Origin of the sequence: Streptomyces rishiriensis, assembly GCF_003112535.1 — a bacterium.
In the GTDB taxonomy this organism is placed as follows: Bacteria; Actinomycetota; Actinomycetes; order Streptomycetales; family Streptomycetaceae; genus Streptomyces; species Streptomyces rishiriensis.
This window is the reverse complement of the sequence record NZ_BEWA01000012.1, coordinates 1-57,342: the sequence shown is the minus strand read 5'-3', so window position 1 is coordinate 57,342 and position 57,342 is coordinate 1. Positions and strand designations below refer to the sequence as shown.

Below are 57,342 nucleotides of genomic sequence, written 5' to 3'. Positions count from 1 at the left end.
GCTCCGTCCTTCGGTCCCGTCCACAACCGGCCCGGCGGCGGTCGCTGCCGCTGCGGACGCCTCCACCAGGACGACGACCCCGCCCTCGGCACCCCGCTCAACCCGGAGCGCTACGACTACCGCGACGCCGTTCTGTGGAACGCGCACGCCGGTGCCCTGTGGGCCCGGTTCACCACCTACCTGCGCCAACAGCTTGCGATGCGCGCGAACCTCACCCGTTCCGAACTGCGCGAGTGCCTCAAGGTCTCCTATGCCAAGGTCGCCGAGTACCAGCGGCGCGGAGCCGTGCACTTCCATGCCGTGATCCGCCTCGACGGTCCTGAAGGTGCCGAGGACTCCCCGCCTGTCTGGGCCACGACAGAGCTCCTCGCCGACGCGATCCGCTCGGCCGTCCAGCTCGCTGAGACGCCTGGCCCGACCCTCGACGGTCGCGCACACACTTTCCGCTTCGGCGAACAGCTCGACATCCGCCCTATCCGGTCCGCCGACTTTTCCGGAACCACCGACCTGACCAGCCGGGCCGTCGCCGCCTACATCGCCAAGTACGCCACCAAGGGAGCGGAGAGCGCGACCGGCACCATCGACCGCCCGATCCGCAACCCCATCACCGACCTGATCGGCACCGACGTCACCGACCACGCCCGGCAGATGATCCTCACCTGCTGGCACCTCGGAGGACTGCCCGAACTCGAAGAACTCCGGCTGCGCAAGTGGGCTCACATGCTCGGTTTCCGCGGCCACTTCTCCACCAAGTCCCGCGCTTACTCCGTCACCCTCGGCGCCCTCCGCCAGGAACGCGCCGACCACAACGAAGCACTCACCCGCGAACGCGTAGCCCTGACCGGCCACCCCATGCCGGACCCGGACACCGTCCTCGTCCTCTCGCACTGGCGCTTCGCCGGTACCGGCCTGACCGCTGCTGAATCCTGGTTCGCCACCTCACGGCGACCCGACACCTCAAATACGGAAGGAGACTCGTCGTGGACCGCCGACGAGACGAACTGATGACCGTTCCGCAGATCCTCGTCGAGCTGGGCGGAGTCTCCCGGCGCACCTTCTACCGCTGGCGGGAGCTGGGATACGGGCCGGCCGCGTTCAAACTGCCCAACGGAGAGCTCCGTGTTTGGCGGAGTGACTTCACCACGTGGCTTCGTCAGCTGGAGGCGGCGGCGTGAAGTCTCTCGACGTGAAGGTGTGGGGCGTTCGGAAGAGGAACACGAAGAAGTCGTCCTACGACGTCCGGTGGATCGTTGCCGGGAATGTGTTCTCCGATCAGTTCCGTACCAAGGGGTTGGCGGATCACTACCGTTCCAAACTCCTCCGGGCTGCCCATGGTGGTGAAGAGTTCGACACGGTCACGGGATTGCCTGACTCGATGGTCGAAAAGGCAGCCTCGACGAGCTGGTACGCCTTCGCTCTCAAGTACCTCGCTATGAAGTGGCCTCATGCGGCCCCCAACACGCGTAGCGGGATCAACGAGTCGTTGACCGCGGTGACCATGGCGCTTCTGGACGACCGGCCGGGCCGGCCTCCCGAGGAGCTGATCAGGAAGGCACTGCGCCATTGGGCCTTCGTCCTGCCTGGCCCTGATGATCGCGACTTGCCGGATGACGTCGCGAGCGTGCTGCACTGGGTCTCGAAGGCTGCGCGTCCCCTGGCCGACCTTGGGGACGCCGCCCTCGCAAGGGCTGTTCTGGACTCGCTGAAGCTGAAGCTTGACGGCACGGCGGCTGCCGCGGAAACCGTACGCCGGAAGCGCCGGACGCTCGTCAATGCCCTGCACTATGCAGTGGACCTCGGAGAGTTCAAAGAGAATCCGATTAGTGGAATTCGGTGGACGAAGCCGAAGGTCGCGGGGGAAGTTGATCCGCGCGTGGTTGCAAATCCCGAGCAGGCGCGTTCCCTGCTGACCGCTGTCTCGTACGTCGGCGGGTATGGCCGGGCCCGCGGCCGCCGATTGGTCGGCCTGTTCGCCTGTATGTACTACGGGGCGTTCCGGCCCGCCGAGGTCGTGGGACTCACGGGAGCGGATCTGAAGCTGCCGGAAGCAGGCTGGGGGACGGCGCTTCTTCACCGGACCCGGCCCAGTGCCGGCAAGCAGTGGACGGACTCCGGTGAGACGCATGACGACCGCGGCTTGAAGAACCGTCCCGCCGAAGAAGTCCGGCCTGTGCCGATCCCGCCTCAGCTCGTCGCCATTCTGCGACAGCACCTCGATGTCTTCGGGACCGCCGAGGACGGGCGGATGTTCACCAACGAGCGTGGGGGAGTGGTCGGCTCGTCGACCTACTACCGCGTCTGGCAGGAAGCCCGACTTCTGGCGCTTCCGCCGGCCGCCGTCGCCTCGCCGCTCGCAGCGCGGCCGTATGACTTGCGGCACTCGGCGCTGTCCACCTGGCTCAACTCCGGAGTGGATGCGACCGAGGTTGCCGAACGGGCGGGCAACAGTGTGGAAGTCCTACTGTCTCGCTATGCCAAATGCATCGATGGTCGGCAGGAGGTGGCCAACCGAAAGATCGAGGAGCTGTTGCGCGAGTACGAGTGATCGCGCACGTAAGGCGTCAGCCCCCAGCCCGCATGGGCCGGGGGCTTCGGCGCGTCTCGGCCGCGCTTCGTCGGCTGGTAGGTGCTGGTTGCACCTGCCGCGTCGTGTCTCGTCTCATCGGCGTACTGCCGCCCCAGGTGTTCCGTCTGATTCGTGCTCTACGCCTTGGTCGACTGCCTGGCGACCCTCACGTCATGGGGGTTTTAGATGAGACGCTGCGCCGCTTAGCCAGTGGGCAGAACCGGTGCCCAAACTGCGGGCTCTTGCAGGATCGTGTAGCGACGCTTGAGCAGGACTGGGTGTTGCTGGAGCCGGACATGCGCCCGCTGGCCCATACGGTGCCGGCGGAGCACCGCTGGATCGAGCTGTCCGATGGGCGGGTCACTGTCTACGGAGTGTGCCCGCCGGACCAGTTCCAGCGGTGCCGCATCGAGCACCGTCTCGCCTGTCCGCAGCAGGCTCTACCGGATCTATGGCTGTGGTTGACCAGCCTGCGCGGGGAGAACGCGCGGCAGGTGGAACGACGGAGCGACCCGGAGTCGCCGCCTCTGCCTCCTGAGGAGTGGCCGGACGCCAGCTGACTAAGGCGGTACGGAATCCCGGGACTGACCAGGGGGGATGCGCCAAGATCCTGTCCACGAATAGTCCACAGACTGCGTCATAGGGTCGCTGTGGGCTGCATACGCCTGCACATACGCCAAGACCCCGTCCTCAGCGAAAGCGCTGGTGGCGGGGTCTTTGGGCACCTTCTGCAAGGTGCCCCCGGCAGGATTCGAACCTGCGCACACGGCTCCGGAGGCCGTTGCTCTATCCCCTGAGCTACGGGGGCGTGTCGGTCGTGAGGTGTTGCTCGCGGCGACGGGTAGAACACTACCAGCTCGCTCGGGGTGATCAGGAACAGGTTTCCGGGGCTTGCGGAGGGCCGGGGCGCCCGCACGGGGTGGAAGTGGGGAAAACCCGGACGCGGTGGCCGGTCCCGACCTACTCTCGAGTTGTGTCAGGCGCGTCGGGCCGGGTGCTTGTGGTGGACGACAACAAGGTCATCCGGCAGCTGATCAGGGTCAATCTCGAGCTGGAGGGTCTCGAGGTCGTGACCGCGTCCGACGGTGCCGAGTGTCTGGATGTCGTTCATCAGGCGCGGCCCGATCTGGTGACCCTCGACGTCGTCATGCCCCGGTTGGACGGGTTGGGCACCGCCGCTCGGCTGCGCGCCGACCCTCGGACGCGTGACCTCCCTCTCGTCATCATCAGCGCCTGTACGCAGTACGAGGTCGAGGCCGGCCTTGAGGTCGGAGTCGACGCGTTTCTTCCCAAGCCGTTCGATCCCGCGGAACTCGTCTCCGTCGTACGGACGTTGGTGGAGCGGGAGCGGGAGCGGGAGCGGGGTGGAGGCGAGGAAGCCGACGAGGACGGGGGCGGGTTGCGGTCGGGGCTCGGCGTGGGGCTCGGCACGGGGGCCGCGATCGGGGTCGGGAAAGGCAGCGGGCCGAGTGGGGGAGTCGCGGCCGGGGAGTAGGGCTCTGCCTTCGAGTCCCGAGCACCGAGCACCGAGTCCTGAGCACCGAGTCCCGAGTCTTCACTCTCGCCGTCCCCTCTCTCGCCGTCCGCTCTCTCCCACCGTCCGCCTTGGGCTCCTCGTCAGTCGTGCCGTCCACCGTTCGTGCGTGCCCTTTTCCGGCGTCCGGGTTCGGGTGTGGCCTTTCTCGGTCTTCTCGGCGTCCACATCTCGGGACCTTGGCTGACCGGCTCGCCCAGCCACCCCCCTCCTCCCCTACGCTTGTCCCCGTGACCCCCGTCGAGCTCTCTCGTACCGTGCTGTGCGCGGTGCGTCGTGCTGTCGACGAGGGGGAGCTCAGCGTGGCCGTTCCCGCTCGTGCCGTGGTCACGCCGCCGGGGCCCGGGGGGCGGGGGGACTACGCCACCAACATCGCGCTGCAGCTGGCCCGGCCGGCCGGGCAGGCGCCGCTTCGGGTGGCCGAGGTTCTCCGGCCGTATCTGATGGGCGCCGAGGGCGTCCGCGGGGTCGAGATCACCGGGCCCGGGTTCCTCAACATCAGCCTCGACGGTTCCGCCGTCCCGGATCTGGTCCGGCGGGTCAGGCTCGACGGCCCGCGGTACGGGCACAGCGACGACCTCGCCGGAGAGGTCTTCGCGGTGCGGGTGCCGTACGAGGTGCGGGCCGAGGTGCTCGCCGACGTGCTGGCGCGGATCATCGGGGCGCAGGGCGGCCGCGTCGACGTCAGCCACGACGTCAGCCACGACGTCGGCCACGACGTCGGCCACGACCTCGGCGGTGTCGCCGGTGACCGGGGGGCCACCGTTCTGCGGCCCGTTCCCGCTCCGGAGGATCCCGCTCCGCTCGGTCTCGACGCCGCTCGCTGGGCCCTGCTCCATCCCGCCCCGCACGACCGGCCCCGCATCACCGCCGACCATCTGGTCCAGCGCGAGGGCAATCCCCTCTTCCGCGTCCGCTACGCCCACGCCCGCACCCGGGCCGTGTGCCGCAACGCCGCCGACCTGGGCTTCACCGCCCAGCCCGGCCCGCTGGACGCCGCCGACCTCGTCGCCCTGCTCGCGGACTATCCCCGCGTCCTCGCCACCGCCGTCGCCGTCGCCCCGTCGAACCGGCCGTCCAAACTGTCGTCGGACCCGCGGGTCGTTCCCGATTCCTCGGCGCCGTCGCGGCTGGCCCGGCATCTGGTCGGGGTGGCCGACGCCACGCTCGTTCTGCTTCCCGCCGTTCTTCCGCGTGGTGAGGAGAAACCCTCGGCCGCCCATCGTGCCCGGCTCGCGCTCGCCGAAGCGGCCGGGGCGGTGCTGGCCGGCGGCCTGTCACTGCTCGGCATCGACGCACCCGACCACCTCTGAGAGAGCACGCCCAGATGAGCCGTTCCGCCCACCCCGCCGGGCCCCGTCACGCCGACGTCCTTCCCGAGGGCCACTACTCCGCTCCGCCCGCCGACCTCAACGCCCTCGACCCCAAGGTGTGGGCGCGGACCGTCGCCCGCGACGACGACGGTGTCGTGACCGTCGGCGGCGTCGACGTCCTCACCCTCGCCGAGCAGCACGGCACGCCCGCCTACATCCTCGACGAGGCCGACTTCCGCGACCGGGCCCGGGCCTGGCGCACCGCGTTCGGGGCCGACGCCGACGTCTTCTACGCGGGCAAGGCGTTCCTGTCCCGGGCCGTCGTGCGGTGGCTGCACGAGGAGGGGCTGAACCTCGACGTCTGCTCCGGCGGCGAGCTCGCCACCGCCCTGTCCGCCGGCATGCCCGCCGACCGGATCGCCTTCCACGGCAACAACAAGTCGACGGTCGAGATCGAGCGCGCCGTCGACGCGGGTGTCGGGCGGATCGTGCTCGACTCGTTCCAGGAGATCGTGCGGGTCGCGCACATCGCGCAGTCGCGGGGCAAGCGGCAGCGGGTGCAGATCCGGGTCACCGTCGGCGTCGAGGCGCACACGCACGAGTTCATCGCCACCGCCCACGAGGACCAGAAGTTCGGGATCCCGCTCGCCGGCGGGCAGGCCGCCGAGGCCGTGCGGCGGGCGCTCCAGCTCGACGGGCTGGAGCTGATCGGGATCCACTCGCACATCGGATCGCAGATCTTCGACATGTCCGGCTTCGAGGTCGCCGCCCACCGGGTCGTCGGGCTGCTCAAGGACATCCGTGACGAGCACGGGGTCGAGCTGCCGGAGATCGACCTCGGCGGCGGGCTCGGGATCGCCTACACCAGTGACGACGATCCGCGCGAGCCGCACGAGATCGCCAAGGCGCTGACGGAGATCGTCACGCGTGAGTGCGAGTCGGCCCGGCTGCGGACGCCGCGCATCTCGGTGGAGCCGGGGCGCGCCATCGTGGGGCCCACTGCCTTCACCCTCTACGAGGTGGGCACCGTCAAGCCGCTCGACGGGCTGCGGACGTACGTCTCCGTCGACGGCGGCATGTCGGACAACATCCGCACCGCGCTGTACGACGCCGAGTACAGCGTCGCGCTCGTCTCGCGTGTCTCCGACGCCGCGCCGATGCCGGCGCGGGTCGTGGGCAAGCACTGCGAGAGCGGGGACATCGTGGTCAAGGACGCGTTCCTGCCGGCCGACCTGGCGCCGGGCGATCTCATCGCCGTGCCCGCCACCGGTGCGTACTGCCGGTCCATGGCCAGCAACTACAACCACGTGCTGCGGCCGCCGGTCGTCGTCGTGCACGAGGGGGAGTCGCGGGTCGTCGTACGGCGGGAGACGGAGGAGGATCTGCTGCGGCTCGACGTCGGCTGAGCGCGGCGGCGGCAGCGGCCGGGGGACGGGTGGAAGATCTCCTGTCTGCCGTCTCCTGGAAATGAAATAGATGTCTCACGATCCGGACCAGGGGCAGAAAGTCCGGTCCGGTGAGTGAGACTGGGTCAACCGGAAACATCCGTAGACGGTAAGAGGAAACGAGGTCGGATGATGCGTACGCGTCCGCTGAAGGTGGCGCTGCTGGGCTGTGGAGTGGTCGGCTCAGAGGTGGCGCGCATCATGACGACGCACGCCGACGACCTCGCCGCCCGGATCGGCGCCCCCGTGGAGCTCGCCGGAGTGGCGGTGCGCCGGCCCTCCAGGGTCCGGGAGGGCATCGACCCCGCCCTCGTCACCACCGACGCCACCGCTCTGGTCAAACGCGGGGACATCGACGTCGTCGTCGAGGTCATCGGCGGCATCGAGCCCGCTCGTTCGCTCATCACCACCGCCTTCGAGTACGGCGCGTCCGTCGTCTCGGCGAACAAGGCGCTCCTCGCGCAGGACGGCGCCGCCCTGCACGCCGCCGCCGAGGAGCACGGCGAGGACCTCTACTACGAGGCCGCCGTCGCCGGCGCCATTCCGCTGATCCGGCCGCTGCGCGAGTCCCTCGCCGGCGACAAGGTGAACCGGGTGCTGGGCATCGTCAACGGCACCACCAACTTCATCCTCGACAAGATGGACTCCACGGGCGCCGGATACCAGGAGGCCCTCGACGAGGCCACCGCCCTGGGCTACGCGGAGGCCGACCCGACGGCCGACGTCGAGGCGTTCGACGCCGCCGCCAAGGCCGCCATCCTCGCCGGGATCGCCTTCCACACGCGCGTGCGCCTCGACGACGTCTACCGCGAGGGCATGACCGAGGTGACGTCGGCCGACTTCGCCTCCGCCCGGGAGATGGGCTGCACCATCAAGCTGCTCGCCATCTGCGAGCGAGCCGCGGACGGGGCCTCGGTCACCGCGCGGGTGCATCCCGCGATGATTCCGCTGAGCCATCCCCTCGCCTCCGTGCGCGGCGCCTACAACGCCGTGTTCGTCGAGTCGGACGCGGCCGGGCAGCTCATGTTCTACGGTCCCGGCGCCGGCGGTGCTCCCACCGCCTCCGCCGTGCTCGGCGACCTGGTCGCCGTCTGCCGCAACCGGCTCAGCGGGGCGACGGGGCCCGGCGAGTCGGCCTACGCCGCGCTGCCGGTGTCGCCCATGGGCGATGTCGTCACCCGGTATCACATCAGTCTCGACGTCGCGGACAAGCCTGGCGTTCTCGCCCAGGTCGCCACCGTCTTCGCCGAGCACGGGGTCTCCATCGACACCGTGCGGCAGCAGGGCCGACTGGACGGAAGCGGCGAGGCCTCCCTCGTCGTCGTCACCCATCGCGCGTCCGACGCCTCCCTCACCGGGACCGTCGAGGCGCTGCGCAAGCTCGACACCGTGCGGGGTGTCGCCAGCATCATGCGGGTTGAAGGAGAGTAACCAGCAATGACCCACCAGTGGCGCGGAATCATCGAGGAGTACCGGGACCGGCTGCCGGTTTCCGACAGCACGCCCGTAGTGACGCTCCGTGAGGGCGGCACACCCCTCGTCCCCGCGCAGGTGCTCTCCGAGCGCACGGGCTGCGAGGTCCACCTCAAGGTGGAGGGCGCGAACCCCACCGGGTCCTTCAAGGACCGGGGCATGACCATGGCCATCACGCGGGCCAAGGAGGAGGGCGCGCAGGCCGTCATCTGCGCCTCCACCGGCAACACCTCCGCCTCCGCCGCCGCGTACGCGGTGCGTGCGGGCATGGTCTCGGCCGTCCTCGTCCCGCAGGGCAAGATCGCGCTCGGCAAGATGGGGCAGGCGCTCATCCACGGCGCGAAGATCCTCCAGGTCGAGGGCAACTTCGACGACTGCCTCACGCTGGCGCGTGCGCTGAGCGACAACTACCCGGTGGCGCTGGTCAATTCGGTGAATCCGGTGCGCATCGAGGGCCAGAAGACGGCTGCCTTCGAGATCGTGGACATGCTGGGCGACGCCCCCGACATCCACGTCCTGCCGGTCGGCAACGCGGGCAACATCACCGCGTACTGGAAGGGGTACCAGGAGTACGCCGCCGACAAGGTCGCCGCTCGCACGCCCCGGATGTGGGGCTTCCAGGCGTCCGGCAGCGCCCCGATCGTGCGCGGCGAGGTCGTCAAGGACCCGTCGACGATCGCCACCGCGATCCGCATCGGCAACCCGGCCTCCTGGAAGTTCGCGCTGGCCGCGCAGGAGGAGTCCGGCGGCTTCATCGACGAGGTGACGGACCGTGAGATCCTGCGCGCCTACCGGCTGTTGGCCGCGCAGGAGGGCGTCTTCGTGGAGCCCGCCTCCGCCGCGTCCGTGGCCGGTCTGCTGAAGGCGGCCGAGCAGGGCAAGGTCGACCCGGGACAGCGGATCGTCTGCACCGTCACCGGCAACGGCCTGAAGGACCCCGACTGGGCCGTCGCGGGCGCACCGCAGCCGGTCACCGTCCCGGTCGACGCGGCGACGGCCGCCGAGCGCCTCGGGCTCGCGTAAGCGACACCGGACGGGCGAAGGGCGGACGTCGGACGGACGGGAAACGGACGTCGGGCGGACGGACATCGGGCGTCACCGGACGGGATCAGGCGTCATCGGGCGTCACCGGACGGGATCAGGCGTCATCGGGCGACACCGGGCGATGCCGGGTGGCGCCCGGTGACGCGGCTGCCGAGGCAGATGCCGACGCGGCCTCGGACGCAGCTGCCGAGACAGATGCCGAAGCACGTGGCCTGAGGCCCGCCCCCCCCGTGAAGCCCGCCGGTGTTCCGCCAAGCGGTTGGGATCCCCGAGGTGACCTGCGAGCGACCCGCCGGGGACTTCCCCATCCGGGGTGCACGGGGGGCTTACGACACGCATCGTGCGCCTCCTGTGCGCCCTATGTCGCGGCAGAACCTTCCTTAGATAGGCTGTACCGAACCCGCCCACCGCATATGCCGTAGTGACGCGTCGCCGTCGCCGTCGCGGTCCCGGGTCCTCACCTACGCATCGCATCTCATTCGACAGCCCCGCAGCTCAAGGAGAGTCATCGCGAGATGGCCGGTCCCGCCTTCCGTGCCGCCCCCGTCCGGGTGCGCGTCCCCGCCACCAGCGCCAACCTCGGCCCGGGCTTCGACGCCTTCGGCCTCGCGCTGGGACTCTACGACGACGTGGTCGTCCGGGTGGCCGACTCAGGGCTGCACATCGACATCGCGGGGGAGGGCAGCGAGACGCTGCCGCGGGACGAGAAGCACCTTCTCGTCCGGTCCCTGCGCACGGCCTTCGACGTCCTGGGCGGCCAGCCGCGCGGTCTGGAGATCGTCTGCGCCAACCGCATCCCGCACGGCCGGGGTCTCGGCTCCTCGTCGGCCGCGATCTGCGCGGGCATCGTCGCCGCGCGCGCGGTGACCATAGGCGGCGAGAGCAGGCTCGACGACGCGGCCCTGCTGGAGCTCGCGACCGAGATCGAGGGCCACCCGGACAACGTGGCGGCCTGTCTCCTCGGCGGGTTCACCCTGTCCTGGATGGAGGCGGGCGCCGCGCGGGCGATCAGGATGGAGCCCGCCCGTTCCATCGTTCCGGTGGTTTTCGTGCCCGGAAAGCCGGTGCTGACCGAGACCGCGCGCGGACTGCTCCCGCGTTCCGTGCCGCACGTCGACGCGGCCGCCAACGCGGGCCGCGCCGGCCTGCTCGTCGAGGCCCTCACGCGACGTCCCGAACTGCTGTTGCCTGCCACCGAGGACCGTCTGCACCAGGAGTACCGCGCACCGGCCATGCCGGACAGCGCCGCACTGGTGGAGCGGTTGCGCGCGGACGGGATCCCCGCGGTGATCTCCGGCGCGGGGCCCACCGTGATGGCGCTGGCCGACGCGGGAACGGCCGAAAAGATCGAGGCCTCGGCCGGCCCGCACTGGGCTGCGAACCGCCTGGCCCTGGACCTGCGAGGGGCGAGCGTGCTGCCCCTGGCGCCCTCCGGCGACATCTAGAAGTGCACGGTTGCCGGATTTCGAGAGGGGGAATGTTTGTTGGATCCGGTAGTGTTAATCTCAAGTCTGCACCCGACCCCACCATGGCGAGGTGCTTTGTGTCCCCCTTCGGGACAGACATTCTTCCGGGAGCTTCCCAAGCCGCACTGCGTTCCGTACGTCGTACCTGGGCAGTACGCCGTGCAGCGACGCTGAGCGGTCTTCGGGACACGCTCCGGAATCGGTGCGACCTCGCGACGTGACACTGGATGCCACGGTTCGCTCAGGAAGCGCCATCACCAGAAATCTCTTCCGCCGCTTCGGCGGACAACCGCCCCGGCTTCGCCACAGCAAGGATCGAAGTCGGACAGCACAAACGGTCGCCGAGCCAGACAGGCCGACGTCCGCTCCAGGGAAGGACCCTTCGTGAGCGACACCACCGATCTGATGGGCGCACGTGTCGAGGAGACCGCTGCCGCGCCCGCCACGGACGCCTCCGCGCCTGCCACCGGTGCGGGCTCGCGGCGGCGCCGCGGTACCGGCCTCGACGGCATGGTGCTGGCCGAGCTGCAGCAGGTCGCATCCGGACTCGGCATCAGGGGCACGGCGCGGATGCGCAAGAGCCAGCTGATCGAGGTCATCAAGGAGGCGCAGGCCGGGGGAGGCGGAGCCGCTCCGGCGAAGGCGACTCCCGCGGCCGACGCCGCCGAGACCAAGCCCAAGCGCCGCGCCACCTCCAAGGCGCGCACGGGCGAGGCCGCCGAGAAGAAGGCGGACGCCGCCCCGGCCGAGGCTTCCGCCGAGAAGGCCGTGGCCCAGCAGCAGATCGAGATCCCCGGCCAGCCGGCCGGCGGCGAAGCCCCCGTCGAGCGCCGTCGTCGCCGCGCCACCGCCGACGCGGGCAGCCCGGAGACGGTCGTCGCCGAGGCGAAGACCGCCGCGAAGACGGAGACGTCCGCCCCGGCCCAGACCGAGGCCCAGGGCCAGCCGCAGGGCGATGCCCGCGGTGACGCCGACGGCGCCGAGGGCCGTCGCCGCGACCGCCGTGAGCGCGGCCGCGAGCGCGGTGACCGGGGCGAGCGCGGTGACCGCGGCGACCGTCGCAAGGGCGACGACCAGCAGGGCGGTCAGCAGCAGCGTGGCGGTCAGCAGCAGGGCCAGCAGCAGCAGAGCGGCGGCCGCCAGGACCGCCAGCAGCGCGACAACGGCCCCCAGGACGACGACGACTTCGAGGGCGGCCGGCGTGGCCGTCGCGGCCGTTACCGCGACCGCCGTGGCCGCCGTGGGCGCGACGAGATCGGCGCCGCGGAGCCGCAGCTCGCCGACGACGACGTCCTGATCCCCGTCGCGGGCATCCTGGACATCCTCGACAACTACGCCTTCATCCGGACGTCGGGCTACCTGCCGGGTCCGAACGACGTCTACGTCTCCCTCGCCCAGGTCCGCAAGAACGGCCTGCGCAAGGGCGACCACGTCACCGGTGCGGTCCGTCAGCCCAAGGACGGCGAGCGTCGTGAGAAGTTCAACGCGCTCGTCCGCCTGGACTCCACCAACGGCATGGCGCCCGACTCCGGGCGCGGGCGACCGGAGTTCAACAAGCTGACCCCGCTGTACCCGCAGGACCGCCTCCGTCTGGAGACGGACCCGGGGGTGCTGACGACCCGGATCATCGACCTCGTGTCGCCGATCGGCAAGGGCCAGCGCGGTCTGATCGTGGCCCCGCCGAAGACCGGCAAGACCATGATCATGCAGGCGATCGCCAACGCGATCACGCACAACAACCCCGAGTGCCACCTGATGGTCGTCCTGGTCGACGAGCGTCCGGAAGAGGTCACCGACATGCAGCGGTCGGTCAAGGGCGAGGTCATCTCCTCGACCTTCGACCGCCCCGCCGAGGACCACACCACGGTCGCCGAGCTCGCCATCGAGCGCGCCAAGCGCCTGGTGGAGCTGGGCCACGACGTCGTCGTGCTGCTCGACTCGATCACGCGTCTGGGCCGTGCGTACAACCTCGCCGCGCCCGCCTCCGGCCGCATCCTGTCCGGTGGTGTCGACTCGACCGCCCTGTACCCGCCGAAGCGCTTCTTCGGTGCGGCCCGCAACATCGAGGACGGCGGCTCGCTGACCATCCTCGCCACCGCGCTGGTGGACACCGGGTCCCGCATGGACGAGGTGATCTTCGAGGAGTTCAAGGGCACCGGCAACATGGAGCTCAAGCTCGACCGCAAGCTCGCCGACAAGCGCATCTTCCCGGCGGTGGACGTGGACGCGTCCGGCACCCGTAAGGAAGAGATCCTGCTCGGCAACGACGAGCTGGCCGTCGTCTGGAAGCTGCGCCGGGTGCTGCACGCCCTCGACCAGCAGCAGGCGATCGAGCTGCTGCTCGACAAGATGAAGCAGACGAAGTCGAACGGCGAGTTCCTGCTGCAGATCCAGAAGACGACGCCGTCGCCGGGAAACAACGACTGATCTGGCCGGATATCGCCAAAGCATTGCCAAGTCCGCCCCGTTACCCAAGTGACGGGGCGGACTTGTGCGCTGTAAGCTCATCGAGCAGTTGTGGGGGGGAACGTATTTTCTCATACGCCCACTGAGAGCTGCGGGCTGCCTTCCGGCGGTTCCGCACCCGTGGGCGGTTTCTCTCTCCTTCGAGCGCCATCGCTTGGTGCCGCACGTACGTGTGTCATGCGCATGCGGCACCGTACTGTCCTTCGACAGGAGATTCTGAGTGACATCAACTTCTCGAAGAGCTCGCAGGGCTCTTCCCGCGGCAGCCGCCGCATTCGCGCTGGGAAGCGCGGTTCTCACGGCCATGCCCGCCGAGGCGGCCGACACGGCGCCGCTCCCGGCTCCGCGCGCGGCCAAGGAGCTGCCCAGCCCCTCGCAGGCCGAACTGCTCAAGCGCGTCGAGGGGGCCCAGAAGACGCTCGGCGACGACACCGCCACCGAGCCGACGGGGACCCCCGGAGCCGCCGAGAGCCCCAAGGGCTCGTCGTCCACGGTCGACCCGAAGATCATCGGCGGCACGGGCGCCACGCTCGCCGAGGCGCCGTGGATGGTGCAGCTGCACTACTTCGACGACAAGGGCACCGCGGACACCTCCGACGACGAGGGCTACTTCTGCGGCGGCACCCTGGTGGCGCCGGCGAAGGTCCTCACCGCCGCGCACTGCGCGGCCGGGCTGGACTGGACGAAGCACGGCACCGTCATCGCCGGCACCACCCAGCTGCCGGACGACACCGGCCTGCACGGCGGCACGGCCGTCGCCGTCTGGCGCCAGTGGGTCAGCCCGACGTACAAGGTGGTCGACGGCGCCCCCACCGGCGGGGACTTCGCGGTCCTGACGCTGAACCAGACGCTGCCCTACAAGACGCTCCAGGTCACGTCGAGCTCCGACACCGTGTCCTACAACGCCGGCACGCCGGCGGTGGTGTACGGCTGGGGTCGCACCAGCTCCGCCAACCAGGACATATCCCTGACGCTGAAGAAGGCGACCGTCCCCATGCGGGCGGACTCCAGCTGCGCGGCCTACTACCCCGGCGACTTCGTGGCCGGCCAGATGGCCTGCGCCGGCAACCCCGCCTCCGGGCAGGACGCCGGCACGGTCAGCCCCTGCAACGGGGACTCCGGCGGCCCGCTCGTGGTCAACGGGCGTATCGCCGGCGTCGTCTCCTGGGGCGTCAAGGACTGCGTCACGAGTGGCGCGTACAGCGTCTACGGCAAGACCCGCTCCTACGCCGGTGCGCTCAACGCGCGGATCGACGACACCGACCTGGACTTCGACGGCAAGGCGGACCTGTTCGCCCGTACGTCCGCGGGTACGGCTTACGAGTACTACTCCCTCGGCAAGTCGCCGTGGCTGGGCCGCCGTGCCTCGCTCGGCGACTGGGGCGGGGTCAACCTCGTCCGGCAGGCCGACCTGAACCGGGACTCCTACCAGGACTACCTGTTCCGCACCCTGGACGGCGTCCTGTACTGGTTCGCGTTCGACGGCGTCGACAGCTATGTCGAGCACCGCGTCGGCAGCGGCTGGAACGCCATGAAGAACCTCCAGGTCCCCGGCGACCTCACCGGCGACGCTCTGCCCGACCTGATCGCCCAGGACAGCGCCGGCGCCCTGTGGGTCTACCCGGGCAAGGGCAACGGGACCTTCGGTTCGCGCGTCAAGGTCGGCACCGGCTGGGGCGTGATGACCATCACGGGCAAGGGCGACTACACCGACGACGGCAAGGCCGACCTGCTCGCGCGGGACAGCTCCGGCGTGCTCTGGCTGTACCCGGGCCGCCAGGTCGCCTCGGCGCCCTTCGGCGCGCGGGTCAAGGTCGGAACGGGATGGTCGTACAGCGCCTACGTCGGCACCGGCGACATCAGCGGTGACGGCAAGGCCGACCTGGTCGTGAAGGACAGCGCGGGCGTGCTCTGGCTGTACCAGGGCCGCGGTGTCGCCACCGCGCCGTTCAGCGCACGCGCCAAGGTCGGCACCGGCTGGGGAGCGTTCAACCTCTTCGGCTGATGCCGTGCTCCGCGCCTTTCGCGGAACCCTCGGGGCCGTCTCCGTTATCACGGAGGCGGCCCCTTCGCATGCCGTACGCGGCAGGGGGGACAGGCGGCGATGTGCAACCCTGTCCTGAGTTTCCCCGTCTGTCCTGGCGGAGTCACGATAGTGAGGTCACGCGACAAAAGGAGCACAGTGTCCGCCGAGAGCACGCCGGAGCCCGGCATACCGGGTGAGCCCGGCATACCGGGTGAGCCCGGCACAACGAGCGGGGCCGACGGCAGCAAGGGCCCGCGCCACCGCAGACGGCGGGGCAGGCGCAAGGGGCTGATGATCGCCGCATGGACCGCCGCGGGCATCGTGGTGCTGGGCGGCACCGGAGTGGGCTACCTGTACTTCAAGCTCAACGGCAACATCAAGAGCGTCAACATCGACCAGGCGCTGGGCACGGACCGGCCCACCAAGGCCGACAACGGCTCCGAGAACATCCTCGTCCTCGGCTCGGACACCCGCTCCGGCGCCAACAAGAAGCTGGGCGGCGGCGCCGACGACGGCAGCGCCCGCTCCGACACGGCGATGATCATCCACTTGTACAAGGGCCACAAGAAGGCGAGCGTGGTCTCCGTTCCGCGCGACACCCTCATCGACCGCCCCGCCTGCACCGACGCCAAGGGCGTCGCGCACGGCGCCGCGCGTGGCGTGATGTTCAACTCGGCGTACTCGACGGGCGGCGCGGCCTGTGCCGTGAAGACGGTCGAGTCGATCAGCGGCGTCCGTATGGACCACTACCTGGAAGTCGACTTCTCCGGCTTCCAGAAGCTCATCGACGAGCTCGGCGGCGTCCCGGTCACCACGACCAAGGCCATCAAGGACCCCGAGAGCCATCTGGACCTCAAGGCCGGCACGCACACCCTCGACGGCGAGCAGGCCCTCGGTCTGGTCCGCACCCGGCACGGCGTCGGCGACGGCTCCGACCTCGGACGCATCCAGCTCCAGCAGGCCTTCATCAAGGCGCTCGTCAACCAGGTCAAGCACGTCGGGCTGTTCACCAGCGGCACGAAGCTGTACGACCTCGCCGACACCGCCACCAAGGCCGTCACGACCGACTCCCACCTGGGCTCGCTGAACTCCCTGATGTCCTTCACGAACGGCCTCAAGGGCATCAGCGCGAGCAACATGAACATGGTCACGATGCCGGTCCTGTACGACCCGTCCAACCCCAACCGGGTCATCGTCTCGGAGGCGAAGGCCAAGCAGGTCTGGGCCGCCCTGAAGAACGACCGGCCCATCCCGAAGACGGCCACCACGGGCAACGCGACGGGGGAGGCGGCCGGGGTCGTCACGTCGTCCTGACGTGGTCCTGACGTGGTTCTGACGTCGTCGTGACGCCCTCGTGAGGGCGCGGGCGCGTCCGGGCCGGCCGGGCCCGGACGGCCGCCGGGAATAGATCGCCCCACCCCCCGGTTTTGGGGGATGCGGCCAGTCCTGGCAGACTGGTACGTCGGCTCCGGTTCACGCTCGTCGTATCCCGCGACAGCGACCCGGCGCCCTCCCGAAACTAGGAGACACCTTGAAGCGCGACATTCACCCCGAGTACGTCGAGACGCAGGTCAGCTGCACCTGTGGCGCGTCGTTCACCACCCGCAGCACGATCGAGGGCGGCAACATCCGCGCCGACGTCTGCTCCGAGTGCCACCCGTTCTACACGGGCAAGCAGAAGATCCTCGACACCGGTGGCCGTGTGGCCCGCTTCGAGGCCCGCTTCGGCAAGGCCGCCGCCGGCTCCAAGAAGTAGCGAGCCCCTCTTCGCCGGTCCACGGCAGTGTCCCCGTCCGGGGGCACGCCGGGACCGGCGTTTTTGGTCGCCCGCCCTTCCCCCACGTTCGTCATTTCAGGAGCCCACCATGTTCGAGGCCGTCGAGGAGTTGCTCGGAGAGCACGCCGACCTGGAGAAGAAGCTCGCCGACCCGTCGGTCCACTCCGACCAGGCCAACGCGCGCAAGCTGAACAAGCGCTACGCCGAGCTGACCCCCATCGTCGCCACCTACCGCTCCTGGAAGCAGACCGGCGACGACGTCGAGACCGCGCGCGAGTTCGCCGCCGACGACCCCGACTTCGTGGCCGAGGTCAAGGAGCTGGAGAAGCAGCGCGAGGAGCTCACCGAGAGGCTGAGGCTGCTGCTCGTGCCCCGGGACCCCTCCGACGACAAGGACGTCATCCTCGAGATCAAGGCCGGCGCGGGCGGCGACGAGTCGGCCCTGTTCGCCGGCGACCTGCTGCGGATGTACCTGCGCTACGCCGAGCGCGTCGGCTGGAAGACCGAGATCATCGACGCCACCGAGTCCGAGCTGGGCGGCTACAAGGACGTCCAGGTCGCCGTGAAGACCAAGGGCGGCCAGGGCGCGACCGAGCCCGGACAGGGCGTGTGGGCGCGGCTGAAGTACGAGGGCGGCGTGCACCGGGTGCAGCGCGTGCCCGCGACCGAGTCCCAGGGGCGGATCCACACCTCCGCCGCCGGTGTGCTCGTCACGCCCGAGGCCGAGGAGGTCGACGTCGAGATCAACGCCAACGACCTGCGCATCGACGTGTACCGGTCCTCCGGCCCCGGCGGGCAGTCCGTCAACACCACCGACTCCGCCGTGCGCATCACGCACCTTCCCACCGGAGTCGTCGCCTCCTGCCAGAACGAGAAGAGCCAGCTGCAGAACAAGGAGCAGGCGATGCGTATCCTGCGCTCCAGGCTGCTGGCGGCGGCGCAGGAGGAAGCGGAGCGGGAGGCCGCGGACGCCCGTCGCAGCCAGGTCCGCACCGTCGACCGCTCCGAGAAGATCCGCACGTACAACTTCCCGGAGAACCGCATCTCGGACCACCGGGTCGGCTTCAAGTCGTACAACCTGGACCAGGTCCTGGACGGCGACCTCGACGCGGTGATCCAGGCGTGCGTCGACGCGGACTCGGCCGCCAAGCTCGCAGCCGCGTAGGCGATGTAGGACGTACGCACGACGAGTACGACACGGAGGACGCGCGTGCAGCAAAAATTTGGGGGACGTCCCCCAAGCCCCCGCAGTCTGCTGCTCGCTGAGGTAGCTCAGGCCACCCAGCGGCTGGCAGACGCCGGCGTGCCCTCGCCGCGCAACGACGCGGAGGAGCTCGCCGCGTTCGTGCACGGCGTGAAGCGCGGTCAGCTCCACTCCGTGCAGGACTCCGACTTCGACGCCCGCTACTGGGAGGTCATCGCCCGGCGCGAGCAGCGCGAGCCGCTGCAGCACATCACCGGACGGGCCTTCTTCCGGTACCTGGAGCTCCAGGTGGGCCCCGGCGTCTTCGTGCCGCGCCCCGAGACCGAGTCGGTCGTCGGCTGGGCCATAGACGCCGTGCGCGCCATGGACGTCGTCGAGCCCCGCATCGTCGACCTGTGCACCGGCAGCGGCGCGATCGCGCTCGCCCTCGCCCAGGAGGTGCCGCGCTCCCGCGTGCACGCCGTGGAGCTGTCCGAGGACGCCCTGCGGTGGACGCGCAAGAACATGGAGGGGTCCAGGGTCGACCTGCGGCAGGGAGACGCCCTGGACGCCTTCCGCGACCTCGACGGCCAGGTCGACCTGGTCGTCTCCAACCCGCCGTACATCCCGCTCACCGAGTGGGAGTACGTCGCCCCCGAGGCCCGGGACTACGACCCCGAACTCGCCCTGTTCTCCGGCGAGGACGGCCTCGACCTGATCCGCGGCATCGAGCGCACCGCGCACCGGCTGCTGCGCCCGGGCGGCGTCGTCGTCATCGAGCACGCCGACACCCAGGGCGGCCAGGTGCCGTGGATCTTCACCGAGGAGCGGGGCTGGGCCGACGCGGCCGACCACCCCGACCTCAACAACCGGCCGCGCTTCGCCACGGCCCGCAGGGCGATGCCGTGAGCGTCGTCCCCGATACTTTCGACCCGCAGCAGGACGCGCACCCACACGCGCACAGGTACTTCGTGTACGAGGAGGCCCGCTAAATGGCACGGCGATACGACACCAACGACGCGACCGACCGCGTGACCGGTCTGCGCGAGGCCGCGTCCGCCGTCCGCCGTGGCGAGCTCGTGGTCCTCCCGACCGACACGGTGTACGGCATCGGCGCCGACGCGTTCTCCTCGGAGGCCGTCGCCGACCTGCTGGCGGCCAAGGGCCGGGGCCGCAACATGCCCACCCCCGTCCTCATCGGATCCCCGAACACGCTGCACGGGCTCGTCACGGACTTCTCCGAGATGGCCTGGGAACTGGTCGACGCGTTCTGGCCGGGCGCGCTGACGCTCGTCGCCAAGCACCAGCCGTCCCTGCAGTGGGACCTGGGCGACACCCGCGGCACCGTCGCCGTCCGCATGCCGCTGCACCCGGTCGCCATCGAGCTGCTGACGGAGGTCGGCCCGATGGCGGTCTCCTCGGCCAACCTCACGGGCCATCCCTCGCCGGAGACCTGCGACTACGCCCAGGAGATGCTCGGCGACTCGGTCTCCGTGTACCTCGACGGCGGTCCGACCCCCGGCAACGTGCCCTCCTCGATCGTCGACGTCAGCCGTGAGGCGCCGCGGCTGCTGCGGGCGGGCGCGATCTCCGCGGACGAGCTGCGGAAGGTCGTACCCGACCTCGAGGTGGCGAATTGACAGCCCCTGACGCGGGGCGTGGCATAGGCAACGGGGAACGTGCCGCGGAGCAGACGACGACGTTCGGGTTTCCGCGCGACACCTTCCGCATCCTCCACGTCAGCACCGGCAACGTCTGCCGCTCGCCCATCACCGAGCGGCTGACCCGGCATTTCGTGTCGCAGCGGCTCGGGGTGCTGGGCGGCGGGCTGATCGTGGAGAGCGCGGGCACCTGGGGCCACGAGGGCGCGCCGATGGAGGCCAACGCGGAGACCGTGCTGGCCGACTTCGGCGCGGACGCCTCCGGCTTCACCGGCCGCGAGCTGCTCGACGAGCACGTCATCATGGCCGACCTGGTCCTCACGGCGACCCGCGACCACCGCGCCCAGGTCATCTCCATGGGCCACTCGGCGGGCCTGCGCACCTTCACCCTGAAGGAGTTCACCCGGCTGGTGAACGCCATCGACCCGGCCACCCTGCCCTCGCTGGACGAGGGCGTGGTGATGCGCGCGCGGGCCCTGGTCCGCGCGGCGGCGGCTCTACGCGGGTGGCTCCTGGCCCCGACGCCGGAGGCGGACGAGGTCTACGACCCCTACGGGGCGCCCCTGCCGTTCTTCCGCTCGATCGGCGACGAGATACACCAGGCCCTGGACCCGGTCGTCACGGCCCTGACGGGCGTGCCCGCCCGCACCTGACCCGAAGGAGCCCTCGACCCGAAGGAGCCCTCCGGCGTGCGCGATGGCCCGGCTCGGTCGGCGGAGCCCGCCGTGGCCGCCGCACCGGGGCTCCGGGCGGGTCGGGCCCGGGTCACCGCGGTGGCACCGGGTGCCGTCGGCTGCGGGCCGTTGGCCGTTCGCCGGGCGTCCGGCGGGTGCCGGGTCCCGTAGGCATGCGCCCGGAAGGGTGTGGAGGCCGCGCGCGGGGCCTGTGCCGGGCCTACATTGGACGTACGTCACCGTCGACGCCCCGGAGCGCATCATGTCGGTCACCCATGTCCCCGAGGCCGACGTCCTGCGCCGGCAGGACCCCGAGCTGGCCGAGATCCTGCTCGGGGAAAGGGAGCGGCAGGCGACGACGCTGCAGCTGGTCGCCGCCGAGAACTTCACCTCGCCCGCCGTGCTGGCCGCGCTGGGCTCACCGCTCGCCAACAAGTACGCGGAGGGGTATCCGGGGGCCCGCCACCACGGCGGCTGCGAGATCGTCGACGTCGCCGAGCGCATCGCCGTGGACCGCGCCAAGGAACTGTTCGGGGCCGAACACGCCAACGTCCAGGCCCACTCGGGGTCCTCGGCCGTGCTGGCCGCCTACGCGGCGCTGCTGCGGCCCGGCGACACCGTCCTCGCGCTCGGGCTGCCGTACGGCGGGCATCTCACCCACGGTTCGCCCGCCAACTTCTCCGGACGCTGGTTCGACTTCGTCCCCTACGGGGTGGACGCGGAGACCGGCCTCATCGACCACGAGCAGGTCCGGACGCTGGCCCGCGGCCACCGGCCCAAGGCCATCGTGTGCGGGTCCATCGCCTACCCCCGCCACATCGACTACGCCTTCTTCCGCGAGGTGGCCGACGAGGTCGGCGCCTACCTCATCGCCGACGCCGCCCACCCCATCGGTCTCGTCGCCGGGGGAGCGGCGCCCAGTCCGGTGCCGTACGCCGACATCGTCTGCGCCACGACGCACAAGGTGCTGCGCGGGCCCCGCGGCGGGATGCTCCTCTGCGGCGGCGACCTGGCCGAACGGGTGGACCGGGCCGTGTTCCCGTTCACGCAGGGCGGCGCGCAGATGCACACCATCGCCGCGAAGGCGGTCGCGTTCGGCGAGGCGGCGACGCCGGCGTTCGGCGTGTACGCCCATCAGGTGGTCGCCAATGCGAGGGTTCTCGCCGCCGCTCTGGAGAGTGAAGGGCTGAACGTCACGACCGGCGGGACCGACACCCACCTCATCACGGCCGATCCCGCCCCGCTCGGCGTCGACGGCCGCGGCGCGCGGGGGCTGCTCGCGGCCGCCGGGATGGTGCTGGACTGCTGCGCCCTGCCGCACGCGCACGCCCGCGGCCTGCGCCTGGGCACCGCCGCGCTGACCACGCAGGGCATGGGAGAGCAGGAGACGAGGCGGATCGCGGCGCTGCTGGCGGGGGTGCTGCGGGGAGAGGTCGAGGGCAAGAGGGCCCGCGAGGAGGTGCGCGATCTCACCCGCGCGTTTCCGCCGTATCCGGACTGAACCGGGGCAGGCGCGCCCCGTACGCACCCTCTCGCACACCCCCGTGCGCCCCGGCCCACAGCCTCACGTGAAACCATCGTCACTACCCGGCAGTCCTCACACATATGCGCCGTGCGGTAGACGATCGCTAGGGTGTGGGACTGAGATGGCCAGCGAGACCTGTGGGGAAGCCCGTGCGTGAATACCTGCTGACGCTCTGCATCACGGCCGCGGTGACGTATCTGCTGACCGGGCCGGTACGCAAGTTCGCGATCGTGGCCGGAGCGATGCCGGAGATCAGGGCCCGTGACGTGCACCGGGAACCCACTCCGCGGCTCGGCGGGATCGCCATGTTCTTCGGTCTGTGCGCCGGTCTGCTGGTCGCCGACCACCTCACCAACCTCAACGAGGTCTTCGAGAAGTCGAACGAGCCGCGCGCCCTGCTTTCGGGCGCGGCGCTGATCTGGCTGATCGGCGTCCTGGACGACAAGTTCGAGATCGACGCGCTGATCAAGCTGGGCGGCCAGATGATCGCCGCCGGCGTCATGGTCATGCAGGGTCTGACGATCCTGTGGCTGCCCATCCCGCTCGTCGGCACGGTCGCGCTCACCCAGTGGCAGGGCACCCTGCTGACGGTGGCGCTGGTCGTCATCACCATCAACGCGGTGAACTTCGTGGACGGCCTCGACGGCCTCGCCGCCGGCATGGTGTGCATCGCGGCGGCCGCGTTCTTCATGTACGCCTACCGCATCTGGTACTCGTACGGCATCGAGGCCGCCGCCCCGGCGACGCTGTTCGCGGCGATCCTGATGGGCATGTGCCTGGGCTTCCTGCCCCACAACATGCACCCGGCGCGGATCTTCATGGGCGACTCGGGCTCGATGCTGATCGGGCTGGTGCTGGCCGCCGGCGCGATCTCCATCACGGGCCAGGTCGACCCCGACGTCATGAAGCTGTTCTCCGGGTCCGAGCGCAACGCCGTCCACCAGATGGTGCCGGTCTACATCCCGCTGGTGATGCCGCTGACGATCATCGCGATCCCGGCCGCCGACCTCGTCCTGGCGATCGTGCGCCGCACCTGGCGCGGTCAGTCGCCGTTCGCGGCGGACCGCGGGCATCTGCACCACCGCCTGCTGGAGATCGGCCACTCGCACAGCCGCGCGGTGCTGATCATGTACTTCTGGTCGGCGCTGATCGCGTTCGGCGCGCTGGCCTACTCGGTCAACTCGGCCTCCATGTGGATCGTCCTCGGTGTCGTGGCGCTCAGCGCGGTCGGCCTCGCACTGCTTCTGCTGCCGCGCTTCACGCCGCGCACGCCGCGCTGGGCCGAGGCCTTCGTCCCGCCCCGCTACCGGCGGCGGCGGGAGCAGGCGCGGAGCGGGGCCGTGGCGGCGGCCGCCGCCGGACCGGTCGCCGTGGGAGCGGCCCCGGCCGAGCGGACGGCGGAGACGGTCCCGGCCCGCGAACCGGGCCCTCACCGCAAGCTGAACGGCAGTACCGCCCTGTCGGAGCGGACCGCGCGGGTGCGGACGCAGGAGCGCGAGCGGGCGTGAGGCGGCGCGAGCGGGCCGGCGTGTGCGCGCGCCGGGCCCGGGGCGCGTGCGCGGGCCGCGTACGGGCGCGGAGCGGCTTTTTCCCTCCCGGAACGAGGGGTGTTCAGTGATGACGGTGGGGCGGATGCGACCGCCGTCCCGCCTTCTCACTCACTCCCGACAAGGTAAGAATCTGACTAGAGCATTGCCAAGTCGTGGGGCAAATGCGGGCGGTCAAACGCTCCCAATACCAGACAAGCTCCCCGCGATTCCGCACAGACGCGCACTGTCACTCTCATGTGTGACAGTGGGCACACCTAGTAGGTAAAGACCTCATCAAATAGTTTGTGATACGGTTCACGAGTACCCCCGGACAGAGCTGACGGACCGCACCATGACGGTCCGTCGGAGCGAGGCGGCGTGAGGTCTGTCGCCCCTCGGACCGGGACTACGCTCGTCCATGACGACACCCTGCCCCCCTTGATTGCGGAGTTGCCGCCATGCAGTCCAACGACGTACGAACGCTCCTGCACTGTGCCCTGCCCACCGCTGTCGCGGGTGTGGCGGGAGTCGCGGTGAGCGCCGCCGTCGCCGGCGGCAAGGGAGCGCTCGGCGCCGTCCTCGGCACCCTGCTCGTCCTGCTGTTCATGGGGGGCGGACTGGTGGTGTTGTTGCGCACCGCGCGCCAGTTCCCTCATCTGTTCCAGATGATGGGGCTGTTGCTCTACACCACGCAGATCCTGTTGCTGATGATCGTCCTGATCACTTTCAAGGGGACCTCGGTCTTCGATCCGAAATGCTTCGCGTTCACACTGCTCGCCGCCACCCTCGTGTGGATCGCGGCTCAGGTGCGTTCGCACATGAAGGCCAAGATTCTCTACGTCGAGCCGGACTCCGCCCGGACGTCGTCGTGACCTGTAGGGCCGGTGTAAAGGGCCTTCCGCTCTTTTGCTATGGTCTCGCCACAACTGCGGCAGAGCTGGCGCGGGCGGCAAGCGTGCCTGTGACGTCTCACGGTTCGGAGCCCAGTCGCCGCCCCCTTATCCGCAAGTCCAGTCCAGTGCCGTCCCGCGGTCGCAGGCCGCGCCGACACATCGAGGTTGCCGTACCCATGCGCCACGCTGAAGGAGCTCGCGGTGAGTAACGCCAAGACGCTCGCCTTCGAGACCGACTGTCATATTTTCGACGGGTGCGGTTTCCCGACCCCCGGCCTGCACTCGTTCATGTTCGAGCCGCTCTTCACCGTCGGCGGCATCGAGTTCAACAAGCCGATGCTGCTCTCGCTGGTGAGCACCGTCGTCGTCATCGGGTTCTTCTGGGCGGCCTTCAACAAGCCGAAGCTGATTCCCGGCAAGCTCCAGATGGTCGGCGAGGCCGGCTACGACTTCGTGCGCCGAGGCGTCGTCTACGAGACGATCGGCAAGCGCGAGGGCGAGAAGTACGTCCCGCTGATGTTCGCGTTGTTCTTCTTCATCTGGATCATGAACCTGTGGTCGATCATCCCGATCGCCCAGTTCCCGGCCACCGCCGTGATCGCCTTCCCGGCCGGTCTCGCCGCTCTGGTCTACGTCCTGTGGATGAGCATCACGTTCAAGCGGCACGGCTTCGTCGGCGGCTTCAAGAACATCACCGGCTACGACCGTTCGCTCGGCCCGGTGTTCCCGATGGTCATGTTCTTCGAGTTCCTGTCGAACGTGTTCATCCGGCCGTTCACCCACGCCGTCCGACTCTTCGCGAACATGTTCGCCGGCCACGTTCTGATCCTGATCTTCACCATCGGAACCTGGTACCTGCTCAACGGCATCGGCATCGCCTACTCGGCGGTCTCGTTCCTGATGGTCCTCGTGATGACGGTCTTCGAGCTGTTCATCCAGGCTCTCCAGGCCTACGTCTTCATCCTCCTGTCCTGCAGCTACATCCAGGGCGCGCTCGCCGAGCACCACTGAGCACCCGCACCACCCACCCCAGAACTTCCGGTGGCCAACCCCCACCGGCCTGTGTAAAGAGAAGGAAGTTACGGCATGTCCGCTCTCGACACCCTCGCCGCGGTCCAGATCAAGGGCAACCTCGCTGCAATCGGCTACGGTCTCGCGGCCATCGGTCCCGGCGTCGGCGTTGGCATCATCTTCGGTAACGGCACCCAGGCGCTGGCCCGCCAGCCCGAGGCCGCCGGCCTGATCCGTCAGAACCAGATCCTCGGCTTCGTGCTCTGTGAGGCGCTCGCCCTGATCGGCCTGGTCATGGGCTTCGTCTACCCGAGCACCTGATCCGCGTCTGCGCTGACGAGAGAATTCCACGGAAGGAACTGATGTGATCTCGCCCTTGCTGCAACTCGCGGCTGCGGAGGAGGCCCAGAATCCTCTGATTCCCGAGGTCCCCGAGCTCGTCATCGGTCTGATCGCGTTCGCGATCGTGTTCTTCGTCCTGGGCAAGAAGCTCCTTCCGAACATCAACAAGGTTCTGGAAGAGCGTCGCGACGCCATCGAGGGCGGGATCGAACAGGCCGAGATTGCTCGCACGGAGGCCCAGAGCGTTCTGGAGCAGTACAAGGCACAGCTCGCCGAGGCCCGTCACGAGGCCGCGCGACTGCGCCAGGAGGCGCAGGAGCAGGGCGCCGCGCTCATCACCGAGATGCGCGCGGAAGGCCAGCGTCAGCGCGAGGAGATCGTCGCCGCCGGACACAGCCAGATCGAGGCCGACCGCAAGGCCGCCGCGTCCGCGCTGCGTCAGGACGTCGGCAAGCTCGCCACCGAACTGGCCGGCAAGCTCGTCGGCGAGTCCCTCGAGGACCACGCCCGGCAGAGCCGCGTCATCGACCGCTTCCTCGACGAGCTCGAGGAGAAGGCCGAGGCGTCTCGATGACCGCACACGGAGCGAGCCGCGAGGCATTCGCAGCAGCCCGTGAGCGTCTCGACGCGCTGACGGACTCCACGTCCGTGGACGCGGCGCTGCTCGCGCAGGAGCTGGCGTCCGTCACGGCGCTGCTCCACAGCGAGATCTCGCTGCGTCGGGTCCTCACCGACCCGGCGCAGGCCGCCGACCGCAAGGCCGAGCTGGTCCAGCGCCTGCTCGGCAGCCAGATCAGCGGTCCCACCGCCGATCTGGTGGCCGGCACGGTGCGCTCCCGCTGGTCGCAGTCCCGCGACCTGGTGGACGCGCTGGAGGAGCTGGCGAACATCGCCGACCTCACCGCCGCGCAGAAGGCCGGCACGCTCGACGACGTCGAGGACGAGCTGTTCCGCTTCGGGCGGATCGTCTCCTCCAACACCGAGCTGCGCGCCGCACTGACCGACCGGAAGGCCACCGTCCCGGCCAAGAGCGAGCTGCTGCGCAGTCTGCTCGGGGGCCGGGCCGACGCGGCCACCGAGCGACTGGTGACGCGCCTCGTGACCGCGCCGCGTGGACGTAGCCTGGAAGTGGGCCTCGAGTCCCTGTCCAAGCTCGCCGCGGAGCGCCGCGACCGCATGGTCGCCGTCGTCACCTCGGCGGTGCCGCTGAGCGACCCGCAGAAGCAGCGCCTCGGCGCGGCCCTCGCGAAGCTCTACGGCCGCAGGATGCACCTCAACCTCGACGTGGACCCCGCGGTCCTCGGCGGGATCCGGGTGCAGGTCGGCGACGAGGTGATCAACGGCTCCCTCGCGGACCGCATCGAGGACGCCGCCCGCCGCATGGCGAGCTAGCAGCAACTCAAGACCGCAGTACGAACTGATGGCGGCCCTGGTTGGGCCGTGCAGAGGATTCACCTCTTTCAGGGGGGAGTCCCCATCCCCCCAAAGTGAAACTTCGGGCCCAACAAGGAGAGCAGGGAACCCAGATGGCGGAGCTCACGATCCGGCCGGAGGAGATCCGGGATGCGCTGGAGAACTTTGTCCAGTCGTACAAGCCGGACGCGGCCTCGCGCGAGGAGGTCGGTACGGTCACCCTTGCCGGCGACGGCATCGCGAAGGTCGAGGGCCTCCCCTCGGCCATGGCCAACGAACTGCTGAGGTTCGAGGACGGCACCCTCGGTCTCGCGCTCAACCTCGAAGAGCGCGAGATCGGTACCGTCATCCTCGGCGAGTTCAACGGTGTCGAGGAGGGCCAGCCGGTCACCCGCACCGGAGAGGTCCTGTCCGTCGCCGTCGGCGAGGGCTACCTGGGCCGGGTCGTCGACCCGCTCGGCAACCCGATCGACGGCCTCGGCGAGATCGAGACGTCCGGCCGCCGTGCCCTGGAGCTTCAGGCTCCCGGTGTCATGGCCCGTAAGTCGGTGCACGAGCCGATGGAGACCGGCTACAAGGCCGTCGACGCGATGACCCCGATCGGCCGTGGTCAGCGTCAGCTGATCATCGGCGACCGCCAGACGGGCAAGACCGCCCTGGCCGTCGACACGATCATCAACCAGCGTGACAACTGGCGCACCGGCGACCCGAAGAAGCAGGTCCGCTGCGTCTACGTCGCCATCGGTCAGAAGGGCTCGACCATCGCCTCCGTGCGTGGCGCCCTCGAAGAGGCCGGCGCGCTGGAGTACACGACCATCGTCGCCGCCCCGGCGTCCGACCCGGCCGGCTTCAAGTACCTGGCGCCGTACACCGGTTCGGCCATCGGCCAGCAGTGGATGTACGAGGGCAAGCACGTCCTCATCATCTTCGACGACCTCTCCAAGCAGGCCGACGCCTACCGCGCCGTGTCCCTGCTGCTCCGCCGCCCGCCGGGCCGTGAGGCCTACCCGGGTGACGTCTTCTACCTGCACTCCCGTCTGCTGGAGCGCTGCGCGAAGCTCTCCGACGAGCTGGGCGCCGGCTCGATGACCGGTCTGCCGATCGTCGAGACGAAGGCCAACGACGTCTCGGCGTTCATCCCGACCAACGTCATCTCCATCACCGACGGCCAGTGCTTCCTGGAGTCCGACCTGTTCAACGCCGGTCAGCGCCCGGCCCTGAACGTCGGTATCTCGGTCTCCCGCGTCGGTGGCTCCGCCCAGCACAAGGCCATGCGCCAGGTCTCGGGCCGGCTCCGCCTCGACCTCGCCCAGTACCGTGAGCTGGAGGCGTTCGCCGCCTTCGGTTCCGACCTGGACGCCGCGTCGAAGTCGCAGCTGGAGCGCGGTCAGCGCCTGGTCGAGCTGCTCAAGCAGCCGCAGTACCAGCCGATGCCGACCGAGGACCAGGTCGTCTCCGTCTGGGCCGGCACCACCGGCAAGATGGACGACGTTCCGGTCTCCGACGTCCGCCGCTTCGAGAAGGAGCTGCTGGACTACCTGCACCGCAAGGAGCAGGGCCTCATGACCTCCATCAAGGAGGGCGCGAAGATGTCGGACGACACCCTCACCGCTGTTGCCGACGCGATCGCCGAGTTCAAGAAGCAGTTCGAGACCTCGGACGGCAAGCTTCTCGGCGAGGACGCCCCGGCCTCGGCCAAGTGACGTAAGGAAGGGACCTGACTCATGGGAGCCCAGCTCCGGGTCTACAAGCGTCGCATCCGATCCGTCACCGCGACCAAGAAGATCACCAAGGCGATGGAGATGATCGCCGCCTCGCGCGTCGTCAAGGCGCAGCGCAAGGTGGCGGCCTCCGCGCCGTACGCGACCGAGCTCACCCGCGCGGTCTCGGCGGTCGGTACCGGTTCGAACACCAAGCACCCGCTGACCACGGAGGCGGAGACGGCGACCCGTGCCGCGGTGCTGCTCCTCACGAGCGACCGCGGACTGGCCGGCGCCTTCAACTCCAACGCGATCAAGGCCGCCGAGCAGCTGACGGCGCGCCTCGAGGCGGAGGGCAAGGAGGTCGACACGTACATCGTCGGCCGCCGCGGTCTGGCCCACTACAAGTTCCGCGAGCGCGAGGTCGCGGAGTCGTGGTCGGGCTTCACCGACGAGCCCACCTACGCGGACGCGAAGAAGGTCGCGGGTCCGCTGATCGAGGCCATCGAGAAGGACACGGCGGAGGGCGGCGTGGACGAACTCCACATCGTCTTCACCGAGTTCGTCTCGATGATGACGCAGACGGCGCTCGGCGACCGTCTGCTGCCGCTCAGCCTCGACGAGGTCGCGAAGACCGAGACATCAGCGGCTACCGCCGCGGGGGCGCCGAAGGGCGAGATCCTTCCGCTGTACGACTTCGAGCCCTCGGCGGAGGACGTCCTCGACGCCCTGCTGCCGCGCTATGTGGAGAGCCGCGTCTACAACGCGCTTCTCCAGTCGGCAGCCTCGAAGCACGCCGCCACGCGGCGCGCTATGAAGTCGGCCACCGACAACGCAGGAGAGCTCATCGAGACGCTCTCCCGCCTTGCCAACGCGGCCCGCCAGGCCGAAATCACCCAGGAAATCAGCGAGATCGTCGGTGGCTCCGCAGCCCTGGCCGACGCGACCGCGGGGAGTGACAGGTAATGACGACGACAGTTGAGACGGCCGTTGCCACGGGCCGCGTCGCCCGGGTCATCGGCCCGGTCGTCGACGTGGAATTCCCCGTCGACGCCATGCCGGAGATCTACAACGCCCTTCACGTCGAGGTGGCCGACCCGGCCCTCGCCGGCGAGAAGAAGACGCTGACCCTGGAGGTCGCCCAGCACCTGGGTGACGGCCTGGTCCGCACCATCTCGATGCAGCCCACCGACGGTCTGGTCCGCCAGGCCCCGGTCACCGACACCGGCACGGGCATCACCGTCCCGGTCGGCGACTTCACCAAGGGCAAGGTGTTCAACACCCTCGGTGAGGTGCTGAACGTCGACGAGACCTACGACGGTGAGCGCTGGTCCATCCACCGCAAGGCCCCGCGCTTCGACGAGCTCGAGTCGAAGACCGAGATGTTCGAGACCGGCGTCAAGGTCATCGACCTTCTCACCCCGTACGTCAAGGGTGGAAAGATCGGCCTGTTCGGCGGTGCCGGCGTCGGCAAGACGGTGCTCATCCAGGAGATGATCTACCGCGTCGCCAACAACCACGACGGTGTCTCCGTGTTCGCCGGTGTCGGCGAGCGCACCCGTGAGGGCAACGACCTCATCGAGGAGATGGCCGACTCGGGCGTCATCGACAAGACCGCCCTGGTCTTCGGTCAGATGGACGAGCCCCCGGGCACCCGTCTGCGCGTGGCGCTGGCCGGTCTGACCATGGCGGAGTACTTCCGCGATGTGCAGAAGCAGGACGTGCTGTTCTTCATCGACAACATCTTCCGCTTCACCCAGGCCGGTTCCGAGGTCTCGACCCTGCTCGGCCGTATGCCCTCCGCGGTGGGTTACCAGCCGAACCTGGCCGACGAGATGGGTCTCCTCCAGGAGCGCATCACCTCGACCCGTGGTCACTCGATCACCTCGATGCAGGCGATCTACGTCCCCGCGGACGACCTGACCGACCCGGCCCCGGCCACCACCTTCGCCCACCTCGACGCGACGACGGTGCTCTCCCGTCCGATCTCCGAGAAGGGCATCTACCCGGCCGTGGACCCGCTGGACTCCACGTCCCGGATCCTGGACCCCCGCTACATCGCGGCGGACCACTACAACACCGCGATGCGCGTCAAGACGGTCCTGCAGAAGTACAAGGACCTTCAGGACATCATCGCGATCCTCGGCATCGACGAGCTGGGCGAGGAGGACAAGCTCACCGTCCACCGTGCCCGTCGCGTCGAGCGCTTCCTGTCCCAGAACACCCACGTCGCCAAGCAGTTCACCGGCGTCGACGGGTCGGACGTCCCGCTGGACGAGTCGATCACCGCGTTCAACGCGATCATCGACGGCGAGTACGACCACTTCCCGGAGCAGGCGTTCTTCCTGTGCGGTGGCATCGAGGACCTGAAGGCCAACGCCAAGGAGCTGGGCGTCTCCTGAACTCCCTGAGTTCGCAGTGAGCCCCACGGCTCACGTCTGAGGGGGCGGGCGCGTCCCGCCCCCTCACTCACGCCCCTTAGACTTGTAACCAACACCCGGCAGAATCCGCCGGGTGGTGACCCGAGGAGCCACCTTGGCTGCTGAGCTGCACGTCGCGCTGGTCGCGGCCGACCGAGAGGTCTGGTCCGGCGAGGCCACCCTGGTCGTCGCGCGCACCACGTCCGGCGACATCGGCGTCATGCCCGGTCACCAGCCGCTGCTCGGTGTGCTGGAGTCGGGCCCGGTGACCATCCGTACGAGTGATGGTGGAACGGTCGTCGCCGCGGTGCACGGCGGTTTCATCTCGTTCGCGGACAACAAGCTGTCGCTGCTGGCCGAGATCGCCGAGCTGTCGGACGAGATCGACGTCCAGCGCGTGGAGCGGGAGCTGGAGCGCGCGAAGGCGGAGGGCGACGCCGCCGCCGAGCGTCGCGCGGACGTACGACTGCGTGCGGCGGCCTCGCGCTGACCCAGGGCACAGCCGCATGACGTCACTCAGCCGCGGTCGGTTCCGGAGCAATCCGGCGCCGACCGCGGCTGAGGCAGATATGGATGTTTTTTCCGTTCCGTTACCTATTTCGGTACCTAGGAGACGAGGAGGTCGGTGTCGATGGTCCTCGCTCTGACTGTGTGCGGAATCGTCGTGGCCCTGGTGGTGCTGGGGCTGTTCGTCTTCGGTCTGCGCCGCAGACTCATCCAGCGCTCCGGCGGCACCTTCGACTGTTCGCTGCGCTGGGACGTCCCCGAGGAACCGGACACGAGCGGAAAGGGCTGGAGCTACGGCGTCGCCCGCTACAACGGCGACCGCATCGAGTGGTACCGGGTCTTCTCCTACGCCTACCGTCCGCGCCGTGTCCTGGAGCGCGGCACGATCGAGGTGGCCGGCCGGCGGCTTCCCGACGGCGAGGAGGAGCTGGCGCTGCTGTCCGACGCGGTGATCCTCGTCTGCCAGCACGGCGGCACCCGCCTCGAACTCGCCATGAGCGAGGACGCGTTGACCGGTTTCCTCGCCTGGCTGGAGGCGGCCCCGCCCGGCCAGCGGGTGAATGTGGCGTAACCGCGTTCACCCTCCCCCGGAATCGGTTCCGGGAGAGGGCGAAGGTCGCGCGGTCACTCGGTCATGTGTGCTCGGTCATGCGCACCGGCTCATGCGCACCGGCTCATGACAGCCCGTTGCTGATGGCGCTCACCAGCTCTCCGTTGCCCGTGTCGCCGCTGAACTCCCAGAAGAACGCGCCGCCCAGGCCCTGGTTCTTGGCCCAGGTCATCTTTCCGGCGATGGTGGCCGGGGTGTCGTAGGACCACCAGTTGCTGCCGCACTTGGCGTACGCCGTGCCGGCGACCGTTCCGGTGGCCGGGCAGGACGTCTTGAGGACCTTGTAGTCCTCGATGCCCTGCTCGTAGGTGCCGGCCGCCGGGCCCGTGGCGGTGCCGCCCGGGGCGTCCTGGGTGACGCCGGTCCAGCCCCGTCCGTAGAAGCCGATGCCGATGAGCAGCTTGCTCGCGGGCACGCCCTTCGCCTTGAACTTGGCCATCGCGTCGGCCGTCGTGAACCCGGCCGTCGGGATGCCGCTGTACGAGGTGAGCGGCGAGTGCGGGGCGGTCGGGCCCTGGGCCGCCCAGGCGCCGAAGAAGTCGTACGTCATCACGTTGTACCAGTTGACGTACTGCGCGGCGCCCGCGTAGTCCGCGGCGTCGATCTTGCCGCCGGAGGAGCCGTCGGCGGTGGTGGCCGCGGTGATCAGGTTGCCCGTGCCGAACTTGGCGCGCAGGGCCTGCATCAGGTTCTTGTAGGCCGCGGCCCCGCTGGTGTCGCAGGACAGACCGCAGGCGTTGGGGTACTCCCAGTCGATGTCGATGCCGTCGAAGACGTCGGCCCAGCGCGGGTCCTCGACGAGGTTGTAACAGGACTGCGCGAACGCGGCCGGGTTGGCCGCGGCCTGGGCGAAGCCGCCGGACCAGGTCCAGCCGCCGAAGGACCACAGCACCTTGATGTTCGGGTACTTGGCCTTCAGCTCGCGCAGCTGGTTGAAGTTGCCGCGCAGCGGCTGGTCCCAGGTGTCGGCGACGCCGCTCACCGACTGGTCGGCGGTGAAGGCCTTGTCGTAGTCGGCGTAGGAGTCGCCGATCGCGCACTGGCCGTTCGTGACGTTGCCGAAGGCGTAGTTGATGTGTGTGATCTTCGCGGCCGAGCCCGACGTCACCAGGTTCTTGACGTTGTAGTTGCGGCCGTAGATGCCCCACTCGGTGAAGTAGCCGAGCTTGACCTTGGCGCCGGTGGTCGGGGGAGTGGTGCCGCCGCCCGTGGTGTGGACGGCCACCGCGCCGCTGGCCGGACCGGTCTGGTCGGCGGTGTCGCGGGCCTGGACGGTGTAGGAGTAGTCGGTGCCGGCGGTCAGACCGGTGTCGGTGTACGAGGTCGTCGTCACCGTGGCGACCTTGGAACCGTCACGCAGGACGTCGTAGTTCTTGATGCCCTTGTCGTCGGTGGCGGCCGACCAGGCCAGCTTCACCGAGGTGTCGGTGACGGCGGACGCGGTCGGGGTGCCCGGAGCGGACGGGGCGGCATCGCCCGGGACGGTCGTGCCGTCGCAACCGCCGCCGTTGAGCCTGCAGTTGGACGGCGAGCCGGTTCCCGCGCCGTTGAAGCCGAAGGTGACCGAGGCGCCGGGGGCGAGGGAGCCGTTGTAGGACTTGTTCTTGGCGGTCCAGTGGAGGCCGGAGGACGTGACGTCGGCGTCCCAGGCGGAGGTGACGGACGTGCCGGAGGGGAAGTCCCACTCGACCGTCCATGAACTGATGGCGGTGGCACCGGTGTTCTTCACCGTCCACCTGCCCTCGAAGCCGGTGCCCCAGTCGGACGCCTTGGTGTAGGTGGCGGTGGCCGCCGACGAGTCCGCCGCGGCGTGGGCGGGGCCCGTGAGGCCCACCAGCCCTGCCAGCGGGAGCGACAGGGTCGCGAACCCTGCTGCGGCTCGGTGTCTGAAGCGCATCCTGCGCCTCCTCGGGGGGAGTTGGGGGGTGCGACTGAGCCTTCGCACCCACGGTGCCGCGAGAATAGAAAGGTCTGGACCACAGGTCAATAGGTCTGGACCAGTGCGCGAGGATAAACCTCGGACCGCCTTCCGGGTTGCCCCCGAACGGCTTCGGGGCGATCTCCCGGTGGTTCACGGACGGTCTCCGGATGTCACTCGGGCCCGGTCCTGATCCCCAACTCCTGTGCCAGCACGGCGGCCTGGACCCGGCTGCGCAGCTCCAGCTTCGCCAGCAGCCGGCTCACATGGGTCTTCACCGTCGCCTCCGCCATGTCCAGGCGTTCGGCGATCCCCGCGTTGGACAGCCCGCGGCCCAGACAGGCCAGCACCTGGCGCTCCCGCCGGGTCAGCGATTCCAGCACGGCGGGATCGGCGGCGGGCGGGGGGACCGGCCGCGCGGCGAACTCGGCGATCAGACGCCGGGTCACGGCCGGGGCGATCAGCCCCTCCCCGCCCGCCACCGTCCGGACCGCGGCCAGCAGATCCCTCGCTTCCGTGTTCTTCAGCAGGAAACCGGCCGCGCCCGCCCGCAGCGCACCGAACACGTACTCGTCGAGGTCGAAGGTGGTCAGCACCAGCACGTCGGCGAGGCCCTCCTCGACCACCTTCCGGGTCGCCGACACCCCGTCCAGCCGGGGCATCTGAACGTCCATCAGCACCAGGTCGGGACGCAGCTCCCGGGCCAGCGCCACCGCCTGCTCGCCGTCCGCCGCCTCGCCGACCACCTCGATGTCGGGCGCGCTGCGCAGGATGAGGACGAGTCCCGCGCGGACGGCGGACTGGTCCTCGGCGACCAGGACACGGATGGCCGAGCTCATGCGGACTCTCCTTCGGCGAGGGGCAGAACGGCGTGCACGGTCCAGCGCGAGCCCTCCGGCCCTGCGGCGAACGTGCCGCCGAGCAGCGCCGCCCGCTCCCGCATCCCGACGAGCCCGGCGCCCGAGCCCGGGGCGCGGGGGCCGCCCCGGTGACCGTACGGACTGCGCACCCGCAGGTCGAGGGCGCCGTCGCGCTGGACGAGGTGGACGGTGACCCGGCCGGGGCACGCGTGCTTGAGGGCGTTGGTCAGCGACTCCTGGACGATGCGGTAGGCGGCGAACTCGACGGGAGTGGGGACCGTGCCGTGGTCGGCGTCGAGGCTGACGTCGAGTCCGTTGGCGCGGGCGCCGTCGACCAGGGCCCGCAGACCGTCGAGGGTGGGAGCGGCGGCCGGCTCGCGGTCCCCGCTGCCGTCGCGCAGGATTCCGATCAGCCGCCGCATCTCCGTCAGCCCCGCGACGCTGTTCTCGCGGATCACGGTCAGGGCCTGCCGGGAGGTGTCCGGATCGTCGAGCGAGAGGGCCGCCGTCGAGTGGATGGCGATCGCGGAGAGGTGGTTGGCGACCATGTCGTGCAACTCCCGCGCCATCCGCGCCCGCTCGGCCGTGACCGCCTGGGCGCGGTCCGCCTCGGCGAGCAGCGCGGTCTGCTCGGCCCGCAGCCGTGCGGCCTCGGCGGCGTCACGGTGATCGCGCACGATCCAGCCGGTGGCGGCCGGCCCGTACGCGACGATGCCCACGAGCACGCCGATCAGCAGCGCCTCCGGCACCCGCCACACCGCGAACGGCACCAGCGTCCCCGCCACCGTGAGCAGTCCGGTGATCCACTGGATGCGGCGGGCGGAGGCGAGCGGGCCGTACAGGACGGCCGCGTATATGACGTCGGTGAACATCAGCACGGTGGACAGGTTGCCCTGGGTCGCGAGGTCCGCGGTGACGGTGACGCCGGCGACGATCACCGCCGTGCGCGGGGCCGCCCGGCGCACCAGTTCGCAGCCGGCCATCACGATGAGCGGCAGCAGCACCGGCCAGGGACCGTCGAAGACGGTGATCGGGTCGTCGGAGCGCCGGGTGCTCAGTCCCATGGCCACCAGGAGCAGTCCGCCGAGCAGTCCGCCGGCCGCGACGCAGACGTCGAAACGGTGCGGACGGGGCGGTCGTCGTACGGGCATGCCCTCCATCCAACACGCCCCCCGCGTGTGGCGCCTGCTCCCCGGGGACGGTCCCGAACTGCATCTTTCGATGTACCGCCGGTTCGTCATCGGCGACGACGAAGGCGAGCCGGAGCGGCGGGAGCCTGGGAGACGACCGAGAGGAGCGAACCGTGATCGTCGCGCTGATCGTCGCCTGCGAGGTGGCTTTCTGGGTGCTGCTGGCCGCCGGACTGGCCTTCCGGTACGTGTTCCGCATGCCGAGGGCGGGTCTGGCCCTGCTGCTGTGCGAGCCGCTGCTGGAGGTCGTGCTGTTCGCCGTGACCGCGGTCGACCTCAAGAACGGCGCCGAGCCGGACTGGCGGCACGGCCTCGCCGCCGTCTACATCGGCTTCACCGTGGGACTCGGCCGCTCCACGATCAGGTGGGCCGACGCCCGGGTCGCCCATCGCTTCGCCGGCGGCCCGCCGCCCGTGCGCCCGCCGAGGTACGGCGCGGCCCGCGCCGTCCACGAGTGGAAGGTCGCCGCCCGCTGGATCCTCGGCGCGCTGACCGCCGCCGCCCTGCTCCAGGCGGCCGTCTGGTACGTGGGCGGCGACGGCCGGACCGACTCGCTGCGGGCGTGGCAGTGGCGGATGCTGTTCGTCGTCGGCGTGAACCTCGTCATCGCCGTGAGCTACACCCTCTTCCCGAAGAAGCGGCCGAAGGGCGAACCGGAGCGGAAACCGGCCAAACTGGACTAGCGCCCCGCTCGTCCGCCCCGCTCGTCCGCCCCGCCGGGGGCGCGTCCCGTCAGCGTTCGCCGCCCGGCACCCACAGCACGTCGCCCGTGGCCTTGTTGGCCGTGCGGGCCAGGATGAAGAGGAGGTCCGAGAGCCGGTTGAGGTAGGTCGCGGTCAGCGGGTTCATCACCTCGCCGTGCACCTCCAGCGCCGCCCAGGTGGAGCGTTCGGCCCGCCGGACGACCGTGCAGGCCTGGTGCAGCAGGGCCGCCCCCGGGGACCCGCCGGGCAGGATGAACGACCGCAGCTTCTCCAGCCGCTCGTTGAAGCGGTCGCAGTCCGCCTCCAGCCGGTCGACGTAGAACTGCTCCACCCGCAGCGGCGGGAACTCGGGGTGCTCGACCACCGGCGTCGACAGGTCCGCGCCCACGTCGAACAGGTCGTTCTGGACGCGGGTGAGGACCGCGACGAGCTCCTCGTCGAGCCCGCCCAGCGCGAGCGCCGTGCCGATCACCGCGTTCGCCTCGTTGGCGTCCGCGTACGCGGCGATGCGCAGGTCGGTCTTGGCGACCCGGCTCATGTCGCCGAGAGCGGTGGTGCCCTGGTCGCCGGTCCTGGTGTAGATGCGCGTCAGATTGACCATGCCGCCAATCTAGACCGTCCCCGCCGGTGCGTTCCGTTCCCTGCGTCACTGCGGCGACCCGGGGTCACTTCAGGGCCAATCGGTGGGAATCGGACAGGAATTGACGACGTGACCGGCGTCTCACGCCCTGAGACGTGAAACGCGTTACTAACCGGTCACACAGCGCCCCGCGACCGCTAATCTCCGGCCGAGAGGCACACGGACAGGTACAGGGACGGGCAACCGGACGGGCGACCGGAACGGCTGCGCCGGATGGCTGAACGCCGGTGACATCGGACGCGTGAGCGGGCAGGGCTTCTACAGGCGCACACCGCACAGGCCCCACAGGCCTCACCCCTGCGGGTGAATTCCGTATCGGTTCGCTCACAGACGGCAACCTCCGGCCGCTTCACGCAGTCAGAGGATGCAACGCACGACCGGACATCACACCGCGGAGCACGAGACGCACGCTTAGGGGAGCGCTATGCACATCAGGGGCGACCACGTCGAGCTGGTCGTCGGGGGCCGTCTCGACGTCCGCAGCGCGGCGGACGCCCGTACGGCCCTGCACACGGCCGTCGACGACGGAGTCGGCGACCTCGTGCTCGACCTGTCCGAACTGGATTCCTGGGACGCCACCGGACTCGGCGTCATCATGGGCGTCCATCGGCGGGCCGGCCGCTGCGGCCGACGGCTGGTGCTGCGTGGCGTACCGCCGCAGATGCAACGCCTGCTGGTGGCGACCCGGCTGCACCGCATCCTCGCGATCGAGGGCGGCATCGGCGTGGAGTCGCTGCCCCGGGTGTGACCCAAGAGGGCCGTGGCCTGCGCGGGAAACGCGTGACAGGCGCAATCCTCACGAGACCGTGATGCTTCGGGCGGCGTGGTACCCCGGGCTGTCGCACATACTGTGCGAAGGTTTACGGTTCGTCTGCCCGCCGCTCTCAGCCTCGAGCGGGCACCGGACCAGAAGCGACAGCGCAGTGTGCAGCAAGGCCGGGAGGGGCTACCGCCACACGACGCTTTTGGGGGCTCGAACCTATGGACCCGAACCCGCGGGGACCCGAGGACCACGGCCATGACGGCGACGGGAAAGCGCCGCGCCCGCGTCCTTCCCGGGATCCCCTCACACCCGACTTCGGTCAGCACCAGCCGGCCCAGGCCCGCACGGTGCGGCTCGTCGTCGGCGAACACCTGCTCACCGTCAACCCGGTGGACGGCAGCGAGATAGAACGCCGGCCGCCCGGGGCGGAGGAGACCGGGCGGGCCGCCAAGCGCACGCCCGAGCAGCGCGCCGAGACCGAGCGCGCCGCCCGCCCGCCCGCGCCCGCCGGCCCGGGCCGCCCCCCGTGGCCGCTCCAGGGCCGCCAGGACGAACGCGAACAACTGGTCCGGCTGCTCGCCCGCGGCCGTTCCGTCCGCGTCACCGCCGCCCCCGGCTCCGGCCGCACCAGCCTCCTCGACCTCGTCGCCGAGGACTGCGAGGACCTCGCCCCCGACGGCGTCGTCCGCCTCTCCGGATTCGGCCGCACCGCGTCCGACCTGCTGCACGACCTCTTCCACGCCGTCCACGACGCCCCCCGGCACCGTCCCGGGGACGACGAGCTGCGCGCCCTCGTCCGCGAGGTCGGCGCGGTCGTCGTCGTCGACGACATCGACCTCGGCGGCGCGGAACTCGACGGACTGCTCGACGCGACGCCCGAGTGCGCCTTCCTGCTCGGCGCCGCCCCGGACGCGCCGGCGCCGTCCGCCGAGTCCGCCGTCGAGGAGGTCGCCCTCACCGGGCTCGACCGCGCGGGCGGCGTCGAGGTCATCGAGCAGGCCGTCGGCCGGGTCCTCACCGAGGAGGAGGCCAACTGGGCCGGCGACCTCTGGTTCGAGTCCGAGGGGCTGCCGCTGCGGTTCGTCCAGGCCGGGGCCCTGCTCTCGCAGCGCGACCGGCTGCGGGCCGAAGCCGACGCCGTGGACGCCTTCGGCGTCTTCGAGGACGCCCGGCCGTTCACCGGCCCGGCGGACGCCGTCGCCGGGGCCGGCGAGGCGGAGGAGATACCCCTGCCCTCGCTCGGCGAGGCCGCCGCGCCCGCGCCGCTGCTCGCCGCCCGCCTCAGCGCCTCCGCCCGCGCCGCGCTGCGCTTCGCCGTCGCTCTCGGCGGCGAGGTCCCGCACCAGGCCCATCTGCCCGCCCTGGTCGGCGACACCCACGCCGACGCGGCCCTCGGCGAACTGGCCGCGTGCGGACTCGTCACCCCGGTCGGCACCCGCTACCGCCTCGCCGCCGGAGTCCAGACCCAGCTGGAGGCCGCCGGATACGCCGACGACGTCGAGGCCCGCGTCCACACCGCCGCCCAGCACTACGCCTGGTGGGCCGGACATCCCTCGGTCACTCCCGAGCGGGTGTGCGCCGAGGCCGACGCCGTGCTCGCCGCCCTCGCCGCCGTCGTCCCGGGCACCACCCGCCCCGACGAGGGCGAGGAGGCCACCGCGGTCCAGCTCGCCCGCACCGCCGCACCCGCGTTCGCCGCGGGCCTGCACTGGCGCGCCTGGGAGAGCGCCCTGTACGAGGGCGCCGAAGCCGCCCGCATGGCCGGCGAGTCCGCCGACCGGGCCTACTTCCACCACGAACTGGGCGTCCTCGCCCTGTGCACCGGCGACCTCGACCGCGCCCGCTCCGAGCTGGAGGCCTCCCTCGCCCTGCGCGGGGTCATCGCCGACAAGCGCGGCACCGTGGCCGGCCGCCGCGCCCTCGCGCTGGTCGCCGACGCCTGCGGCGACGTACCCGGCCTGCTGACGGCGACGGCCGAGGAGGAGGCGCCCGAGGCCCGCCAGGAGGAGCCTGCGCCCCCGCCGCGTCCCGTCCAGGCGGCGCTCCCGTCCTTCGCGCCGGAGGCGGAGACCCTCGTCGCCCGCCGCGAGCCGCCGCACCCGCCGGCCCGGCACCACCGCGCCGGTCTGCGGGGCCTGGCCCGGCGCAACCTCGTCGCGGCCGGGGCGGGCGCGCTGCTCGTCGCCGTGCTCGGCACGGTGGTCACGCTCGGCGCGACCTCCGACAACGACGCCCACAACCCCTCCGACCGGGTGGGCGTCAGCCCGACCGCCGACGCCGGCCAGAACGACGGCGGCGACGGCTCCGGCGCCCCCGGCGACGGGGGAGCGTCCTCCGACACGGGCGAGGCGAGCAGCAGGCCGACCGACCCCGGTCCGGACGGCACGATGGGCACCTCGGACGACCCGACGCCGTCGGGGTCGGCCGACCCGTCCCCGGACGCGAGCGGTTCGCCCGGCCCCGGACACAGCGGCTCGCCGTCCGGCACGCCCAGGCCTTCCTCGTCGGCCAGCCACAGCGCGAGGCCCTCGCCGTCGCCGTCGGCGTCGTCCTCCCCGAGCCCGTCCGCCTCCGCGAGCCCGTCCCCGTCGGACACCGGCACACCCACCGGGACGCCGACCGGCGCCACGTCGAACTCGGCGAGCAGCTCGATGTCGTCCTCCCCGGGCGGCTCCCGCACCTCCGCCGGACCCGCCGCGGGCACCGGCACACCGCCCTCGCCGGACCAGGTGATCTGAGCCCGCGGGCACACGACGACGGGCCGGGCCCCTGGAGGAGGCCCGGCCCGTCGTCGTGTGCCCGCGCGCGGACGTGGTCAGAACAGGCGCAGCTTGTCGTCCTCGATGCCGCGCAGGGCGTTGTAGTCGAGGACCGTGCAGCCGATGCCGCGGTCCGTGGCCAGCACGCGGGCCTGGGGCTTGATCTCCTGGGCCGCGAACACGCCGCGCACCGGCGCGAGGTGCGGGTCGCGGTTCAACAGCTCCAGGTAGCGGGTGAGTTGCTCGACCCCGTCGATCTCGCCGCGCCGCTTGATCTCCACCGCGACGGTGCCGCCTTCCGCGTCCCGGCACAGGATGTCGACCGGGCCGATGGCGGTCATGTACTCGCGGCGGATGAGGGTGTAGCCCTCGCCGAGGGTCTCGATGCGGTCGGCGAGCAGCTCCTGGAGGTGTGCTTCCACGCCGTCCTTGATCAGGCCGGGATCGACGCCCAGTTCGTGCGACGAGTCGTGGAGGATCTCCTCCATCGTGATGATGAGCTTCTCGCCGCCCTTGTTGACGACGGTCCACACGCCCTCGTCGTCGCCCGCGCCCTCCTTGAGCGTGCAGGGCGGCGACATCCAGTTCAGGGGCTTGTAGGCCCGGTCGTCCGCATGGATGGAGACGCTGCCGTCCGCCTTCACCAGGATGAGGCGGGGGGCGGAGGGGAGATGGGCGGTGAGCCGGCCGGCGTAGTCGACGGAGCACCGGGCGATGACGAGACGCATGGGGCGCAACGCTATCCGACGCGCCTGCCCCCAAGCGATTCGCCCTGGAAAAAGATCGTTCGGCGGGCACTCGACAGTGGCCGATAGTGTGCCCAACCCGGGTTCCCTATGTGCCCATTCTCCTGGTGCGGTCACGGTCCGTTGCCTACCGTAGTGAACGGGAGGTCGCGATGCGTGTACTCAGCGTGTGCGGTGTTTCGGCATGCGGACTCCCTTTCCCTGTCCGTCAACCCCTGTTGTCCCGGGGGTGCGAGAGGAGTACCCATGTCGCTCGACGTCTCACCGGCCCTACTCGATCAGGCCGAGCGAGGCGAGGTCGACGAAGCAGAATTCGTCGACTGCGTCCGGACCTCCCTGCCCTACGCGTGGGAGATGGTCAGCTCCCTGGTGGCCCAGCTGAAGGTGGACGGCGGAGACTTCGCCGACAACCAGACGCCCCCGCCGGACGAGCAGGCACGCGGTCAGCTGCTGCGCGCGCTCGCGAGTGACGCCATACGCGGTGCGCTGCAGCGGCACTTCGGTGTGCGGCTGGCCTTCCAGAACTGCCACCGGGTGGCGGTGTTCCCGTTGGACCCGGCTGTCGACGAGAAGCTCAGCCGCTTCACCTCGGTCCGCAGCCAGGTGCTGAACCAGTCCCCGGAATTCCGGGACTGCTGAACCTGTGAAGCTGTCGCTTGCCGCTCCTGACGCGGGAGGTTCCACAGACACGGGAGCGGCAGGCCTCGTGGTCGGCTGGGCTGTTCACCGGAGGTGGGGGAGCACCTCCGAGCCCAGCCGCCGTACGTTCTCCTCCGTGGCCGCCAGGTCACCGGAGCCCTCGACGAGCAGGGCGAAGCGCGAGATGCCGGTCCGCTCGCTGGTCGCCGCCAGGCGGTCGGCGCACAACCGCGGGGTGCCCACCGGGTGCAGCCCGCAGAGCAGTTCGGTGTACGCCACCGGGTCCCGCATGCTGCGGGCTCGGCCGTCCACCGTCACATGGGCGTCCAGGCCCTGCCTCAGCCAGCCCGGCATCGCCTTCACCAAGGTCTCCACGGCGTCCGTGCGCCGGTCCGCGATCTGGCAGACGCCCGCCGAGACGTGCGCCGCGGCGCGGATCTCGTCCCCGGAGCGCCCGGCCGCCCGCGCGCAGCGCCGCCACTGGGCGACCATCTCGGCCTTCTCCTCGTCCCCGACGTGCATCCCGAGCAGCATCGGCAGCCCGCGCTCGGCGGCCAGCCGTACGCTCGCGGGCGAGGTGCACGCCACGACGACCTCCGGCCCCGGCGTGTCGGTCAGGGCCTCCGAGGGCCTGGGCACCACGGGGACCTCGCGGAAGCGGAAGCGCTCGCCGTCCGCTCCGACCGAGGGCTCGCGCAGCCAGCGGACCAGCAGATCGAGTGATTCCGGGAACCCCTGCTCGTACGCCTGCAGGCCCGGGCCGAACACCTCCAGGTCGACCCACGGGCCGCCGCGGCCCACGCCCAGGGAGAAACGGCCGCCGCTCGTCAGGTGCAGCAGCGCGGCCTGCTCGCCGAGGGCCACGGGATGGACGGTGGGCAGCACGCTGACCGCCGTGCCGACCCGGATGCGCCGGGTGCGGCCCAGCAGCAGCGCGGCGAGCGTGACCGCCGACGGGCACGTGCCGTACGGCACGAAGTGGTGCTCGGCCAGCCAGACCGAGTCCAGGCCCGCTTCCTCGGCCACCTCGGCCGAGCGGACGGCACGGTGCAGCGCCTCACCCTGGCCCTGGCCGGGGAACTGGGCTCCCAACACGAAACTTCCGACACGCATGGACATTCCTGCTTCCTTGGCTCCGACACGGAGCTCCCCCACCGGGCATAACCGTCCGACACGTGCCGAGGACACGGCCTGGCGGAGAGATTTGCGGATTGTCTGCAGAATGCGGCGTTCGGCAGGGTGACTTGCGGGGGACGGCTGCCCCCCGGGTGCCCCGGTCCGGGCCGCGTACGCTGGACGCCGAGCCCGCTTCCCGTAGAGCCCCGTGAGGTGTCCCGTGTCCCCGCGCCGCAACCGACCCAAGGGTGAGAGCTCGTCCGGCCGGAGCGCCGAGGACGACACCGCGAGCCGTTACGGCGGCTGGCAGTCGGCGGAGGCCTGGCAGGGCGAGCGGTGGAGCGTGCGGCACGTGGCCGGTTCGAGCGCGCAGGGCAAGGCGTACCGGTGCCCCGGCTGCGACCAGCTGATCCCCGACGGCGTCCCGCACGTCGTCGCCTGGCCCGAGCACGCCGGCGTCGACGACCGCCGGCACTGGCACAAGGCGTGCTGGAACGCACGGGACCGCCGCACCCCGGGGGTGCAGCGGTCCCGTAACGCGCCGAGGTTCTAGCCCCGGCCCCGGCCCCGAACGGATCGGGCGGCCTCGCGGCGGATCAGACGTCCCGCTTCTCCAGCAGGGCGAAGGCGGCGCCGAGGGCGACGGCGGTCACGCCCAGCGCGATCCACAGCGGGTCCCAGCCGCTCGGGCCGCTCTCGCTGAGCGAGGTCGCGTAGAAGACGCCCAGCTGGTTCGGGATCGAGTACTCGAACAGGGCCTGGCGCAGGTTCTCCAGCGAGGACGAGAACATGAAGATCGCGATGACCAGCGGGGCCAGCAGGACGCCGATCATGATGGTGATCGCGCCGGCCGAGTGCCGGATGATCGAACCGACGGCCAGCGAGAGCAGCCCGAGCAGCGCGACGTACAGGGACACGCCGACGGTGGCCTTCAGCCACTCCTCGCCGGTCGGTTGCCGGGCTTGGCCCAGCATCCCCACGTGCATCAGCGCGACGAGGCCGGACGACAGGAGCGTCACCGTGAAGGCGACGGCGAAGAAGACGACCGCCTTCGCCGCGAGGACCCGGCCGCGCGACGGACAGGCCACCATGGTCGTGCGGATCATGCCCGTGCCGTACTCCGAGGCCGTGGTCAGCACGCCCAGCGTGATGACGCACATGCTGCCCAGCAGGATCCCGAAGAACCCGAACGACAGGGCGGTCTGGTCGCCGAGGTCGCTCTCGGAGGCGCTCGAGGCGACCACCGCGCCGGCCAGCAGGCCGATGCCGACGACGAGCAGCACGAACACGCCCAGCGTCCACATCGTGGAACGCACCGACCGGATCTTGGTCCACTCCGACGCGACGGCATGCCCGAGGTGGGTGCGCACGACCGGGATCGGCGAGGTGTAGCCGGGGCCGGCCTGGCCGTACGAGGGACCGGGCGCCTGCCAGGCGGGCGCGGCCTGCGGCGACTGGTGCTGCGGGGTGCTCATCGGGCGTCCTCGGACTTGGTCGGAGCGGCGTCGGGGGCAGGGGCGGCGTCGGGGGCGGGGGCAGGGGTGGCGGGCGCGGCAGGGGCCTGGGCCGGGGCGGGAGCCTGCGCTGCCGGGGCCTGTGCGGGCGCCGCGTACGGGTTGGCTCCACCGGGTCCGGGAGCCGTCCCCGGCGCGCCGGGGACGCCGTACGCCCCGTAGGGGGCCGCCGGAGGCGTCTGGGCGGACTGGGGGGCCGCGTAGCCCTGCTGCGGGGGCGGCGGGGCGTACCAGCCCGGCTGTCCCTGTCCCGGCACCGGCATCGGCGGCTGGACGCCCGGCGGCAGCGGCTGCTGGAGTCCGGCCTTCTGGTCGACGGTCGAGCGGTAGTCGACGGCGCCCTGCGTCATCCGCATGTACGCCTCCTCCAGCGAGGCCTGATGCGGCGACAGCTCCCACAGACGGACGTCGGAGTCGTGGGCGATGTCGCTGATGCGGGGCAGCGGCAGACCGGTCACCCGCAGCGCGCCGTCCGGCTCGGGCAGCACGTGGCCGCCCGCCTCGGTCAGCGCCGAGGCCAGCTTCTCGCGCAGCGGCGGGTCGGTGTGCGGGGTGCGCACCCTGGCGAAGTCGGCGGAGTTGGCCGAGATGAAGTCGGTGACGCTCATGTCGGACAGGAGCTGTCCGCGCCCGATGACGACGAGATGGTCCGCGGTCAGGGCCATCTCGCTCATCAGGTGGGAGGAGACGAACACCGTGCGGCCCTCGGCGGCCAGGGACTTCATCAGGTTGCGCACCCAGAGGATGCCCTCGGGGTCGAGGCCGTTGACCGGCTCGTCGAAGAGCAGCACCTGCGGGTCGCCGAGCAGCGCGGCCGCGATGCCGAGCCGCTGCCCCATGCCCAGGGAGAAACCCTTGGAGCGTTTTTTGGCCACGTCCTGGAGGCCGACGACGCCGAGCACCTCGTCGACCCGGCGGGCCGGGATGCCGGACAGCTGGGCCAGGCACAGCAGGTGGTTACGGGCGTGCCGGCCCCCGTGCACCGCCTTGGCGTCGAGCAGCGCGCCCACCTGGCGGGCCGCGTTCGGCAGCTTGCGGTACGGATAGCCGCCGATCGTCACCGTGCCCGCGGTCGGGTTGTCCAGGCCGAGGATCATCCGCATGGTCGTCGACTTGCCCGAGCCGTTGGGTCCGAGGAAGCCGGTCACGGCGCCGGGCCGCACCTGGAAGGAAAGGTTGTGAACAGCGGTCTTGTCGCCGTAGCGCTTGGTCAGGCCGACTGCTTCGATCATGCTCCGCACCCATCGAAAGGATCAGGACAGCAGGGCGCACGCCCCCGTAAGGGTTAGGAGGATATCGGGGCGCTGACGGTTCCGCTCAAATGAAAGCAAAGACCGAAGCGTCAGGCGCCGGGTCCTGTCAGGCCTCGGGTCCTGTCAGGCGTCGGGTCCTGTCAGGCGTCGCGCTTCTTCAGCAGCAGGTAGCCGCCCGCCAGCGCGGCCACCACCCACAGCGCCATGATGGCGAACCCGCCCCACGGCCCGTACGGGGTGTCGTCGTCGATCGGCGTCACCACCCGCATGATCTTGCTGCCTGCCTGATCGGGCAGGTACCGGCCGACCTTCTTCGTAGCGGAGACGTTGCCGAGGATGTTCGAGATCAGGAAGAAGAACGGCATCAGGATGCCGAGCGAGAGCATCGGCGAGCGCAGCATCGTGGCCACGCCCATCGAGAACACGGCGATGAGGGTCATGTAGAGGCCACCGCCGATGACCGCCCGCAGGACCCCGCTGTCCCCGATCGCCGCCCGGTGGGAGCCGAGCATGGCCTGACCGCCGAAGAACGTGACGAAGCTGGTGGCGAGGCCGACGGCCAGCGCCAGCCCGCCGGCCACGGCGATCTTGCTGAACAGGAAGACGCCGCGCTGCGGCACCGCCGCCAGCGAGGTGCGGATCATCCCGGTGCTGTACTCGTTCGACACGACCAGCACCCCGAACACGATCATCGCGAGCTGGCCGAGGCTCATCCCGGCGAAGCTGATGAACGTGGGATCGAACGAGAGCCGGTCGTTGCGGCTCATGTGGTCGAAGTCGTTGTTCGACAACGCCGAGATCAGCATGCCGAGGGCGACGGTGACGACCACCGCGAGGGAGAGCGTCCACACCGTGGACGCCACCGACCGGATCTTGGTCCACTCGGACCGGATGACCTGGGTCGCCGCCATCGTCAGCTCCTCGTCCAGTCGTCGCCCCACCGCTGCTCCGGGGGTGCGTCCGTGTGCGCGTGGTACTCCACCGACTCCGCGGTCAGCTGCATGAACGCCTCCTCCAGCGAGGCCCGTTGCGGACTCAGCTCATGCAGCACGACCTGGTGCTGCGCGGCCAGCTCCCCGATGCGCTCGGGCTTGCCGCCGTCCACCTCCAGCGTGCCGTTGCCGGTCTCCACGACGGTGATCCCGGCGCCGTGCAGGACGTCGAGCAGCCGTTCGCGCTGCGGGGTGCGGACCCGCACGTACGACCGCGAGTTCTGCGCGATGAAGTCGGCCATGGAGGTGTCGGCGAGCAGCCGGCCCTGCCCGATCACCACGAGGTGGTCGGCCGTCAGCGCCATCTCGCTCATCAGGTGGGAGGAGACGAACACCGTCCGCCCCTGCGCGGCCAGCGATTTCATCAGGTTGCGGATCCAGTGGATGCCCTCGGGGTCCAACCCGTTGACCGGCTCGTCGAACATCAGGATCCGCGGGTCGCCGAGGAGCGCGCCCGCGATGCCCAGCCGCTGGCCCATGCCCAGCGAGAACCCCTTGGCCTTCTTCTTCGCCACCGCCGTCAGGCCGACGGTGTCCAGCACCTCGTGCACCCGGCTCCGGGGGATGCCGTTGCTCTGCGCCAGACACAGCAGATGGTTGAAGGCGCTGCGCCCGCCGTGCATGGCCTTGGCGTCCAGCAGGGCGCCGATGCACTTCAGAGGGTCCTTGAGCCGGTCGTAGTGCTGCCCGTCGATCCGGACGTCCCCGGCCGACGGCCGGTCGAGGCCCAGCATCATCCGCATGGTGGTGGACTTGCCGGCGCCGTTGGGGCCGAGGAAGCCCGTGACGATGCCCGGTCTGACGGTGCAGGTGAGGTCGTTCACCGCCACCTTCTCGCCGTACCGCTTCGTCAGCCCCTCGAGCTCGATCATGCGGCCACGCTAGAGCGCGACAAAGCCCTCTGCCACCGGAGTGGCAAAGGGCTTCACCGATGTTCGGTCGCCGTACCCCCGGACGTTACCGGGACTGCTGCGCCGGAACCCCACGGGAGATCGGCTCGTCGTCCGTGGACGGCGTGCCGGCGGCGGCCACCGCGGCGCCGGTCAGCGTGGCGAGCATCTCGCGCACGTTCGTCAGCTGAGCGTTGATCGAGTCGCGGCGGTTGGTGAGAGCCGCCAGCTCGCGCTCGGACTCCGAACGGATGCGGTCCGCCTTGGCGTTGGCGTCGGCCACGATGTCCTCGGCCTGACGCTGCGCCGTCTCGACGGTCTGACGCGCACGACGCTCGGCGTCGGTGCGCAGCTTCTCGGCCTCCAGGCGCAGCTGTTCCGCGCGGTGCTCGATCTCCGCGAGACGCTTCTCCGCCTTCTGCTGACGGGACGCGAGGTCGCGCTCCGACTGCTCGCGGCGCTTGGCCAGGTTGGTCTCGAAGTCGGCGGCGGCCTGGGCGGCCTTGGCACGGGTCTCCTCGAAGAGGGCGTCGGCCTCCTCACGCTTCGACTGCGCGTCCTTCTGCGCCTCGGAACGCAGCTGCGACGCGTCGCTCTTGGCCTTCTCGACGATCCGGACGCCCTCGTCCTCAGCCTTGGCCTTGCGCTCCGCAGCGAACGATTCTGCGTCGTTGCGCACCTGCTGGGCCGCGGACTCGGCGAGCTCACGGTGCTGCTCGGCCGCGCGACGGGCCTCCTCGCGCAGATCCTTGGCCTCTTCCTCGGCGAGGCGGAGGATCTTCTCGACACGCGCACCGAGACCGGCGTACGACGGTTCCGCGTCGCTTACCTGGGCCTGGGCGTTCTGCGTCTCGAGGTGAAGCTCCTCGATGCGCTTTTCCAGAGCAGTGATACGGGCCAGAGCGCTGTCACGGTCGGAGACGAGCTTCGAGATGCGTTCGTCCACCTGAGCGCGGTCGTACCCACGCCGCACAAGCTCGAAGCCGTAGGGGGAAGTGTCGCTCATGGGGTTCCTGTCGAATGAGACCGGTGAGGTGATAGGTGGAATCCTAGGGGCCTTTGCGGTGTGTCATCGAGCGTATGCGTGTTTGATCTGGAGAATGACACCCCTTTTGGGTGGCCCGGCGGCGGACCGCTTGCCAAAGGTGCGGGCAAACGCCCAAGAATTTAACGCAATCCACACATTCCGCTAGCCGTCCGAGGACTTCCCACCCGATCGAGGGGCTCCGATGGCCGCAGCCGCCTTGACGCCCCCGTCCTTGCCCCCGCCCGGCGCCTCGAACGACTCCAGCGCCTCCAGCACGTCCTGGACCCGGGAGATCTCGGCGTTGATGTCCTCGCGCCGGCGCACCAGGACCTCCAGCTCGCGCTTGCCCTCCTCGACCGTGCGCCGCGCCTCGCGAATCGCCTCGGCCTTGAGCTCCTCGGCCTCGCGCACCAGCGTCGACTTCTTCTGCTCGGCCTCCTTGAGGAGCCCCTCGGCCTTCTTCACCGCGGCGATACGCACCTTGCCGGCCTCGGAGTTGGCGTCCGACACCAGCTCCTTCGCCTTGGCCTGCGCCTTGGCGAGCTGCTCCTCGGCCGCCTTGATGAGCGCGTCGCAACGGTCCCCGGTCGACCTCATCGTCTCGGCGGCCTCGCGGCGGGCCCGCTCGTGCAGCGACTCGATCTCGTTGGTGATGCGGTCGCGCAGCTCCTCCGCCCGCTCCCTTATCGCGGTGGCGTCCCGGCGGGCCCCGACCAGCAGCTCGTCGGCGTCCGTCCGCGCCTTCTCTACCCGGGAGTTGCCCTCGACGGTCGCCTCGGACACCAGCCGCTCCGCCTCGCTGCGGGCGGCGCCCACCATCGAGTCGGCCTGCGCCTCCGCCTCCGCGGTGGTCTTCTGCGCCTGCTGCTGCGCCTCGGTGAGCAGCTTGTCCGCCTCGGCCGCGGTCTCCGTGATGAGGGTGTCGACCTGCTCGGCCGCCTCGGAGCGCCGCTTGTTGGCCTCCTTGCGGGCCTCGTCCAGCGTCGAGTCGGCCTCCTCGCGGGCCACGCTCATCAGCCGGTCGGCCTCCACGGCCGCCTCTGTCCTGACGCGCTCCGCGTCGGAGCGGATCCGCTCCGCGTGCCGCTGCGCGGATCCCACCGTCTCGGCGGCCTCGGCGCGCAGCCGCTCCGCGTCCCCGGCCGCGTCCTGGATCAGCTTCTCCGCCTTGGCGACCGACTCGGCGCGCAGCCGCTCGGCCTCCGCGATCGTCTCGGACTGCAGGCGCTCGGCCTCCGCGACGGTCTCGTTCTGGAGCCGCTCCGCCTCGCTGCGGGCCTCGTTGATGAGGGTGTCGGCCTGCGTCGCCGCGTCCGAGCGGATGCGGTTGGCGTCGTCGCGGGCGTCCGCCCGGGTGCGCGACGCGTCCTGGTCGGCCTGCGCGATGGCGTCCGAGACCTCGGTGCGCACCCGCTGCGCGTGCGCGGACGCCTCCGAACGCAGCCGCTCCGCCTCGGCGATCGCCTCGCCGACGGTCCGCTCGGCCAGCTCCTGCGCGGCCTCCGACGCCTCGTTCGCCTCCCGGCGGACCCGGCCCGCGTCCTCCGCGGCCCGCTCCCGCTCGGCGTAGGCGTCGGCGCGTACGCGGTCCGCCTCCTCCTCGGCCTCGCGCCGGGTGCGGTCCGCCGCGTGCTCGGCGGCGGAGCGGAGCCCGGTGATCTCCTCCTGGGCCTGCTCGTGCAGCCCGGCCACCGAGTCGCGCACCTGCTGCGCGTGCTGTTCGGCCGCCGACACCATCTCGCCGGCCCGCCGGTCCGCGTCCTCGACCAGACGGACGGCCTCGGTCTGCGCCTCCTCCACGCGCTTGCGCGCCGAGGCCAGCAGCTCCTCGCTCTGCTCGCGGGCCCGCTCGCGCTCCTGGCCGGCCTCCTGGCGGGCGGAGCCGAGGAGCTCCTCGGCCTCGCGCCGGCGCCGGGCGGCCTCCTCCTGGGCGGCGGCCAGCGTCTCGGACGCCTCGGCGGACAGCCGCTCGGCCGCGGCCTGCGCCTCCGCGCGCACCCGGTCGGCGGTGTCCTGCGCCTCCGACTTCAGCCGCTCCGCCTCGGCGGCGGCCTCGGAACGCAGCCGGACGGCGACGGCCTCGCCCTCGGCGCGCGAGGCGGCCGCGTCGGAAGCGGCCTCGTTGCGCAGCCGGTCGGCCTCGGCGTCGGCCTGCTGCTGCAGGGAGCGGATCCGCTCCGCGGCCTCCGAACGCAGCCGGTCCGTCTCCTCGGCGGCCTCGCGGCGGATCCGCGCGGCCTCCTCCCGGGCGTCCGTCAGCGCCTGCTCGGCGGAGGCGAGGCGGGCCTCCGCCTCCGTCTGCAGCCGGGTCAGCTCATCGGTGGCCTCCGCCTGCCGGGCCTCGATCGCCCGCTCGGACTCCTCGCGCAGCTCGCGCGCGGCCTGCTCGGCGTTCGAGGTGATGGTCTCGGCGAGCTCGACCGCCTCCTCGCGGGAGCGCTCGGCCTCGGCGCGGGTGCGCTCCAGGACCTCCTCGGCCTGCCGGCGCAGCGTGGTGGCGCGCTCGATGGCCTCGGTGCGCACCTTCTCGCTGTCCGAGGTGGCCTTCTGGCGCAGCTCGTCCGCGTCGGCCTTCGCCTTCGACAGCAGCTCCTCGGCGGAGCGGGCCGCCTCCTCGATCTGCTGGACGGCCTCCTTGCGGGCCTCCGCGCGGATCTTCTCGCCCTCGGCGACCGCGTCGGCGCGCAGCTGCTCGGCCTCGCCGCGCAGGCGACGGGCCTCCTCCTGCAGCTCGACCGTCTTGGCGCGGTACTCCTTGGTGTCGTCCTTCGCCGAGCCCTTGAGCTGCTCGGCGATGTCGTGCGCCTCGGCACGCAGCCGGTCGGCCTCGGTCTCCGCCTCGCGGCGGATCCGCTCGGCCTCCTCGGCGGCGGCCTTCGTGGTGCGCTGAGCGTCCTCCTGCGCCTTGTTGAGGACGTCCTCGGCGGTCTTCGCCGCCTTCGACAGCTGGGTGGCGCTCTCCTCGGCGGTGAGCGTGCGGGCCTTCTCCGAGGCCTCCGCGACGATCTTCTCGGCCTCGGCGCGCGCGTCGGCGACGAGCTGCTCGGCGTCCGCCTTGGTGGTCTCGGCCTCCTTGGTGGCCTCGCTGACCAGCCGGGCGACCTGCTCCTTCGCGGTACGGGTGCGCTGCTCCTTGGCCGCCTCCGCGCCGGCGAGCGCCTTCTCGGCGGCGGCCTTCGCCTCCGCGAGCACCTTGTCCGCCTCGGCCTGCGCCTTGCGCAGCGCCTCCTCGGCCTCGGACATGCGCTGCTCGGCGGCGCGGCTGAGCTCACCGGCCTGGCGGCGGGCCGCGTCGGACTCCGTGACCGTGGAGGTGCGCAGCTGCTCGGCGTGGTCGCTGGCCTCCTGGGCCTGTGTGGAGGCGGCGTTCAGCAGCCGCTCGGCGTCCGTGCGGGCGCGCAGCAGGAGCTGCTCGGCCTCCGCGCGGGCCGCCTCGGCGTCGGCCTGGAGCCGCTGGCGTGCCTCGGAGGCGACCCGCTCCGCCTCGGCGCGGGCCGCGGCCAGGGCCTGCTCGGCCTCCGCCCGCGACTCGTCGAGCAGCCGGCGGGCCTGCGCCTCGCTGCGGGCGCGCAGCTGTTCGGCCCAGGCCACGTTCTCGTTGACGTGCGACTCGACGTTCTGCCGGCGCTCGGCGAGCTCCTGGTCGAGCTGCTGGCGGCGGGTGACCGCCTCCTGATGCAGCTCCGCCTGCAGCCGGGCCGCCTGCTCGGCGTGCTCCTGCAGGATCCGCTGGGTCTGCGCCCGCACCTGGCTGAGCTCGCGCTCGGCGTCCTGACGCAACTGGTCGGCCTGCATCTGCGCGTTGCGCAGCATCTGTTCGGCCTGGTACCCGAGATCGCCGCCGTCGAAGGCGGGCCGGGACATGATGGTGCGACGCGCCTCGTGCAACTTGGCGCGCAGCACCTCGACCTGGTAGCCGAGGTCCTCGGCGTGCTGAATCGCCTTTTCCCGCTCGGTCTTCAGCCGCTTCATCTCGGCTTCGAACCGAGTCAGGTGGTCGACGTCAGCCGCCGGTTCCCGCTCCTGGCTCTCGTAGCCCCGCACTGCGCGGTCCCATCCGTCCCTGGTCGCAAGCTTGCCGAACGAGCTCCGTCCATCCGCCGAACGGGGCTCCCGGGGAATGGTGTCAGATCAACGACGGAGCATGGGCTGCTGCCCCGACGCTCGTCCCCCGAAACCCGGACCCCGGCTGGGTCCTGCCGCCGTACGGCAGGACCGGGTCGCCCCGGTGTGAGGGGCGACCGAGCCCAACCCTACCGGCCCATATGTACGAGGGTCAGTGCTCAGGTGACTCAACAGGGGCCGATGTGACCAGTTCTGTCAGTACTCCGTGGCAATCCTTGGGGTGCAGGAAGGTGATTCGTGACCCCATGGAGCCGCGTCGGGGCTCTTCGTACAGAACGCGTACGCCCTGGGAACGGATGGCCTCGGCGTCGCCGTCCACATCCGCCGTACCGAAAGCGATGTGGTGGACGCCCTCGCCGTTCTTGGCGAGCCACTTGCCCACGGCGGAGTCCTCGCGCGTCGGTTCGAGAAGCTGCAGGTAGGAGGCGCCCCCGTCGGACGTGTCGTTGATCTTGAGCATGGCCTCGCGCACGCCCTGCTCCTCGTTGACCTCGGAGTGGAACACCTCGAAGCCGTATGTGGAACGGTAGAACTCGACGGTCGTGTCGAGGTCGTGGCAGGCGATCCCGATGTGGTCGATTCGCGTCAGCATGATGTCAGTGCAGCGCGCCCGAGGTGGTTACGCAACGTGCGCGCGATCACACTGACGGCCCGATGACGGCACGGAGTGCCACTCAGTACATTCGAAGTAAACCCTCGTTCACTCCTCGGCCTGTGCAGGCCGGTAAGGGGAATCGCAGCTCATGACTGGATCGACTGGCTCCAACGGCACGACCTCGGTGATCGTCGCGGGCGCGCGTACGCCCATGGGACGGCTGCTGGGCTCCCTCAAGTCCTTCTCCGGCGCCGACCTCGGCGGCTTCGCGATCAAGGCCGCCCTCGACCGCGCGGGGATCGGCGGCGACCAGGTGCAGTACGTGATCATGGGCCAGGTGCTGCAGGCCGGGGCGGGCCAGATCCCGGCCCGGCAGGCCGCCGTCAAGGCCGGCATCCCGATGAACGTCCCGGCGCTCACCGTCAACAAGGTGTGTCTGTCGGGCCTCGACGCGATCGCGCTCGCGGACCAGCTGATCCGCGCGGGTGAGTTCGACGTCGTGGTGGCGGGTGGCCAGGAGTCCATGACCAACGCCCCCCACCTGCTGCCCAAGTCCCGCGAGGGCTTCAAGTACGGCGCGATCGAGATGCTCGACGCGATGGCGTACGACGGCCTGACCGACGCCTTCGAGAACATCGCGATGGGTGAGTCCACCGAGAAGCACAACACCCGCCTCGGCATCGCGCGTCCCGAGCAGGACGAGATCGCCGCGCTGAGCCATCAGAGGGCCGCCGCCGCGCAGAAGAACGGCGTCTTCGAGGCGGAGATCACCCCGGTCGAGATCCCGCAGCGCAAGGGCGAGCCGGTCGTCTTCAGCAAGGACGAGGGCATCCGCGCCGACACCACGGCGGAGTCCCTGGGCAAGCTCCGCCCGGCGTTCACCCGCGACGGCACGATCACCGCGGGCACCTCCTCGCAGATCTCCGACGGCGCGGCGGCCGTGGTCGTGATGAGCAAGGCCAAGGCGCAGGAGCTCGGCCTGGAGTGGATCGCGGAGATCGGCGCCCACGGCAACGTGGCCGGACCGGACAACTCACTGCAGTCCCAGCCCTCCAACGCCATCCTGCACGCGCTGAAGAAGGAGGGCCTGGAGGTCGCCGACCTCGACCTGATCGAGATCAACGAGGCCTTCGCCGCTGTCGCGGTGCAGTCAATGAAGGACCTGGGCGTCTCCACGGAAAAGGTGAACGTCAACGGTGGCGCCATCGCCCTGGGTCACCCGATCGGCATGTCGGGCGCCCGGCTCGTCCTGCATCTGGCGCTGGAGCTCAAGCGCCGGGGCGGCGGCGTCGGCGCGGCCGCGCTGTGCGGCGGCGGCGGTCAGGGCGACGCGCTGATCGTCCGGGTGGCCAAGGCCTGAGGTCGTCGTCGAACCGGACGGCGGATCCGCCGCGTCCTCGGCCGCGGATCCGCCGCGGAGCGGGTGCGAGCGGAACCGCGCCGGCCCGCGCTGACCCGCGTTGAACCGCGTTGAACCGCGTTGAACCGCGTTGAACCGCGTTGAACGGAGCTGAACGGAGCTGTGATGCAGGACGTCTCCTCGCTGGCCGCCCAGGCCAGGGAAGGCCGGCCCCGGGCCGTGGCCCGGCTGATCTCCCTGGTCGAGGGGGCGTCCCCGCAGCTCAGGGAGGTCATGGCGACTCTGGCCCCGCTCACCGGCAACGCCTACGTCGTGGGCCTGACCGGTTCGCCGGGCGTGGGCAAGTCCACCACGACCTCCGCGCTGGTCACCGCCTACCGCAGACAGGGCAGGCGGGTCGGCGTGCTGGCCGTCGACCCGTCCTCGCCGTTCTCCGGCGGGGCGCTGCTCGGCGACCGGGTCCGGATGTCCGAGCACGCCTCGGATCCGGGCGTCTACATCCGCTCCATGGCCACCCGGGGCCACCTGGGCGGCCTCGCCTGGGCGGCCCCGCAGGCGATCCGCGTGCTGGACGCGGCGGGCTGCGACGTGATCCTGGTCGAGACGGTCGGCGTCGGCCAGTCCGAGGTGGAGATCGCCTCGCAGGCGGACACCAGCGTGGTGCTGCTCGCCCCCGGCATGGGCGACGGCATCCAGGCCGCCAAGGCCGGGATCCTGGAGATCGGCGACGTCTACGTCGTCAACAAGGCCGACCGGGACGGCGCGGACGTCACCGCGCGGGAGCTGAACCACATGCTCGGTCTCGGCGAGGCCCGCGCGCCCGGCGACTGGCGGCCGCCCATCGTGAAGACGGTCGCCTCCCGCGCGGAGGGCGTCGACGACGTCGTCCAGGCGCTGGAGAAGCATCGCGCCTGGATGGAGGAGCACGGCGTCCTCGCCGAGCGGCGCCGCTCCCGCGCGGCCCGCGAGGTCGAGACGATCGCCGTCACCGCCCTGCGCGAACGCATCGGCGACCTGCACGGCGACCGCCGCCTGAGCGCGCTCGCCGAACGCATCGTCACCGGCGCGCTGGACCCCTACCGCGCGGCGGACGAACTGGTGGCGGGACTCACCGAGGGGTGAGCCGCCGGGCCCCCGCGGGCGCCTTCCCCCGCCGGAGAGCCGGAGAGCCGAAGAGCAAGACGGCCGGACGGCCGGACGGCGGGACAGCCTGACCGGCGGAGAGCCGGACCGGTGGTCGGCCGATCAGGCGTCCGGGCCTGGGTGACCTTGCCCGTGCGCGCGTCCAGCAGCCACTCGCCCCCTCGGCGGTCGCGACGCCCGCCCGGCCGCGGCCCGGTGGGCGTCGGTCACCGCGCCGGTCGGTGAGCGGCCGACGTGGAGGTGGCCGGATCGTGGGGGCAGCGGGGGCGGGTGCCGGCCAACCTGCCCGACGACGCGCAGCGGCACGCTCGTTCGGCCGTCACGGCCACCGTTCGACACGGCCCATGGCCGGGACGGGGGTGCGGGCGGGGCGGTGCGGCGGGGGTGCGGTGCGGGGCTGCGGCCGTCCCCCGGGCTGCGGCCGTCCGGCACGGCAGCACGCGCACGGTCCGCCGGACGCCGGACGCCGGACGCCGGACGCCGGACGTCGGACGCAGGAAGGCGGAGCTCTGTTCGAGCTCCGCCTTCCG

Annotated in this window: 50 protein-coding genes and 1 tRNA gene (1 of these 51 only partly in view); 37 read left to right on the top strand and 14 right to left on the bottom strand. The window is 70.9% G+C overall.

Going from position 1 to position 57,342, the window contains the following annotated elements:
- The 4 genes from Sri02f_RS19585 to Sri02f_RS19570 form a co-directional block, all read left to right on the top strand.
- Positions 1-1,005, top strand: the 3' portion of a protein-coding gene (locus tag Sri02f_RS19585; protein ID WP_109002618.1) for a replication initiator. Its footprint begins 363 nt before the window's first position; 1,005 of the gene's 1,368 nt are visible here — the last part of the coding sequence; its start codon lies beyond the left edge, outside the window; it ends in the stop codon at positions 1,003-1,005.
- Positions 1,005-1,175 (top strand): helix-turn-helix transcriptional regulator, encoded by a 171-nt coding sequence (locus Sri02f_RS19580; protein WP_062642081.1) that lies wholly within the window; start codon positions 1,005-1,007, stop codon positions 1,173-1,175. Before Sri02f_RS19585 ends, Sri02f_RS19580 begins: the two co-directional genes overlap by 1 nt.
- Entirely contained in the window at positions 1,172-2,545 is a 1,374-nt protein-coding gene (locus Sri02f_RS19575; RefSeq protein WP_109002617.1) for a tyrosine-type recombinase/integrase, read from the top strand. Before Sri02f_RS19580 ends, Sri02f_RS19575 begins: the two co-directional genes overlap by 4 nt.
- 194 nt (positions 2,546-2,739) lie before the next feature.
- Positions 2,740-3,126, top strand: a complete 387-nt coding sequence (locus tag Sri02f_RS19570; RefSeq protein WP_167467593.1) for a DUF6083 domain-containing protein — start codon at positions 2,740-2,742, stop codon at positions 3,124-3,126.
- Between the two features lie 176 nt (positions 3,127-3,302).
- Here Sri02f_RS19570 and Sri02f_RS19565 read toward each other — a convergent pair.
- Positions 3,303-3,374 (bottom strand) — tRNA-Arg (locus Sri02f_RS19565).
- A gap of 165 nt (positions 3,375-3,539) precedes the next feature.
- Here Sri02f_RS19565 and Sri02f_RS19560 point away from each other — a divergent pair.
- The 26 genes from Sri02f_RS19560 (at position 3,540) to Sri02f_RS19435 (ending at position 32,539) form a co-directional block, all read left to right on the top strand.
- Positions 3,540-4,061: a response regulator gene (locus Sri02f_RS19560; protein WP_307721045.1), complete on the top strand. Its 522-nt coding sequence runs from the start codon at positions 3,540-3,542 to the stop codon at positions 4,059-4,061.
- A gap of 269 nt (positions 4,062-4,330) precedes the next feature.
- Positions 4,331-5,413: an ArgS-related anticodon-binding protein NrtL gene (gene nrtL, locus Sri02f_RS19555; RefSeq protein WP_109002615.1), complete on the top strand. Its 1,083-nt coding sequence runs from the start codon at positions 4,331-4,333 to the stop codon at positions 5,411-5,413.
- Between the two features lie 14 nt (positions 5,414-5,427).
- Positions 5,428-6,819, top strand: a complete 1,392-nt coding sequence (lysA, locus tag Sri02f_RS19550) for a diaminopimelate decarboxylase (protein WP_109002614.1) — start codon at positions 5,428-5,430, stop codon at positions 6,817-6,819.
- Between the two features lie 171 nt (positions 6,820-6,990).
- Positions 6,991-8,289, top strand: coding sequence for a homoserine dehydrogenase (locus Sri02f_RS19545; protein ID WP_109003168.1), 1,299 nt, complete (start codon positions 6,991-6,993; stop codon positions 8,287-8,289).
- A 6-nt stretch (positions 8,290-8,295) separates the two neighbouring features.
- The gene (gene thrC / locus Sri02f_RS19540; RefSeq protein ID WP_109002613.1) at positions 8,296-9,354 is read left to right on the top strand and encodes a threonine synthase; all 1,059 of its coding nucleotides are present in this window, start codon (positions 8,296-8,298) and stop codon (positions 9,352-9,354) included.
- A gap of 536 nt (positions 9,355-9,890) precedes the next feature.
- On the top strand, positions 9,891-10,820 hold the full coding sequence (gene thrB, locus Sri02f_RS19535) for a homoserine kinase (RefSeq protein WP_109002612.1): 930 nt from the start codon (positions 9,891-9,893) through the stop codon (positions 10,818-10,820).
- Positions 10,821-11,225: 405 nt separating this feature from the next.
- Positions 11,226-13,268: a transcription termination factor Rho gene (rho, locus tag Sri02f_RS19530; protein ID WP_109002611.1), complete on the top strand. Its 2,043-nt coding sequence runs from the start codon at positions 11,226-11,228 to the stop codon at positions 13,266-13,268.
- A gap of 343 nt (positions 13,269-13,611) precedes the next feature.
- Positions 13,612-15,312 carry a trypsin-like serine protease gene (locus tag Sri02f_RS19525; RefSeq protein WP_109002610.1) on the top strand — a complete coding sequence of 567 codons (1,701 nt, stop codon included), beginning with the start codon at positions 13,612-13,614 and terminating at the stop codon, positions 15,310-15,312.
- A 177-nt stretch (positions 15,313-15,489) separates the two neighbouring features.
- Positions 15,490-16,647 (top strand): LCP family protein, encoded by a 1,158-nt coding sequence (locus tag Sri02f_RS19520; RefSeq protein ID WP_174855669.1) that lies wholly within the window; start codon positions 15,490-15,492, stop codon positions 16,645-16,647.
- 217 nt (positions 16,648-16,864) lie between these two features.
- Positions 16,865-17,089 carry a 50S ribosomal protein L31 gene (gene rpmE / locus Sri02f_RS19515; RefSeq protein ID WP_069769943.1) on the top strand — a complete coding sequence of 75 codons (225 nt, stop codon included), beginning with the start codon at positions 16,865-16,867 and terminating at the stop codon, positions 17,087-17,089.
- 109 nt (positions 17,090-17,198) lie between these two features.
- The gene (gene prfA / locus Sri02f_RS19510) at positions 17,199-18,275 is read left to right on the top strand and encodes a peptide chain release factor 1 (RefSeq protein ID WP_109002609.1); all 1,077 of its coding nucleotides are present in this window, start codon (positions 17,199-17,201) and stop codon (positions 18,273-18,275) included.
- Between the two features lie 87 nt (positions 18,276-18,362).
- A complete protein-coding gene (gene prmC / locus Sri02f_RS19505) occupies positions 18,363-19,202 on the top strand; it encodes a peptide chain release factor N(5)-glutamine methyltransferase (RefSeq protein WP_069770011.1) in 840 nt (279 codons plus the stop codon).
- An 83-nt stretch (positions 19,203-19,285) separates the two neighbouring features.
- Positions 19,286-19,933 carry an L-threonylcarbamoyladenylate synthase gene (locus Sri02f_RS19500; protein WP_109002608.1) on the top strand — a complete coding sequence of 216 codons (648 nt, stop codon included), beginning with the start codon at positions 19,286-19,288 and terminating at the stop codon, positions 19,931-19,933.
- On the top strand, positions 19,930-20,607 hold the full coding sequence (locus Sri02f_RS19495; RefSeq protein WP_109002607.1) for an arsenate reductase/protein-tyrosine-phosphatase family protein: 678 nt from the start codon (positions 19,930-19,932) through the stop codon (positions 20,605-20,607). The genes Sri02f_RS19500 and Sri02f_RS19495 overlap by 4 nt, the downstream gene beginning before the upstream one ends.
- Positions 20,608-20,890: 283 nt before the next feature.
- Positions 20,891-22,129 carry a serine hydroxymethyltransferase gene (gene glyA, locus Sri02f_RS19490; RefSeq protein WP_109002606.1) on the top strand — a complete coding sequence of 413 codons (1,239 nt, stop codon included), beginning with the start codon at positions 20,891-20,893 and terminating at the stop codon, positions 22,127-22,129.
- A 173-nt stretch (positions 22,130-22,302) separates the two neighbouring features.
- Entirely contained in the window at positions 22,303-23,661 is a 1,359-nt protein-coding gene (locus tag Sri02f_RS19485) for an MraY family glycosyltransferase (protein ID WP_109002605.1), read from the top strand.
- Between the two features lie 479 nt (positions 23,662-24,140).
- Positions 24,141-24,554 (top strand): Cg1360 family ATP-synthase-associated protein, encoded by a 414-nt coding sequence (locus tag Sri02f_RS19480; RefSeq protein WP_109002604.1) that lies wholly within the window; start codon positions 24,141-24,143, stop codon positions 24,552-24,554.
- Between the two features lie 222 nt (positions 24,555-24,776).
- Positions 24,777-25,586, top strand: coding sequence for a F0F1 ATP synthase subunit A (gene atpB / locus Sri02f_RS19475; RefSeq protein WP_109002603.1), 810 nt, complete (start codon positions 24,777-24,779; stop codon positions 25,584-25,586).
- 75 nt (positions 25,587-25,661) lie between these two features.
- On the top strand, positions 25,662-25,907 hold the full coding sequence (locus Sri02f_RS19470; protein ID WP_109002602.1) for an ATP synthase subunit C-like protein: 246 nt from the start codon (positions 25,662-25,664) through the stop codon (positions 25,905-25,907).
- Positions 25,908-25,953: 46 nt separating this feature from the next.
- Complete coding sequence (locus Sri02f_RS19465; RefSeq protein ID WP_109003166.1) at positions 25,954-26,502, top strand: F0F1 ATP synthase subunit B; 549 nt, start codon at positions 25,954-25,956, stop codon at positions 26,500-26,502.
- On the top strand, positions 26,499-27,320 hold the full coding sequence (locus tag Sri02f_RS19460) for a F0F1 ATP synthase subunit delta (RefSeq protein ID WP_109002601.1): 822 nt from the start codon (positions 26,499-26,501) through the stop codon (positions 27,318-27,320). The genes Sri02f_RS19465 and Sri02f_RS19460 overlap by 4 nt, the downstream gene beginning before the upstream one ends.
- A 134-nt stretch (positions 27,321-27,454) precedes the next feature.
- Complete coding sequence (gene atpA / locus Sri02f_RS19455) at positions 27,455-29,044, top strand: F0F1 ATP synthase subunit alpha (protein WP_109002600.1); 1,590 nt, start codon at positions 27,455-27,457, stop codon at positions 29,042-29,044.
- A 21-nt stretch (positions 29,045-29,065) separates the two neighbouring features.
- On the top strand, positions 29,066-30,007 hold the full coding sequence (locus tag Sri02f_RS19450; RefSeq protein ID WP_109002599.1) for a F0F1 ATP synthase subunit gamma: 942 nt from the start codon (positions 29,066-29,068) through the stop codon (positions 30,005-30,007).
- Complete coding sequence (gene atpD, locus Sri02f_RS19445) at positions 30,007-31,443, top strand: F0F1 ATP synthase subunit beta (protein ID WP_109002598.1); 1,437 nt, start codon at positions 30,007-30,009, stop codon at positions 31,441-31,443. Before Sri02f_RS19450 ends, atpD begins: the two co-directional genes overlap by 1 nt.
- A gap of 133 nt (positions 31,444-31,576) precedes the next feature.
- Positions 31,577-31,951, top strand: a complete 375-nt coding sequence (locus tag Sri02f_RS19440) for a F0F1 ATP synthase subunit epsilon (protein ID WP_057584029.1) — start codon at positions 31,577-31,579, stop codon at positions 31,949-31,951.
- A 141-nt stretch (positions 31,952-32,092) separates the two neighbouring features.
- Entirely contained in the window at positions 32,093-32,539 is a 447-nt protein-coding gene (locus Sri02f_RS19435) for a DUF2550 domain-containing protein (protein ID WP_109002597.1), read from the top strand.
- A gap of 103 nt (positions 32,540-32,642) precedes the next feature.
- Here Sri02f_RS19435 and Sri02f_RS19430 read toward each other — a convergent pair whose 3' ends face one another.
- From Sri02f_RS19430 to Sri02f_RS19420, 3 genes are all read right to left on the bottom strand, one after another.
- Positions 32,643-34,475 (bottom strand): glycoside hydrolase family 18 chitinase, encoded by a 1,833-nt coding sequence (locus Sri02f_RS19430; RefSeq protein ID WP_109002596.1) that lies wholly within the window; start codon positions 34,473-34,475, stop codon positions 32,643-32,645.
- A 194-nt stretch (positions 34,476-34,669) separates the two neighbouring features.
- Positions 34,670-35,335, bottom strand: a complete 666-nt coding sequence (locus Sri02f_RS19425; protein ID WP_109002595.1) for a response regulator — start codon at positions 35,333-35,335, stop codon at positions 34,670-34,672.
- On the bottom strand, positions 35,332-36,507 hold the full coding sequence (locus Sri02f_RS19420; RefSeq protein ID WP_109003165.1) for a sensor histidine kinase: 1,176 nt from the start codon (positions 36,505-36,507) through the stop codon (positions 35,332-35,334). The genes Sri02f_RS19425 and Sri02f_RS19420 overlap by 4 nt, the downstream gene beginning before the upstream one ends.
- 152 nt (positions 36,508-36,659) lie before the next feature.
- Between Sri02f_RS19420 and Sri02f_RS19415 the strand changes: the two genes are divergently transcribed.
- Positions 36,660-37,229, top strand: a complete 570-nt coding sequence (locus Sri02f_RS19415; protein ID WP_109002594.1) for a hypothetical protein — start codon at positions 36,660-36,662, stop codon at positions 37,227-37,229.
- Positions 37,230-37,278: 49 nt separating this feature from the next.
- On the opposite strand, the gene Sri02f_RS19410 is transcribed toward Sri02f_RS19415, so the two are convergent.
- Positions 37,279-37,851: a cob(I)yrinic acid a,c-diamide adenosyltransferase gene (locus Sri02f_RS19410; protein ID WP_109002593.1), complete on the bottom strand. Its 573-nt coding sequence runs from the start codon at positions 37,849-37,851 to the stop codon at positions 37,279-37,281.
- 463 nt (positions 37,852-38,314) lie between these two features.
- Between Sri02f_RS19410 and Sri02f_RS19405 the strand changes: the two genes are divergently transcribed.
- Entirely contained in the window at positions 38,315-38,638 is a 324-nt protein-coding gene (locus tag Sri02f_RS19405) for an STAS domain-containing protein (RefSeq protein ID WP_020131168.1), read from the top strand.
- A gap of 233 nt (positions 38,639-38,871) precedes the next feature.
- On the top strand, positions 38,872-41,391 hold the full coding sequence (locus Sri02f_RS19400; protein WP_109002592.1) for an AAA family ATPase: 2,520 nt from the start codon (positions 38,872-38,874) through the stop codon (positions 41,389-41,391).
- A 77-nt stretch (positions 41,392-41,468) separates the two neighbouring features.
- Here Sri02f_RS19400 and nucS read toward each other — a convergent pair whose 3' ends face one another.
- Positions 41,469-42,140 (bottom strand): endonuclease NucS, encoded by a 672-nt coding sequence (gene nucS, locus Sri02f_RS19395; RefSeq protein ID WP_109002591.1) that lies wholly within the window; start codon positions 42,138-42,140, stop codon positions 41,469-41,471.
- A gap of 264 nt (positions 42,141-42,404) precedes the next feature.
- On the opposite strand from nucS, the gene Sri02f_RS19390 reads away from it, so the two are divergent.
- Positions 42,405-42,797, top strand: a complete 393-nt coding sequence (locus Sri02f_RS19390) for an SCO5389 family protein (protein WP_109002590.1) — start codon at positions 42,405-42,407, stop codon at positions 42,795-42,797.
- Between the two features lie 84 nt (positions 42,798-42,881).
- Here the strand turns inward: Sri02f_RS19390 and Sri02f_RS19385 are convergent, their stop codons facing one another.
- A complete protein-coding gene (locus Sri02f_RS19385) occupies positions 42,882-43,910 on the bottom strand; it encodes an LLM class flavin-dependent oxidoreductase (protein WP_109003164.1) in 1,029 nt (342 codons plus the stop codon).
- 223 nt (positions 43,911-44,133) lie between these two features.
- Between Sri02f_RS19385 and Sri02f_RS19380 the strand changes: the two genes are divergently transcribed.
- Positions 44,134-44,466 (top strand): Rv1322 family protein, encoded by a 333-nt coding sequence (locus Sri02f_RS19380; RefSeq protein ID WP_109002589.1) that lies wholly within the window; start codon positions 44,134-44,136, stop codon positions 44,464-44,466.
- A 43-nt stretch (positions 44,467-44,509) separates the two neighbouring features.
- On the opposite strand, the gene Sri02f_RS19375 is transcribed toward Sri02f_RS19380, so the two are convergent.
- From Sri02f_RS19375 to mce, 7 genes are all read right to left on the bottom strand, one after another.
- On the bottom strand, positions 44,510-45,388 hold the full coding sequence (locus Sri02f_RS19375; RefSeq protein ID WP_109002588.1) for an ABC transporter permease: 879 nt from the start codon (positions 45,386-45,388) through the stop codon (positions 44,510-44,512).
- The gene (locus tag Sri02f_RS19370; protein ID WP_109002587.1) at positions 45,385-46,659 is read right to left on the bottom strand and encodes an ABC transporter ATP-binding protein; all 1,275 of its coding nucleotides are present in this window, start codon (positions 46,657-46,659) and stop codon (positions 45,385-45,387) included. The genes Sri02f_RS19375 and Sri02f_RS19370 overlap by 4 nt, the downstream gene beginning before the upstream one ends.
- 161 nt (positions 46,660-46,820) lie before the next feature.
- Positions 46,821-47,591: an ABC transporter permease gene (locus tag Sri02f_RS19365; RefSeq protein ID WP_109002586.1), complete on the bottom strand. Its 771-nt coding sequence runs from the start codon at positions 47,589-47,591 to the stop codon at positions 46,821-46,823.
- 2 nt (positions 47,592-47,593) lie between these two features.
- Complete coding sequence (locus Sri02f_RS19360; RefSeq protein ID WP_109002585.1) at positions 47,594-48,544, bottom strand: ABC transporter ATP-binding protein; 951 nt, start codon at positions 48,542-48,544, stop codon at positions 47,594-47,596.
- 85 nt (positions 48,545-48,629) lie between these two features.
- The gene (locus tag Sri02f_RS19355; protein ID WP_079659495.1) at positions 48,630-49,568 is read right to left on the bottom strand and encodes a coiled-coil domain-containing protein; all 939 of its coding nucleotides are present in this window, start codon (positions 49,566-49,568) and stop codon (positions 48,630-48,632) included.
- Positions 49,569-49,751: 183 nt separating this feature from the next.
- Positions 49,752-53,633 carry a polarized growth protein Scy gene (gene scy, locus Sri02f_RS19350; protein WP_109002584.1) on the bottom strand — a complete coding sequence of 1,294 codons (3,882 nt, stop codon included), beginning with the start codon at positions 53,631-53,633 and terminating at the stop codon, positions 49,752-49,754.
- A 232-nt stretch (positions 53,634-53,865) separates the two neighbouring features.
- Complete coding sequence (mce, locus tag Sri02f_RS19345; RefSeq protein ID WP_109002583.1) at positions 53,866-54,306, bottom strand: methylmalonyl-CoA epimerase; 441 nt, start codon at positions 54,304-54,306, stop codon at positions 53,866-53,868.
- A gap of 151 nt (positions 54,307-54,457) precedes the next feature.
- On the opposite strand from mce, the gene Sri02f_RS19340 reads away from it, so the two are divergent.
- Positions 54,458-55,669, top strand: a complete 1,212-nt coding sequence (locus tag Sri02f_RS19340) for an acetyl-CoA C-acetyltransferase (RefSeq protein WP_109002582.1) — start codon at positions 54,458-54,460, stop codon at positions 55,667-55,669.
- 165 nt (positions 55,670-55,834) lie between these two features.
- Positions 55,835-56,791, top strand: a complete 957-nt coding sequence (gene meaB / locus Sri02f_RS19335) for a methylmalonyl Co-A mutase-associated GTPase MeaB (protein WP_109002581.1) — start codon at positions 55,835-55,837, stop codon at positions 56,789-56,791.
- The last annotated feature ends 551 nt before the right edge of the window (positions 56,792-57,342 follow it).

Excerpts from the sequence above, each read along its gene's own strand:
- Sri02f_RS19580 (WP_062642081.1), top strand. The coding sequence starts at position 1,005 with ATGACCGTTCCGCAGATCCTCGTCGAGCTGGGCGGAGTCTCCCGGCGC.
- Sri02f_RS19570 (WP_167467593.1), top strand. The coding sequence starts at position 2,740 with ATGGGGGTTTTAGATGAGACGCTGCGCCGCTTAGCCAGTGGGCAGAAC.
- lysA (WP_109002614.1), top strand. The coding sequence starts at position 5,428 with ATGAGCCGTTCCGCCCACCCCGCCGGGCCCCGTCACGCCGACGTCCTT.
- Sri02f_RS19545 (WP_109003168.1), top strand. The coding sequence starts at position 6,991 with ATGCGTACGCGTCCGCTGAAGGTGGCGCTGCTGGGCTGTGGAGTGGTC.
- thrC (WP_109002613.1), top strand. The coding sequence starts at position 8,296 with ATGACCCACCAGTGGCGCGGAATCATCGAGGAGTACCGGGACCGGCTG.
- thrB (WP_109002612.1), top strand. The coding sequence starts at position 9,891 with ATGGCCGGTCCCGCCTTCCGTGCCGCCCCCGTCCGGGTGCGCGTCCCC.
- Sri02f_RS19525 (WP_109002610.1), top strand. The coding sequence starts at position 13,612 with ATGCCCGCCGAGGCGGCCGACACGGCGCCGCTCCCGGCTCCGCGCGCG.
- prfA (WP_109002609.1), top strand. The coding sequence starts at position 17,199 with ATGTTCGAGGCCGTCGAGGAGTTGCTCGGAGAGCACGCCGACCTGGAG.
- Sri02f_RS19500 (WP_109002608.1), top strand. The coding sequence starts at position 19,286 with ATGGCACGGCGATACGACACCAACGACGCGACCGACCGCGTGACCGGT.
- glyA (WP_109002606.1), top strand. The coding sequence starts at position 20,891 with ATGTCGGTCACCCATGTCCCCGAGGCCGACGTCCTGCGCCGGCAGGAC.
- Sri02f_RS19480 (WP_109002604.1), top strand. The coding sequence starts at position 24,141 with ATGCAGTCCAACGACGTACGAACGCTCCTGCACTGTGCCCTGCCCACC.
- Sri02f_RS19470 (WP_109002602.1), top strand. The coding sequence starts at position 25,662 with ATGTCCGCTCTCGACACCCTCGCCGCGGTCCAGATCAAGGGCAACCTC.
- Sri02f_RS19460 (WP_109002601.1), top strand. The coding sequence starts at position 26,499 with ATGACCGCACACGGAGCGAGCCGCGAGGCATTCGCAGCAGCCCGTGAG.
- atpA (WP_109002600.1), top strand. The coding sequence starts at position 27,455 with ATGGCGGAGCTCACGATCCGGCCGGAGGAGATCCGGGATGCGCTGGAG.
- Sri02f_RS19450 (WP_109002599.1), top strand. The coding sequence starts at position 29,066 with ATGGGAGCCCAGCTCCGGGTCTACAAGCGTCGCATCCGATCCGTCACC.
- atpD (WP_109002598.1), top strand. The coding sequence starts at position 30,007 with ATGACGACGACAGTTGAGACGGCCGTTGCCACGGGCCGCGTCGCCCGG.
- Sri02f_RS19435 (WP_109002597.1), top strand. The coding sequence starts at position 32,093 with ATGGTCCTCGCTCTGACTGTGTGCGGAATCGTCGTGGCCCTGGTGGTG.
- Sri02f_RS19430 (WP_109002596.1), bottom strand. The coding sequence starts at position 34,475 with ATGCGCTTCAGACACCGAGCCGCAGCAGGGTTCGCGACCCTGTCGCTC.
- Sri02f_RS19425 (WP_109002595.1), bottom strand. The coding sequence starts at position 35,335 with ATGAGCTCGGCCATCCGTGTCCTGGTCGCCGAGGACCAGTCCGCCGTC.
- Sri02f_RS19420 (WP_109003165.1), bottom strand. The coding sequence starts at position 36,507 with ATGCCCGTACGACGACCGCCCCGTCCGCACCGTTTCGACGTCTGCGTC.
- Sri02f_RS19410 (WP_109002593.1), bottom strand. The coding sequence starts at position 37,851 with ATGGTCAATCTGACGCGCATCTACACCAGGACCGGCGACCAGGGCACC.
- Sri02f_RS19405 (WP_020131168.1), top strand. The coding sequence starts at position 38,315 with ATGCACATCAGGGGCGACCACGTCGAGCTGGTCGTCGGGGGCCGTCTC.
- Sri02f_RS19400 (WP_109002592.1), top strand. The coding sequence starts at position 38,872 with ATGGACCCGAACCCGCGGGGACCCGAGGACCACGGCCATGACGGCGAC.
- nucS (WP_109002591.1), bottom strand. The coding sequence starts at position 42,140 with ATGCGTCTCGTCATCGCCCGGTGCTCCGTCGACTACGCCGGCCGGCTC.
- Sri02f_RS19390 (WP_109002590.1), top strand. The coding sequence starts at position 42,405 with ATGTCGCTCGACGTCTCACCGGCCCTACTCGATCAGGCCGAGCGAGGC.
- Sri02f_RS19385 (WP_109003164.1), bottom strand. The coding sequence starts at position 43,910 with ATGCGTGTCGGAAGTTTCGTGTTGGGAGCCCAGTTCCCCGGCCAGGGC.
- Sri02f_RS19375 (WP_109002588.1), bottom strand. The coding sequence starts at position 45,388 with ATGAGCACCCCGCAGCACCAGTCGCCGCAGGCCGCGCCCGCCTGGCAG.
- Sri02f_RS19370 (WP_109002587.1), bottom strand. The coding sequence starts at position 46,659 with ATGATCGAAGCAGTCGGCCTGACCAAGCGCTACGGCGACAAGACCGCT.
- Sri02f_RS19365 (WP_109002586.1), bottom strand. The coding sequence starts at position 47,591 with ATGGCGGCGACCCAGGTCATCCGGTCCGAGTGGACCAAGATCCGGTCG.
- Sri02f_RS19360 (WP_109002585.1), bottom strand. The coding sequence starts at position 48,544 with ATGATCGAGCTCGAGGGGCTGACGAAGCGGTACGGCGAGAAGGTGGCG.
- Sri02f_RS19355 (WP_079659495.1), bottom strand. The coding sequence starts at position 49,568 with ATGAGCGACACTTCCCCCTACGGCTTCGAGCTTGTGCGGCGTGGGTAC.
- mce (WP_109002583.1), bottom strand. The coding sequence starts at position 54,306 with ATGCTGACGCGAATCGACCACATCGGGATCGCCTGCCACGACCTCGAC.
- Sri02f_RS19340 (WP_109002582.1), top strand. The coding sequence starts at position 54,458 with ATGACTGGATCGACTGGCTCCAACGGCACGACCTCGGTGATCGTCGCG.
- meaB (WP_109002581.1), top strand. The coding sequence starts at position 55,835 with ATGCAGGACGTCTCCTCGCTGGCCGCCCAGGCCAGGGAAGGCCGGCCC.